The following is a 56,322-nucleotide window of genomic DNA, read 5'->3' as shown; positions in this document are numbered from 1 at the left end:
AGCAGGCTCAGCGGTGAGACCGGCAGTTCGCTTGTCGTCGTTCCGCCCGCCGGCGCGACCAGCATCGTCGCGACGATCAGTACCAGCGAACACGTTTCGACGAGCAGGATCGCGCGGGTCGCGAACCGCACGCCGCGGATCGCGATCAGGGCGACGACCCCACCGAGCACCGCCGCCGTCACCAGCCACGGTCCCGTCCCCGGAAGATTCAGTCCCACAAGCTCACCGAGATCCAATACTGTGCGTGCTCCCTGGGCCAGCACGGAGATCGAGATGCCGAGATATCCGACGATGAGCGCCGTGCCCGTCACGAGCGCCGCGCGCGTACCGAGTCCCTGGAAGACGAAACTGTAGAGCGAACCCGCCGCGGCCAGGCGTCGCGTGAACTGCGTGATGCACCATGCGACCAGCACGACGACGCCGGTCGTCGCGGCGATGGTGAGCACACCCCCGAGTCCCGGAGCGCTCACGGTCATCCACAGGGCGATGAACACCATTCCGGTTGCGGGAGCGATCGTCGACAGCGACTGCCCGATCAGATCGAGCTGGGACAACTGCCGGCGGCCGAGCGCATGCAGGGGTGAGCGCACGTGATCCCCGATGGGTTCCGCGTCCTGCGCGCGGTCGATCGCCGCCCGGAGTGCTGACGTCACGGCCGTGGTCCTTTCACTGGATTCGTCCGGACGCTAACCCCGTTCTGTTACAGCCGCATTACCTGCGCGAACACGACGTGCCGTCCAAGTGGGAATCCGCTCGCAGAGGCGATGCGAGGTGCATCACGCCACCGCCTTCCGCGCGGACTCGGGCGAACGCAAAACCCCACGTCGCCGAGCCCCGACGTCCCTGAATTCGAAGGCTCGCGTTCTCGTTCAGGGTGTCCCCGTTCGTTTCTCCGGCGTCGCACGCCCGACTCGAGACCGCAGCAGGATGTGTCCATCCCCACCTGCGAGGGATCCGCCGGGACCTCGACGAGGTCCCGAAGCGAAACGGAAGGAGTGGTCGCACACATGCTGTGGGTGCTGATCGCATCGATCGTCGGAGGCACGCTGTTGCTCGCCGGCATCCCCAAGACCCGGGACCGCCAGGGTCTGCTGCGCACGGTGCGCGGGTACAAGCTGCTGCCTGCGCCGCTCGAGGACGCGGTGTCGTTCGCGCTGCCGTGGGCCGAGATCGTCCTCGGTGCCGCGCTCATCACCGGCATCGCCGGACGATGGGCGGCCGCAGGCGCCGCACTGCTGTTCCTGTGCTTCTTCGGCGGCCTGACGATCAACCTTCTCCGAGGCCGTCGTGACCTCGACTGCGGCTGTTTCGCATTCGATTCCCACGACATCCCGCGGATCGGGTGGTTCCACGCGGTGCGGGCCGGTGCGTTCGTGCTCGTCTCCGCAGCCCTGGCCCTCGTTCCCGCCGGCGCACCGTCGCTCGCCGAGCACCTCCTCGCCGTCGCGCTCGCCGCACTGGTGCTGGTCGTGGTCGTCACCGCGGTGCAGTTGCGGTCGATCGTGCATCCGGGCCGACGCCCGGTCGACGACCACCTGACGAAGGCCTCGATCGAACTTCGTGCCGCCTCGCCCTTCTCGCGGTACTGACACATCCGAACGGAGAAATCTGTGAACACCTTCCTGCTGATCGCGGTCATCGTGCTGGCCGTCGCCGTCGCGGCACTGTTCCTCATGCTGCTCGCCCTCGCCCGCGAGATCGGGCGCGTGCAGGTGCGTCTCGGCCCCCTCGGCGCCCGGATGATGGACACCGGCCCGAAGATCGATCAGGTCGCTCCGAGCTTCCGCGGCCTGCAGGACCACCTCGGCCGCGAGGTCGGCGTCGGTGGCCACCGCGACAAGGCGCAGCTGCTGCTGTTCACCGCGCCGTCGTGCTCGACCTGCAAGAGCCTGCTGCCCGGCGTCAAGGCGATGGCGAAGGCGGAGAAGGACCTCGAGGTCGTCATCATCTCCGACGGCACGCCCGAGGAGCACCAGAGTTTCCTTGCCGGTTCGGGTATCGGTGCCGAGCTCAGCTACGTCGACGCCCGCGATGTGGGCATCGCCTACCAGGTGGGCACCACTCCGTACGGCGTGATCCTCGACGAGCACGGCAAGATCCAGGCCAAGGGCCTGTGCAACCACATGGCGCAGGTCGAATCCCTCCTCAACGCACTCGAATCCGGCACGCCCTCGCTGCAGCACCTGCACGAGGCAGCCAAGACTCGCGCCGCAGCCGGTCTGTGATCTGCGAGCGCCGACCGCCCCGTCGGTACGGGCGGAATCTCATCCCCTTCTCGAGATCGGAGTACGTCGTTGGACCTCAGACCCTCATCCGGGGAACCGGAGATGCACGAGAATCGATATCCGGTGGACGAAGCCACCGTCAAGGAACAAGCCGAATGGATGGCCGGCCGCGGCGGATCCTTCATCGGCCGCACCGGCCGCAGGATGTCCGAGCGGGTCTCCCGCCGTTCGGTGATCAGCAAGATCGGCCGGTGGACCATGGGTGTTTCCGGTGTGGCACTGATCAGTTCGCTGCCCGTCACCCGCACTGCGCTGGCGCAGGAGCCGCCGGCTCCGACCCCCGCCGAACCCGAACCGCTCGTTCCGGTCTACGACGGCAAGGACCCCGCCGAGTGCGAGTACTGGCGCTGGTGCAACATGGACGGCACCTCGTGCGCGGCCTGTAACGGCGGCGGTGTCACCACCTGTGCGCCGGGAAGCCGTCCCGGAGCGGAGTTCTGGGTTGGATGCTGCACGCATCCCGACACCGGTAAGACCTACCTGATCGCCTACTACGACTGCTGTGGTGCACCGTCGTGCTCGAACGCCTTCTGCGGTGAACCCGACATGCAGGCCATCATGTACAACCCGGTCTCGGGCAGCTTCGACCAGGAGATCATCTGGTGCGTGTCCGACGAATCCCAGTCGTACACCTGCACGATGGCACCGATCATCGGTGAGGACTGCCAGACCCGTCCCGCCGCACGACCGAAGGTGGGCGCCGGATCATGAAGCGCACCCAACGGGCGGTCGCCGCGACCGTCCCGCTCGCTCTCGCACTGTCCCTCGCGGCGTGCTCGAGCGACGACGACTCCTCCTCCGCGGCGGGCGAGGTCACCTACCCGACCGTCCCCTACACCACTCCCGGTGAGGGCATCTCCCTCGGTCACGACGATCAGGAGATCGGCGACACCATCCCGGAACCCGTGCATGTCTCGGAGATCCAGCCCGCGAGCGAGAACGACCTGCTTGCGGTCCTCCGGACTCCGGGCGGGCTCGAGATCGGTGTGAACGTCCTCGACCCGGTCACCGGTGTCGCGGGCAGTCGCATCGTCGTGGGTCCCGGCATCTGGGATCCGGTCATCCACGGGTTCGTCGGCGAGAGTTCCTCGGACCCAGCGGTTCTCGCCGCCGAAGTGTGGCGGCCGCGCGGTTCGCGCGGCCAGGCCGACTTCACCGTCACCACCTACTCGGGCGACCTGCTCGAGCCGGACGAGATCGAACTGCCCGACTACGCCCGCGCGCACTCGCGTCCCGGGTCCAGTGCCGTCACCTCGGACGGGAAGTACTTCGTGACGTGGGACGACGGCCTGTACGGCGTCCGCGTCGTCGATCTCGAGGCCGGCAAGGAGAGCGGCGCGCTGCAGATCATCGGGTGCGGTCCGTTCACCTGGCTCGTCGACCACAAGCTCTACAGCGTGTGCGAGGACACCCGCGAGCTGATCCAGATCTCCATCGACGATGCCGGTGTCCCCACCGAGACGGCGCGCACGAAGGTGCTGCCCGACGACTTCGTCAGCAACCGCAAGGTGACCTGGGCCGCGGACGCGAAGAAGGCACTGCTCGTCGGCGCGACCGGCGACGTCTTCGTCTTCGACTTCTCGAACGGTCTGCCGGAGGATCCCGTCGCTCCCATCGGGAACGCCGGACAGGACGGCGGCCGCTTCGCGGAGAACGCCATCAACAACACCGGCGACCGGATCGCGATCGAGTACACCGACAGCGAGATCCATCCGCACTCCGCGCGCGGTGGCGACATCGTCACGATCGAGCTGTTCGACGCGACCGGCCTCGCTCCGATCCGCACCCTCGATCTCGCGGCACTGGGGATGACGGACATCGCGTCCATGGCCTTCTCCGTGGACGGATCGATCCTGTATGTGGTCGGTTCGGGCCCCGAGGTCGACGGCGAGTCGGCCCAGCGCATCGTCGGTGTCTCGGCGAGCGACGGCACCGAGGTCAGTGCCGCCGAGGTCACCGGCACCGTCGACGACATCCGTTCGCTCCTGACCCCGCAGGTGATCCGATGACACGACCCGGTTCCGGGCTCGTGCTCGCTCGCCGACGCTTCCTCCGCCTGGGCACCCTCGGTGTCGGGGCGGTGGGGCTCGGCGCGCTCGGGTTCGGTGCCACCGCCTGCAGCTCCGGTACGTCCGGACAGGAGGCGGTGGCCACCGAGCTCGACTACATCCGTCCCACCGATCCCGAGGTGGCCGCGGCCGAGGCGGCCCGCGCCACCTCGGGGGCGACGGCAGCCTTCGCGCTCGCTGCGGGGGTGGGCGCCGTGGACCTCGGTGGGCGGATCGTGAACACGTGGACCTACGGCGGGGCCGCCGTCGCACCCGAGCTGCGGTTGTCGAAGGGCGACCGGGTGCGGGTGTCGGTGGACAACGGGCTTCCGCAGGAGACCACGCTGCACTGGCACGGCATCCGGATCCGCAACGACATGGACGGTGCGGCTCCGGTCACGCAGGAACCGATCGGCGCCGACGGTGGCCGGTTCGAATACGACTTCATCGCACCCGATCCGGGCACCTACTGGTACCACTCGCACAGCGGACTGCAGGCCGACCGTGGTCTGTTCGGGGCTATGATCATCGAGGACCCGAACGACGCCACCGGCGCGGACGCCGACGCGGTGCTCGTGCTCGACGACTGGGTCGACGGTCTGGGCACCACCCCCGACGCGGTCCTGGCCGCGCTCAACCCGCAGGTCGCCGGGCACGGTCATGCCGGGCACGGCTCGGGGCCGGCCGAGTACACGGACGCCGATGCCTCGGTGGCGCAACAGATCACGTCGGCGGGCCACGGGGACTCCGTCCCGCTCGGCGGCATGACCCAGCACATCGCGTACCCGCTGCACCTGATCAACGGGCGTCCGCCGAACGATCCCGCCGTGGTGGAAGCCGCTGCGGGGCAACGGTTGCGTCTACGGGTCGTCAACGCGGCCGCGGAGACGCCCTACCGTTTCGCCGTGGCCGGTCACGAACTGACCGTCGTCGCCGTGGACGGCTTCGACGTGCAGCCGACGACCGCCGACACCGTGATCCTCGGCATGGCGCAGCGGGTGGACGTGCTCGTCACAGTGCGTTCCGGTGCGTGGCCGATCGTGGCGAAGGTCGAGGGGCGCGACGGCTACGCGTCGACCGTGCTGCGGTCCCACGACGCGGTGCCGATGTCGAACCCCGATGTGGGATGCGACATTCCGGAGCTGAACGGGCGACTCGTAACCGAGAGCGAACTGCGGCCCGCCGAATCGGTACTGCTCGAGAAGCGGGACGTCGACCGCGACTACCGCGTCGAGCTGATCCAGGCCGGCGACCGCTACGTGTGGGGCATGGCCGGCCCCGACGCCGGCCGACTGGTGATGAAGGAGGGTGAACGGATCCGGATCACGATGGTCAACTCGTCGCCGATGTGGCATCCCATGCACACCCACGGCCACACCTTCGCCGTACCGGGTTACGGCGGTCTGCGACGCGACACCGTCAACGTGCTTCCGGGGACCGAACTCGCCATCGAGTTCGACGCGGACAATCCGGGCGAGTGGATGTTCCACTGTCACAACGCCTATCACTTCGAGGCAGGAATGACCGCGAATCTGCGGTACATCCGGTGAGGACGAGATATGAAGAAGTTTCTTTCCGCGGTCGCGGGCACGACACTCGCGATGGGACTGCTGACCGGATGCGGCAGTGCGGACGCCGACGAACCCGCGGTCGTCATCGAGGTCTCCAACATGTCGTACAGCCCCGCATCGGTCACCATCGAGAAGGGCCAGACCGTGCAGTGGCACTTCGACGACTCGGGACTGCCGCACGATGTGGCGGGCGACGGACCGCTCGAAGGTGACCTGAAGAGCGAACTGCTCACCGAGGGCACCTACGAGTACACCTTCGACGAGGCCGGCACGTTCACCTACCACTGCACGCCGCACCCCGCGATGGTCGGCACGATCATCGTCGAATGATGCGGATCCGGTGGGGGGTGGCCGCGTTCGCGATGCTGGCCGCGACCTGGTGTGCCGGCTCCCCCACCGGGCCGGACGCGGAGATCGTCGTGCGCGACGTGCACTTCGCGCCGGTGGACGTGACCGTACCGGTGGGCGGCACCGTCCGGTGGACGTTCGACGACGGCGGGGTCCTGCACCACGTCGGATCGGAGGGCGAGTTCGACAGCGGCATCATCCCCGAGGGGAGCTTCGAGCACACCTTCACGACGCCGGGCGTCTACGAGTACCACTGCTCGGTCCACCGGTACATGACCGGAACCGTCACCGTGACCGGTTGACGGACAACGCCGTCCGCCGTCCGGTCGTATCCGTAAGCACCACAGCAAAGGAGCATCCCGATGACAGAAACACTCGTGCGTGAGCCTCTGGCTCACCCGCCCCTCGGAGTCGACGTACCGGAGATACGCCCGACGCTCGAGAGCGCCGTCGCGAAGAAGACCCGCGGCGGCCTGATCGCCGGTGCCGCGGTGGTCGGCGCCGCCGCCGGTCTCGTCGCGGCCGCCTCGACCCCGACGGCCATGACCGCCGCGGTGATCGCCACCGGCGCGGTGACCGCACTGGCCGCCAACTGGTCGACCTGCGGCATGTCGGTGGCCGGCGTGGTCGCCGCACCGAAGCAGCCGGGACGCCGTGGGTCGTCGACCCCGATCCGCCGGCTCGGCTGGCACACCCTCGGATCGCTCGCGACGGGCATCCCCACCGGCGCGCTCTTCGGTGCGCTCGGCGCGCTCGTGACCGGCTCGGTGCCGTGGGCGTGGATGCTCGCGGCCTGGGGCGTGATCGCGCTCGGTTACGGCCTGCACGAGCTGGGCATGATCACCCTGCCGACGCCCATGCGGCGTCAGCAGCTCCCCCGCCACCTGCGGCGCACGATGGCGCCGTGGAAGGTGTCGCTGCTGTTCGGTGCGCTCATCGGCCCCGGCTTCATGATCTTCATCCGGTCCAGCGCGTACTACCTGCTGGTCCTCGGCGTGATCGCCTCGGGTTCGCCGGTGCTCGGCGCCGCGATGTTCGCAACCGTCAGCCTCGGCCGCTGCATGCCGAGCGTACTGGCCATCCTGCACACCCACCGCGGTGGTTCGATGCCCGGCTTCCTGTCGGCGATGTGCGTCGTCGACCGTCGTGTCCAGACCCTCACCGGCGGTGTCCTCATCGCCCTGGCGGCCTTCGCTCTTGCCGCACTGGTCTGATCTCCCGTGCGTGGTTCCGGTGGCCGAGGCCGCCGGAACCACGCACGTGGCATGCTCTGCGCTACAGGTCCTCGACGAACGGGATGTCGAGCACCGCACGATCACTCATCCACTCGCGCAGGACCTTCGTGGCGATCACGTCGTCCTCGTTGTACTCGAGCAACCGCACACGCTGCGCCGGATCGGGCTCGCCCGCCATGCCCACGGCCTCGCGGTACCAGCTCATCGACGCCTCACCCCCGGCCTCGGCGTCGCGCCAGTGATGCCCCGCGATCGGTGCGATCTTCTTCAGCCCCTTGCCGTTCGGACACACGAACTGGTCGGTGACGGCCTGGAAGATGTCGACCCACTCGTCCGAACCGATGAACGCCTTGACCTCCGCGAGCTCCGGCACACCCGGGAAGCCGTGGAACCGCCGCGCCGACGACAGCAACCACTTGTCCTCCGCCGACCGCGAATAGCAGTAGGCCGCAAAAGTCTTCCCGCGACGTTCGGCCGCGCGCCGCTGGTCCGACAGCCAGCGCCAGAACTCGGCGAACGAGCGTGCCTCGTCGTCGGTCGGCACGGGCTCCCACGTCGCGAACGGGATGTACTCGGAGGACGATCTCGAATTGAGCAGCGTGCCCCACAGATAGGCGCCGTGCTCGTGGTAGCTCTCCATGTCGATGTCGACCTCGACGTCGGCGCGGTGGACGTGCACGTGCCGGTAGCGACGCACGAGCGGCGCACCGGCGATCCACGCCCGCGCCGTGACGATCGCGTCCTCGAACGAACCCTGCGGCCACGCTTCCGGTTCCCCGCCCTCCCACCGGGCGAGGCCGTCGATGGTGTGCACCTCGAGTTCGCGCAGCACGGCGGCACGTTGCCCCGGCGCGACGAGCGACACATCCCGGGTGACGGTGAGTTCGGCGCGGCAGCGGTCCCACCACGGGCAGGTCTTGCACTCGCCGACCTGCGACGGCGCCGTCGGAGTGAGACCCCGCGCGATCTCGAGTCGGTCCGCCAGGCGGGCGTCGTAGTCGTCGAGGATCTGGTCGAGATCGTGCACGAGGATGCAGTCGCCGCCGTAGCCGATCGCGCCGGCGACCTTCGCGGGGCTCGCAAGTCCGTGACGTTCGAGCATCCGGTACAGGTGCGCGAGGCGCATCTGGTCGCGCACCTGACTGCGCACCTTGCGGGTCTCGTCGACAGCGGGTGCCCACGCGAACAGATCGGTGGTGAGCGCGCCGTGTCCGGGATCGGTGACCTTGTGGTTGACGACGATCACCGGGATGTAGCCGCCGTGTTCGGCGTCGCGCAGCAGGATCTCCGAGCGGCCGCGGCGTCCGGTGTCGGGTTCGCTCGGCAGCACCGCACCCCAGATGCGGTCGGCGCCCGCGCGGCACGCGTCGAGTGTGCGCTCGGCGCGCTGCGACATCGGTCCTTCGGGGGCGACGAGCACCCACCCGTCCGGGTCGGCGTCGAACAGCGTCTGGCGGATCGCCTCGCGATGCGCAGCCGCCGCCTCCTGGCGTTGCCGCGCACCCGGATTCTCGGGTGCACCTGCGAGTTCGTCGGGGAAGGTGGCGTCGAGATAGACCCGGTGGCGGCACCTCGTCAGCGCAGCGGCCTCGAGGGAGACGGCTGTGCGCTGTGACACTCCGCGTCGGGGCCGCGGTAGTTCTCCGGTTGCGTCCACGACATTCCAGGGTATTCCCTGCACAGGCGACGGCTCGCAGCAGCACCGTCACGTTAGGCTGACGCGGGGCGCCGGAGCGTCGTGTCGTACCGAATGGAGGGTGCTGTTCGATGGGGTTGTTCACACGGAAGCGTCGCGCGACTCGCAGGGCGGAAGCGAAGGCGCTGAGGACCAAGGCGAAGATCGAGGCCAGACTGGTCGCGAAGAATCGGCTCGAGAACGACCGGCGGGCAGCGAAGGCCAAGGCGAAGATCGACAAGAAACTCGCGAAGTCGCAGGTCAAGCTCGACCAGGAACTCGCGAGGTCGCAAGCCAAGGTCGAGAAGGAACAGATCGCGACCCTCAAGGCACAGAAGAAGGCCGCCGAGAACCAGGGGCTCACCGCGGCGAAGGTGCGCCGTTATCTCGGCGTCGCGCGTCTGCTCGCGCCGGTGCTCGTCCCGATCGTCTACCAGGCCGTGACGGCGCTGCGCGGTCAGCTCGACTCGCGTCGCGCGCAGCAGCTCGGGGTGCCGATCGAGGAACTGGGTTCGTTCACCGGTCACGGTGCCCGGCTCAGTGCCCGCATCGCGGGTGCGGAGCAGTCGCTCGCGAAGGTCGAGCAGCGCAACCCCAAGGACGCGGAGACGCAGAAGTTCGCCACCGCGACCCGCGAACGTCTCACCGATCTGACCGCCGCCGTGCAGACGGCCGAGCAGATGCCGGCCGCGCGCCGGAAGTCGGCACACGCGGCGATCTCGTCGGAACTCGACGGCATCGAAGCGGATCTGCTCGCGCGCCTCGGCGTGCGCTGACGCGGCCTGCACATCAGGAACGAGCACGACCGACAGTGACCAGGTATCCGACCGTTCTCGGCACCACCGCGGGCATCGCCACCGCGGTGCTGGCGGTGGCCGCCCACGGCGCCGCCGGCGGTGGTGTGCCGACGGGACCGGTCGCGGTACTGCTGGTCGCGGTCGCGGCGATCGTCGGGATCCTCGGCGCGCACCAGCCGTCGCTGTCCCCGCTCGTGCTCCTCGCCGGTGGGCAGGCGGCCACGCACGTCGCGCTCACCGTGCTGGTGCCCGGTCACGAACACCTGTCGGTGTCCATGCTGGGCGCCCACATGCTCGCCATCGCCGTGTGCGCGGTGCTGCTCACCGCCGCGGCCCACGTGTACGCGGCGTGCGGCACCGCGCTGCGGGTCGTGCTGCTGCGCGGCCCCCGGGTCGCCGCGCCCGCCGTGCTCGCCCCGACCTCGTCGACCGACCGGCTCGTGTGGGGACGTGCACCCCCGGCCATCTCGCGGAGAGGACCACCGCTCGCCACGGCTGCGCTGTGACGATCGATCCTCCAACCACGAGAAAGACCCATACATGTTCGAGTTCTCCCGTCGCGCCCTCGTGGGCGCGACAGCAACCGCTGCGCTGATGGTCGCGGGCGCCGGCATCGCTTCGGCCCACGTCACCGTCGTCGCACCCGGAGCCGAGCAGGGCGGTTACACCGTCCTGACCTTCCGGGTCCCCACCGAGTCCGAGACCGCCGGCACGACCGCCCTCACCGTCGAGCTTCCGGGGCTGCGCTCGGCGCGCACCGAGCCGCTGCCCGGCTGGACGGCGACCGTCGAGAAGGATCCCGAGTCGCAGCTCGCGACCTCCGTGACGTGGACCGCCGAACCGGACGTGCAGGTCGGGCCGGGACAGTTCCAGCAGTTCGTCCTGTCCGTCGGGCCGCTGCCCGAGGAGGACGAGATCGCCTTCCCCGCGATCCAGACCTACAGCGACGGCGAGGTCGTGGCGTGGGACGAGATCACGACCGGCGACGAGGAACCCGAACGTCCTGCCCCCAGCCTGACCCTCGCGGCGAGCAGCGGCGACGGGCACGGCGGCAGTGGTGACGCGCACGCCACCGAGACCGAGCAGACCGCCGGCGCGTCGGAGGACACCACCGACAGCACCGCGCGGTGGCTCGGCGGTATCGGCCTGGTGCTCGGTGCGCTCGGCGCCGCACTCGGCCTCGGCGCCGTGATCCGGGGGCGGCGGGCATGAAGCGCATCCTCGTTCTCCTCACCGCGTTGATCGCGGCGCTGACCCTGTCCGTCGGTTCCGCAGCCGCCCACTCGGTGGTGCTGTCGAGCTCGCCCGAGGACGGCGAGCAGATCGCCGAGGCACCCGATCGGGTGACCGTGACGTTCAACGAGAACCTGCAGGAGCAGTTCGCGGCTCTGACCGTCGTCGGGCCGGACGGCAACCTGTGGTCGAAGAGCGACCCGATCATCGAGGGTGCGAACGCATCCGTCGAACTAGACGGTCTCGGCCCCGTGGGCGAGTACACGATCGCCTACCGGGTGACCTCCGCCGACGGACATCCCGTCAGCGGAACCCTCACCTTCACGCTCACCCAGGAGGGAACCGGCACGCCCGGTGAAGCGGCGTCCGGTGACACCGCGACCGGCGAGACCGGCGCGGAGTCGGGCGAGAGCGACAGCAGCGGACCTGCCGTGTGGTGGTTCGTCGTCGCAGGTGTCGTCGTGGTCGCCGCAGGTCTCGCCTTCGCGCTGCGCAAGCCGAAGGCCTGACCCGCATGATCCCGGAACGCCGGCAGTGGCTCGTCGTGGCCGCTGCCGGCGTTGCCTTCGGAACCGTCGCGGGCATCGCCGTGGCCGGTTCCCTCGCCCTGCCCGCCCCCTCGAGTTCGGTGCGGGCGATCGGGCTGTGTGTCGGCTCGACCGTGCTCGGACTCGCGGTCCTGGCCGTGATGGTGCAGCGGCAACGCCGTCCCGCGGTTTCCTCCGACACGCTGTGGCGGACGATCGCCACGCTCGGCGGTGTCTGGCTCGTGCTCGCGAGCATCGACCTCGCCTGGGCCGCGTCCACCGCGGCCGATGTTCCCGCCGCGGACCTGGATGTGGGGCGGTTCGGGCAGTTCGTCGGCACCACCACGGGACGCGTGGATGCGGCGGCATGGGTGTGCATCGCCGCGATCGTCGTCGTCGCCGCTGTGGCGTACCGCCGGTCGGCGGCGTGGTCCACCCTGCCGGTGCTCGTCGCCGCGGCGCTCGCGTTGATCGCCCGGCCAGTCACCGGCCACATGGCGCAGCAACCGCTGGGGTCGCTGTTCAACGCCGTGCATGTGCTCGCGGCCGCGGTGTGGTTCGGGGTGCTCGTGGCGCTGGCCGTCACCGTGCGGGGCCGCGGAGCGTGGGCGGAACTGCTGCCGCGCTACTCGCAGCTGGCCCTGCGGTGCGTGGTGGCGTTGGTGATCACGGGCGTGGTCGACGCGGCGGTACGGCTCGGCTCGGTCTCCGCACTGCTGGGCACCGGCTACGGACGCGTCGTGCTCGCGAAGGCAATCGTGCTGTGCGCCCTGCTGGGGCTCGCGTGGAACTGGCGGCGCAACTGGCTCCCCGCTGCCGCGTCCCACCGTCTCCCGGAGGAGGAGTCGCTGCGCAACGCCGTCCTCGAGGTGTGCGCGATGTCGGTGGCGCTCGGGCTCGCGGCCGGATTGGCGACCACCGGCTGAGCCGTCACAACGTGGCCGCTCGTTCCAGGTCCTGCACGAACGAGCGGAACATGTCGTCGCGCTGCGATTTCGCCCGCAACACCGCCGACGGGTGCACGGTGACGACCACCGCCGGATCGCACGACCCGCACAGCTCCTCGGGCAGGTGCAGGACCTCCCCGCGGTGCTGCGTGAGCTTGAAGTCCTTACCGAGCAGCGACTGCGCGGCCGTGGCTCCGAGGCACACCACCACGTCGGGGCGGACGGCGTCGAGTTCGGCCTCGAGCCACGGCCGGCACGCCGCGACCTGCCCACCCGACGGTTTCTTGTGGATGCGTCTGCGGCCGTTGGCGGACCGGTCGAAGCGGAAATGCTTGACGGCGTTGGTCACGTACACCGTCCCGCGATCGATGCCCGCGCGTTCGAGGGCCTTGTCGAACAGGTGCCCCGCGGGCCCGACGAACGGTTCTCCCGCGAGGTCCTCCTCGTTGCCCGGTTGTTCGCCGACGAAGAGCATGCGTGCGTCGCGCACCCCTGCCCCGAAGACCGTCCGCTCGGCGGCCTTGTAGAGATCGCATCCCCGGCATCCCGCGGACGCGGCGGCGAGTTCGGCGAGGTCGCGGCTGTCGGGTACGTACTCCTGTGCGCCGGGATAGGTCACCATGGCTGTCGCATACCCGGCTTCACCGCGGTTGCACCAGTCGCTCGATCCAGGCGCGGCTGTCGGCGGGGTCGATGACGTCGTCGAGTTCGAAGCTCGTCGCCGCTTGCAGGGCCTTGCCCTGCTGGTAGGCGAGGGCGACGAGCCGGCCGAACAGCTCCTCGCGCTCCCGGGGTGTCTCCGCGGCGTCGAGTTCCTTGCGGAATCCGAGACGCACGGCCCCTTCGAGTCCCATTCCGCCGATCTCCCCCGTCGGCCACGCGACGGTGAACTCGGGTGCGTGGAAAGATCCGCCGGCCATCGCCATCGCGCCGAGGCCGTAGCCCTTGCGGAGGATGATCATGCCGAACGGGACCGTCAGGCGTGCGCCGGCGACGAAGAAGCGCCCGAAGCGGCGCACGGTGGCGTCCTTCTCCGATTCCGGTCCGACCATGAATCCCGGTGTGTCGCACAGACTCACCACGGGCAGCCGGTGCGATTCGCACAGTTCCAGGAAGTCCGCGGCCTTGTCGGCGGCCTCGGCATCGATCGCCCCACCGAGGTGGGTGCTGCTGTTGGCGAGCACGCCGTAGGAGGCGCCTTCGACGCGCATCAGGGCGGTGACGATGCCGACGCCGTAGTCCGGGCGCAGTTCGAGCACCGATCCGAGGTCGGCGATCGCGTCGATCGCCGACCGCACGTCGTAGGCGCGGAGACGGTTCTCCGGCACCACATGTCGCGCGAGACGCGGGTCTGGTGCCTGCCGGTCCTCGTGCGGCGCGGTGAAGTACGCGAGATATCGCCGGGCGACGTCCACGGCGTGCGCCTCGTCGCGCGCCGCGACGTGCACGACGCCGTTGCGGCGTTGCACGTCGATCGGCCCGATGTCCTCGGGGCGGTGCACGCCGAGTCCTCCGCCCTCGATCATCGCGGGGCCGCCCATGCCGATGTTGGCGTCGGGGGTCGCGATGAGCACGTCGCACACCCCGGCGAGCGCGGCGTTGCCCGCGAAGCAGCGGCCGGAGACGACCGCGACGGTGGGCACGCGTCCGCGCAGCGACGCCATCGAGCGGAAGGTGGGCAGGTCGAGGCCCGCACCGGAACCGGCGTCGACGTCCCCGGGTCGCCCGCCACCACCCTCGGCGAACAGCACGAGCGGCACCCGCCGCCGGGCGGCGAGTTCGAGCAGCCGATCGGTCTTGCGGTGGTTGTTGCGGCCCTGGGTACCTGCGAGGACGGTGTAGTCGTAGGACATCACGACCACCTCGGCCCCGCCGATCCGTGCGGTGCCGCCGACAAGTCCGTCCGCCGGGGTGTTCGCGATCAGGTCCTCCTCGCTGCGGCGGCCGCGCTGGGCGGCGAGGACGAGCGGTCCGTATTCGACGAAGCTACCGTCATCGACGAGGTCGGCGATGTTCTCGCGCGCCGTGCGCCGGCCCCGCCCGTGCCGCTTCGCCACGATCTCGGGCCGCGCCGCATCGGTGGTGACCTCGTGCCTGCGGCGGATCTCGTCGAGGTCGGCACGGTCGGCGTCGAGGTCGGCCGCGGCGATGTCGTCCGTCGCGGTGTCCGTGTCGAGCACGCGGACCACCGCGAGCACGGTGCCCGGCTCGACGGTGCGTCCCGGCTCGACGAGCACACGTTCGACCACGGCACTGCCCGGTGCCCGGATCTCGTGCTGCATCTTCATCGCATCGAGCACGGCGAGCGGCGCACCGGCCGGAACGGTGTCGTCCGCGCGAGCGATCTCCACGACCGTGCCGACCATCTCGGCGTGCACCGCCTGTTCGTCGGCGCGCAGATCCGTGTACTCCACCGGTGCGGTCGGGGCGGTGTCGACGAAATCCGCGAGCCGCTCCCCCAGCCACGTAGTGCGGACATTGCCGGACCGGAACTCCTTGTCGTCCAGGATCTTCTGCAGGAGGTCGCGGTTGGTGCCGACACCGTCGACGATGAACTCGCCGAGTGCCGTCGACGCCTTGCGCAGCACGGCCGCGCGATCGCCGGAACGCACGTACGCGACGACCTTGGCGAGCAGCGAGTCGTAACGTCCGGTCACCTCGAGGCCGGGCCGGCCGTGGGTGTCGACGCGGATGCCCGGTCCGGTGGGTGGCGTGAACGCGGTGAGCGTCCCGGCTGTGGGCAGGGCGATCCCGTCGGCGCGCGGCGTCTCGGCGTTGACGCGCACCTGCACCGCGATGCCCTGCGCCGCCGCAGGACGTCCGCCGATCTTCTTGCCGTCGAAAGTGATTCCTTTCGGGAGACCGAGTTCGTCGAATCCCGTCCCGCGAGCGATCGCGAGCTGGGTCGCCACGAGATCGACGCCGGTCACCTCCTCGGTGACGGTGTGCTCCACCTGGATCCGGGGGTTGACCTCGAGGAACACGAAACCGTCGTCGTGGACGAGGAATTCGACGGTGGACAGCCCGTGGCACCCGACCTGCCCGATCAGCCGGACCGCCGCGCCGTGCAGCGCCTCCCGCAGGGCGTCGGGCAGGTCGGGCGCGGGTGCGATCTCCACGAGCTTCTGGTGCCGGCGCTGCACGCTGCAGTCGCGATCGCCCAACGCCACCGCGCGGGTACCCGACCCCGACTCGGCGGCCACGACCTGCACCTCGACGTGGCGGGCATGCTCGACGAGCACCTCGGCGTACAGCCGGTCGTCGTCGAAGGCGGCGTGTGCTTCGGCGGCGGCGAGCCGGAGCGCCTCGTCGAGATCGGCGGCATCGCGGACCACGCGCATGCCGCGACCGCCACCACCCGACAGTGCCTTGACGACGATCCCGCCCGGACGGTCGCGCAGGAAGGCCCGCACGGACTCCGGATCCGTCGTCTCGACGGCAGCGGTCACCGGGATGCCGAGTTCCTCCGCCACCGAGCGGGCGGCCCGCTTGTCGCCGAGGACGCGCAGTGCTTCCGGGGACGGCCCGACGAAGGTGAGTCCGGCGTCCGCACAGGCCTGCGCGAAGGCGGCGTTCTCGCTGAGGAATCCGTAACCGGGATGCACGAGCGTGCATCCGGTCGCTCGGGCGACCCCGACGATCGCCCCGGGGTCGAGATAGGCCGAGGGACCGGACTCCGGTAGGGCCTCGGCTCGCGTGGCGGCGCGGACGTGCGGAGCGTCGGCGTCGTCCGCGGCGTGGACGGCGAGGGTGTCGAGTCCGAGGTCCCCGGCCGTGCGGACGACACGCAACGCGATCTCACCCCGGTTGGCTACGAGCAGCATCGACGATCCTTCCCTCGGCAGCGGTTGTATCAACTCCTACTCCGGTCGGCACCCGCACCGCAGACCGCCGTCTCACGCAACGACCACGGGACGGTGGCGCAGGGCGCGACCGAGACCGAGCGCCATCAGCACGGACGTGATCGACGCCGTCGCCATGATCGCGGCGAGCACGACCACCTGGAACCGTCCGGCCTCCACCGGCGACAACCCGCCGAAGATCGCGCCGACGAACGCCCCGGGCAGCGTCACCAGACCGGTCGTCTTCGTCTGGTCGGTCGACGGAATCATCGCCGCGTGCACGGCGAACCGGGCGGGTGAGAGCGTCGCCTGCCGCATGGTCGCGCCGAGCGCCAGCCAGCCCTCCACCTCGGACCAGTGGTCGTCGACGGTGTCGTGAAAGCGGCGACCGGCGAGGGCCGCGACCGTCATGGTGTTGCCGATGATGATGCCGCCGAGCGCGAGCGCGTAACGTGGGGTGGCCTCCACCGCGCCGGTCGCGAAGACGACACCCGCCGAGACGAGCACGCCGGTCAGCATCGCGGCGGCCGTCACCCCGCGCACGACGGCCTCGCTCCCGATCCGCCGGCAGGCCGTCCACCACGCGACGGTGAACATCACGACGAGCACCACCGCGACCCACCGGGCGTCGGTGATGACGCCGGAGAGCACGACGCTGATGAGCGCGAGTTGCACCGCGCCGCGGGCGATGGCACCGACGGGCGCGAATCGGTGCGGGACCCGGAACGCCCACAGCACCGCCGACGAGATCACGGCGAGGGCGAGGATGCCGATGATCGTGGGGATCAGGACGGTCGGGTCGATCACAGGGTCGACGTTAACGTCCCGGTCGCCGGGTGAGGCCCTATCGTCGCTCGGGCGCGGCGTGCGGCAGATCCGCGGTGGACGCCACGGGCCAGTGCAGCGGATCGGGGCCGAGCGTGCGGAGCTGCTCCACCTGCTCGCGGCACCACACCGACACCTCACGGCGTCCCTCGACGACGTCCTCGGAGAACTCCGTCCAGTCGGCCCATTCGGTGTCGTGCACCTCCGACGGTTCGGGGGTGGGCGCCGGCCCGTCGTAGAGCACGCGGAAGACCGGGCAGATCTCGTTCTCGACGATGCCGTTGTCCATCACCGCCCGGTAGCGGAAGGACGGCAGGACGACCTCGATGTCGTGCACGTCGAGCCCGAGTTCCTGACGCAGCCGGCGGCGCACGGCCTCGATGAGCGGCTCGTCGGGCGCCGGATGACCGCAGCAGCTGTTCGTCAGGACACCGGGGAAGGTCGACTTGTCCAGGGCGCGCCGGGTGAGCAGAACGTTGCCGTGGTGGTCGAAGACGTACGACGAGAAGGCGAGGTGCAGCGGGGTGTCGGTGGTGTGCACCGTGGCCTTCGGCTCGATCCCGACCGCGCGGCCTGCGTCGTCGAGCAGCACGACCTGTTCCATGTGATGTCCTGTTCTGTATTCGTGTCCGAATGCCGGCTCGGCCGGTCGGGCCTCATCGGCCGAGCGGCGCGGTGGGCATCCCCAGTCTCGACCGTGAACGCAGCGTGGTCCAACCGGCCGAGGCCAGCCGCGGTGCCGCCACCGACAACCGCCGGCGCCGCGACACGCGTGCGCGCTGGTGGAGTACCCGGTATCCGCTCTCCTCCACCGCCCGCAGGATGTCGCCGTAGAGGACGAAGGCGGTCCGCATCGCGGGACGCACCTTCGGGTCGAGCAGGTCGATGCCCGGTTCGGCCACACGGTAGATCGAGCGGGTGTGCGCGATCAGGTGCGCGAGGGCGCGTTCGAACCGCACGTCGCGCTGTCCGGTCCGGCGGCAGTGCCACAGCAGGTCCTCGTCCACGTCGAAGGCGGCGAGGATGTCGGTGGGCAGGTAGATGCGGTCGCGGTCGAGGTCCTCACCCATGTCGCGGATGAAGTTGGTGAGCTGGAAGGCCTCACCGAGTGCGGCGGCGGGAGCCTCGGCCTGTTCGCGTTCGCCCTCGATCCCGAGGATGGGCAGCATCTGCAGCCCGATGACGGCGGCCGAGCCGTACATGTACTCTGACAGTTCGTCCATCGTGCGGTACCGCGACCGGAACAGTTCGGTGCCGGGGATGTCCATCCGCATCGACCGCAGGAAGGCGTAGTAGTACTCGTGCGGGATGTCGTACCGCTGCGTGGTGTCGACGAGGGCCCGCAGCACGAGACCGAATTCGTCGTAGGTCGGCGGCCTGCCCCCGAGCGCGTCGGACAGACGGCGTTCGAGCGCGTCGAGAACCGGTGCCGCGTCGACCGGTTTCACGTCGACGATGTCGTCGACCATCCGCGCGAAACCGTAGAGGGCGTGCACCCCGGCCCGTTTGGACGCCGGGAAGATGCGGGTCGCGAGGAAGTAGGTCTTGCCATGGCGCCGGTTGAGCTCACGGCACAGTTGATACGCCTCGTGCAGATCGGGATCGATCCCGTCGAGTTCACCCATGGGCAACCGCACCTGCTTCCATCGGAATCGACATCGTCGTGAGCCCGGCAGTCGCGCCACCGGAGATACGTTCTGCGGCAAGACGTCCGGAGATGATCACGGTCGGGACGCCGACACCCGGCGTGGTACCCGACCCGGCGAGGACGACATTGTCGACGCCGTGCACGAGGTTCGGGCGGCGGAAGGGCCCTGTCTGCCGGAACAGGTGCGCCGCCGAGAAGGGGCTGCCGTCGAGCATGCCCTTGTCGGCCCAGGTCCGCGGGGTGTCGATGTGGTCGACTCGCATCGAACTCGCGAGTCCCCGATAGCCGCGCTGCTCGAGGACCTGCTGGATCTCCCGCATGTACGGCCTGCCGAGTCGGCCCCAATCGAGGGGTGCGGCAGCGAGATTCGGGCACGGCGCCAGCACCGAGACCGGTTCGCACTCGACACCGCCGCGCACGACCCGCAGGGACGGATCGGTCACGGCAGGTCGCGTGATGAGCAGGGACGGATCGGCCATCAACCGGCCGCGGCCGCGCGGGGCGGTGATCCGCGCGAAGGTCTCCGCCCACTCCTCACCGAAATCGATGGTGTGGTGGGAATCCGGCCAGGCCTGTGTCACCTCGGTGGGCACCGTGCCGTGGAAGACGACGGCCGAGGGCGACGCGACGGTGGCGCTGCGGGCGCGGCGGCGCGGCGGGACCCCGGCGCGCAGCAGCAGGTCGTCGACCACGGGCAGGTCCACGGTGAGGACGACGGCGTCGGCGGCGAACTCCCGGCCGTCCGCGGAACGCACGCTCTTCGCGCGGCCGCCGTCGACGCGGAGTTCCGACACCTCGACCCCGGTGTGCACGGTGCCGCCGTTGCGGACGAGCGCATCGACCATCGCGGCGGCGATGGTGGACATGCCGCCCTTCGGAAAGTAGACGCCGAGCGAGGTGTCCATGTGGGCGATGGCGCCGTAGACCGCCAGGGCCGTCGACGGTGCGGTGCCCGCGTACAGGGCCTGGAAGGTGAAGATTCGCCGGAGCCGGTCGTCCCGGATGAACGACCCGACGCGCGATCCGAGCCGGCCGAAGCCGCCGAGCCGGACGAGGTTGGCGGTGTCGCGCAGCGCCGCGGGTGTCGACACGAGGTCGAGCGGCGAATCGAAGTTGGAGTCGATGTAGCGGTCGAACTCGGCGTCGAAGATCGACGCGAGCCAGCGGCGCAGCCGCCGATATCCGCCGGCCTCCTCGGAACCGCACACGCGCGCGATCTCGGCGGTCATCTCGTCCGGATCGGAGTACACGTTCAGGGCGGTGCCGTCGGCGAAGCGCGCGTGGTAGCCGGGTGCGAGCGGGGTGAGGTCGAGCGCCGGGATGGTCGAGTCGAAGGATTCCCCGACGGCCGCGAGCGCGTCGGCGATGAGGTTCGGCATCGTCAGCACACTGGCGCCGTTGTCGATGTCGTAGAGATGCCGCCCGTCCTCGAACACCGGGTACGTTCCCACGCGACCACCGACCGTGTTCTCGCGTTCGAGGACGGTGACGCGCTTGCCGGCACCGGTGAGGTGGAGCGCCGCGGACAGTCCCGCGAGGCCCGCACCCACCACGACGACGGACTCGACGGAGCCGCCGACCGACCTCACGCCTTGCCTACCTGCGCGCGCGGGGTCGTCTGCTCGGTGCGCGTGCGCGCTTCCATGAACAGCTGGAGGAAACCTGCGGACGGGTGCGGGTGCCGATTCTCGTTCTGCCGGGCTTCGTAGTTGGGCATGATCGGTCTTCCTCTGGTCGTCGCCTGAGCGGCGTGGACGTGCGTAGTGGTTCGTGTCGGTCGGTTCGGGTGACGGCCCTCACGCCGTCTCTCCCCGTATTCGGAGCCCGTCGTCGAGCGGATGGGTCGGGTCTGCGGATTCGTCCCGGGCGTGGACGGGCGCGATACGGTCGAGGTATGGCTGCCCGCAAGACCGCTGTACTCCGACGGCCGTCGGAGACCGACGACTACCTCTACGAACCCGTCGATCGCAGGATCAGAGGTGAGTGGTTCGGCCGGACGGTGGTCGACAGCACCCGGGCCGTGCTGGTGTGGGCACCCGGCAAGCCCGTTCCGTTCTATGCCTTCCCCCGCGAGGACGTCCGGCTCGACCTGATCGCGGCCTCCCTGTCACCGAGCCGCTCCCGGCAGGACGTCTGGCAGTGGTACGACATCGTCGTCCGCGACCATCGGGCCTATTCACCGGTCTGCCAGCTCGACGTCGACGGTCTCGACGACCGTCTCGTCTTCCAGTGGTTCCGGTGGGGCGAGACCGGGCCGGGCGACGACGTCGACGAGGGCGAACGGTGGTTCGAGGAGGAGACCGAAGTGTTCACCCATCCACGCGATCCCTATCACCGCGTCGACGCCCTGCGCAGCTCCCGGCACGTGCGGGTGACCATCGGCGACGTCGTGGTCGCCGAGACCCGCAACCCCGTACTCGTGTTCGAGACCGGCCTCCCGACCCGCTACTACCTCCCTCCCGAGGACGTCGACTTCTCGGTGCTCGAGGAATCCGAGTGGCGGACGAGCTGCCCCTACAAGGGCGTCGCCCGATACTGGTCGTTCTCCGGCACACCGCCTGCCGAGAACGTCGCATGGTCGTATCCCGAGCCGTTCCCCGGCATGGAGCCCATCGAGGGATACGTGTGCTTCTACGACGACGCCGCGGAGATCACGGTCGAGGAGTGAGTGCGTCGGCTGCGGGACGCAGCGCTGCCCCGATCCCCGAGCCGCGGGCCTGGCGCGCACTGGCGGCCCTGTGCGTGGGTCTGTTCATCACCCTGCTCGACCAATCGCTCGTCGCGGTGTCGCTGCCGCGTATCCGCGAGGATCTGGACGCGAGCATCAACCAGGTGGTGTGGGTGTCGGCGGCCTATCTGCTGACCTTCGCGGTGCCGCTGCTGGTCACCGGTCGTCTCGGCGACCGTTTCGGTCAGCGCAACGTCTACCTGGTGGGCATGGCGATCTTCACGGCCGCGGCCTTCGCGTGCTCGATGGCTCCGACGATCGAGTGGCTGATCGCGCTGCGTGCGGTGCAGGGGCTCGGCGGGTCGCTGATCAACCCGCAACCGCTGAGCATCATCCACCGGATCTTCGCGCACGACCGGCGCGGTGCGGCCACCGGTGTGTGGAGCGCGGTGGCCAGCTCGGCGGGTCTGTTCGGGCCCGTCCTCGGTGGGGTGCTCGTCGGTACCGGTGGGTGGCGGTGGGTCTTCTTCGTCTACATCCCGCTGGGCCTGATCTCTCTGGTGATGGTCGCGCGGTACGTGCCGAAACTGCCGACCGGGGCGCGTCGCATCGACGTGCTGAGCGCCGTCGTCTCGCTGGTCGCGGTCACCGGCGTGATCTTCTCCCTGCAGCAGGGTCCCGATGTCGGCTGGACCGTGTGGGTGTGGGTCGTCCTCGGTATCGGGATCGTGGCGTTCGGGGTGTTCGTGCGTCTGCAGCGGACCGCGGTGGCCCGCGGCACCGAGGCGCTGGCCCCGCTCGGGTTGTTCACCCGCCGCAACTTCACCCTCGGGGTGACCGCCGTGGCGACGCTGGGTTTCACGGTCTACGCCGTGAACCTGCCGATCATGCTCTACCTGCAGGTGGGTCAGGGACTGTCCGCGCAGGTCGCAGGTCTGATGCTGGTACCGATGGGCGTGATCTCGGTGATCATGGCGCCCTTGATCGGGCGGGTCACCGATCGGGTCGCGCCGGGCCGGATCTCCCGGATCGGTTTCTCCGCGATGATCGCGGCGATGCTGTCGTTCGGTGTGGCGATGCATCTCGAGGCCACCGTCGGCTGGCTCCTGATCCCGATCGTGCTGCTCGGTTTCGCGAACTCGTTGTGCTGGGCCCCGAACTCGACGATCGCGTTGCGCGACCTGCCCGGTGACCTCGTAGGCGCCGGATCGGGTGTGTACAACACCGCCCGGCAGGTCGGTGCGGTACTCGGTGCGGCCGCCCTCGGTGCGGTGATGCAGATGGGTGAGGGGACGCTCGGGTTCGGTGCCGCGATGGGCAATGCGGTGTTGCTCCCGGTGGTCTTCCTCCTGGTGGGACTGGTGGCGGTCTCCCGTTTCCGAGAGAGTTCCACCGTCACCAGCGCAACGGGTGCGTGAGCAACCGTCATCGGCGCAACGGGTGCGTGAGCAACCGTCACCTGCGCAGCAGGTGCGTGACCAGGCGTCCGCCTTCCTCCAGGGACATGTGGGGAAGATAGGCACGACCGACCGCGATCCCGATGGTCGGCAGCGCCGCCGGGTCCGGGAACACCATGTACAGCGGGCGGTAACGGGGCTGGAACTTCGCCTTGAACGCCAGCAGCAAGCGGAATCCGTATACCGGTTCGAGCGTGCGGCCGAACAGATCGAGCAGGGCGTCGAGGGCTCCTCGGTCGAGTCCGGACCCACCGTCCATACTCGCGAGGGGCGCCCCCGACAAGCTCAGGAATTCGAGGCCCTCGTCGGCGGCGGACCGTGCCGCGGACGCGATGAGGAATTCCATGGCCGGCCGGAAGCCGTCCGAACGTCGCCGCATGAAGTCCAGCGTCAGCCCGACCACCTTCCCGTCCCGGTGGACCGGCATCCACGACGTGATCGCATGGACGTGGTCGTTCGCGTCGACCGCGAGTAGCAACCGGACTTCGGGATCGCGCAGTTCGGCCACTCCTCCGAGCGTGAACCCCATCTCGGGCAGTCCCTTGTCGGCCACCCATTCCTCGGAGATGTCGACGATCTGCTCGGTCACCGACAGCGGCGCGGCGGCGAAGGTCGTCCATAGCGCTTCGATCCCGTCCTTGGCAGCACGGTTGAGGGCGGTGCGGACGTCCTGGAACTTCTTGCCCTTGAAGGCGAGGTCCGCGAGATCGACGACGGTCTCCTCACCCACCTGCAAACAGGTCCAACCGTGGTCCCGGGCGATCGTCGCCGTCTCCTCGCCCACCGAGTACAGGCACGGTGTCCATCCGTTGCCGAGGCAGTACGCCGCGAACTCGTCGATCGTCTCGGTCATCGAGGCGCGCTCACCGATCGGATCCGTCGCCGTCAGGGCGACACCCGAGTGGACCCGATACGCCACGGCGTGCCTGCCGTCGGTGCCGAACCAGTACCGATTCCCCGCCCAGGTGGTCATCCACGACATCGATCCGCCGCCCGGGTCGTGCAGGAGTTCTCGCACCCGCTGTTCGTCGCCGAGGTCGACCCCGGCAGGGGGCACGAGGAAGCTGCGCCACAGGAGCACGCAGAAGGCGACCCAGACGATCACGCCGATCCACTCGAACAACAGGGTGGCGGCGGTGTCGAGGGGCATCACGGGAGGCTCGAAGAGCTGGAGGTAGACCGGTGGAAGGAGCCGGCGCGGCGCGTCGCGGAGCAAGGTGCCGATGCCGGGATCACGATCGAACCCGTCCGCCACCAGCGTGCCCACCACCACGTACGTCACGAGTGCGATGCCTGCGGCGGCTGCGGTTCCGGCCCATACCCGGCGATAGGTTCCCTGCGGTGCACGGACATCGAACAGGGTGCGGGTCAGCAGTAACAGGGCGAGCACGGAGACCAGCGCGAGGAGTGGCGCGAGTTCCATGGATACGGAGCTGTGCCGGTGGATTCCGTACAACAGGGAGCGGGTCTCGTCCTGTTCGGTCACGCGGACGATCGTGCTCGCGGCGGCCACGACGATCAGCACGATGTGTCCTCCGACCGAGAGGAACCATGCTGCCCGCCGCCCTCGACGCAGCCCTTCGGCACCGATCAGCAGCAGTACCGACGGCATGAGATTCGCGACGAGCGGACCTGCACCGGAGAGCCGAAGGGCCTGTTGCCCTTTCCGGCACTCGTCGTGCAGCGCGGGATCGGCACACACCTCGACGAGTTCTCGCGGGGTGTAGGGAACCTGCTCGAACAGCTCGCGTAGCGCGGACAGCGGTCCGATCGAGTGTGGGGAGAGCGCCGCGAAGATCGGGCCGAGCACGCTCGCTGCGACCACGAGCGCGACGAGCGTGCGGCGCTCCCGGATGGTGCCGCCGAGCACAGGACGGCGCACACCGCGTCCGAACAGGAGCGGGCCGGCGAGCAACCCGGCCAGCGCGACGGTCACCCTGTTCACGTCCTGCAGGTGTCCGGCGAACAAGGCTGCGGTCACCAGGAACACCAGCAGGAGTGTCCGGATGCGGCGACGCCACAGGGTGCCCATCGCGGTGGTGGAGGCGAGCAGGACGCCGAGCACCCACGCCAGCGGGTCCTCGGTGAGGTGGGTGTGCAGCTCCCTGCCCCACAGGTTCGGCACCAGGGAGGCGACCTGAGCAACGAGCAATGCGAGTGCCGCGCCCAGGCCCTGGGAGACGAGCGCGGCGAGCGTGAACCTGCGACTACCGATGCGACGTTCGACCGGCACCGCGACGGCGAGGATCGCAATGCTTCCGAGCACATACTCACCGGGACCGGAGGCGAACAACCCTGAAGTCCACAGTGTCCACAGGTGGCCGTCGGTGATATTCGGGATCCCGAGCGACATCTCGGATGCCGTTGCGTGCGACGGCCCGTTCCTCACAGAACCGGTGACGACCGCCAGGAACCAGATCAGCACGAGCAGTCCGCACGAGACGGGCGCCCGGAGCACCACCGTCCCGGTGCGGGACATCAGCACCCCCGCCCCTGTGCGGCGCATCAGTTGCCGAGCCCGAGCCGTTGTGCGAGCCATGGCAACTCCTTCTCGGGCCCTGCGGACCACAGGGCGAAGCTGTGTGTGCCCGGCAGTTCGGTGAGGTGGACGTCCATCCCCGCGCTCCGAGCCACCGAAGCGAGTTGTTCCACCCCGGCACGGTATTCGGAATCGTCGAGTCCCACCACGAAAGTACCGGCGGAATCGGGATACCGATTGCGTGCGAGCAGGTCGGCAGGATTGTTGCGCGCGAATGCTTCCGCATCACCACCGAACACGTCCCGGATCGTCGACGCCCGGTCACCGATGGTCGGCTCGGCCTGTCCCGACATGTCCAGAAAGGTCGGGTAGACATCTGGCCGGGTGGTCGCGAGTTGCAGTGCGCACGTTCCGCCGTACGAGAGTCCGCCCACGGCCCGTGCCCGTGGGTCGTCGTCGACCTGCAGGTCGTCCCGTACCCACGCCGGAACGTCGACGGCCAGATAGGTCGCCACGTTGCCGAGATGCGAGTCGGCGCACAACGGGTTGTCGAACTGACCTCCGGTGCCGTCCGCGAGCACGACGACCGGCGCCAGGCCGTGATGCTGCGCGGCATAGGCGTCCATGGTGGACGGGAGATGTCCGCCCACGAGCCAGTCCTCCGGACTGCCGGGCTGTCCGGCGAGCAGTACCAGCACCGGCAGTTCCGGTCGTGGATCCGAGAAGTAGGCCGGCGGGAGGTAGACGCGGGCTTCCCGCGCCCGGAATCCGGAGACTGTTCCGGGGATTGTCACAGAGGTGACCGCACCGGTCGCAGGCAGATCGTCCGACGCCGACCAGTCCTCCACCGGCACGGTCTGCGATGCCCGGAGGGAGGGGTCGTCGAAGGGGACGGTCCGGTAGTCGCTGATTCCGAGAACAGTCCGAACGGTGGGATAGGCGTCGTAGACCGCGTCGATCCGGCCCGCGGCGGAGATCACGACGAGTACCGCAGACACCACGAGTGCCGTCGCGACGAGTGGTCGGGCCCGGTCGCGACGTCGCACGAACCATCGTCCGATCAGTAGGGAGACGGCGAGCAGTGCCGTTGCCGCCCACCCGTACACCGCCCACGGCAGACGATCCGGGAACGGTTTCCACACCTTCTCGATCAGGAGCGCGGCCACCACCGTCGAGCCGAGGGCGGCGGTTACTGCGAGGGGTACTCCGTGTGCGAACCACACCCGGTAGCGGCGGAGGAGCAACACGATCAGACCGATGACCGTGAGGATCGCGAACACCGCGGTCGCCGTGGGGGTGGTGAGCGGTATTCCCAGCACTCCGTTCACCATCCTGGTCGAGGACATGGCGATCAGTATGCGCGGCCTTACACCCACCTGTCCGACATCACCGTCGAGACCATCGCAGAACAAGCGGAGGTTTCTACACGCACGCGCTGATCGCCGCTACGGCGGCCGGTGCGGTGCTGTTCGTCGCGGTGGAACGACGCGTCGCCGAACCCGCGATCGGCTGGTGCTCCTGTCGACCCTCGGCGCGGACACCCCGATCTGGGTGCTGGGCTGCTGGTTCGCCGTGCTCGGCATCGGATTCGGCACGTCCATGCAGCTTCTCGTGCTGATCGTGCAGAATTCCGGTTCTCGAGGCGTACAACGACGCGCTCGTGCCGATCTACCTGTACATTGCGCCGCTCGTGGTGGTCGCCGGGGTCCTGCTGTGCCTCGTCGTCGAGAAACCCCTCGCGACCACCATCGCGTGGAAGAGCGATCCGGCTCCTAGCGACCCGGCAGCCACTGCATCGACTTGACGAAGGGGGCGAGCACCTTCGCCCACATCCGCCGCGGAAGTCCGCGCGGGCCGTCGAGATTGAGCAGGCGCGTCGTCGCGATCGTCTGCGCCTCGGTGTACTTGTACAGGCCCTCCGCGCCGTGGCGGCGTCCCATGCCGGAGATGCCCATACCGCCCATCGGTGCGTCGGTGCTGCCCCATGCCGGGGCGTATCCCTCGTCGACGTTCACCGTGCCGGCACGCACCCGCGCGGCGATGGCCTCGCCCTGCGCCTTCGTCGCGCCCCACACCGATGCGTTGAGCCCGTACTCGGTGTCGTTGGCCTCGCGGATCGCTTCTTCGACATTCTCCACCGGATAGATCGACACCACCGGGCCGAACGTCTCGTTCCGGTAGCACTCGGCGTCCTCGGGCACGTCGGTGAGCACGGTGGGTTCGAAGAACAGCGGTCCGAGGTCGGGCCGCGTCTTCCCGCCGGCGACGACGGTCGCGCCCTTGGCGACGGCGTCCTCGATGTGCCGGGTCACCGTCTTGACCTGGCTCTCGCTGATGAGGCAGCCCATCTCGGTACCGAAGTCGTAGTCGGGACCGAGCGACATCTCGCGCACCCGTGCCCCGAACATCCGGATGAACTCGGGGGCGATCGACTTCTCGACGTAGATCCGCTCGATCGAGATGCACAGCTGCCCGGAGTTCGAGAAGCATGCCCGCACGGCGGCGTCGGTGACCTCGCGCAGGTTCACCCCGGAGGTGACGATCATGGGGTTCTTGCCACCGAGTTCGGCGGAGAACCCGATCAGGCGCCGGCCGGCCTGCTCGGCGAGCAGACGTCCCGTCTCCGACGAACCCGTGAACATCAGGTAGTCGGTGCTCTCGACGATCGCGGTGCCCACCACGGTGCCGGGACCGGTGACCACGGCGAAGACGTCGCGGGGAACCCCGGCCTCGTAGAGGAGCTCGACGACGGCGAGCGCGCAGTAGGGCGTCTGGCTGTCGGGCTTGAGCACCACGCTGTTGCCGGCGAGCAGGGCGGGGATCGCGTCGGAGACGGCCAGCGTCATCGGGTAGTTCCACGGCGCGATCACGCCGACGACGCCCTTGGGATGGTGCAGGACGGTGGTCTTCGTCAGGACCGGCAGCATGCCCGTGGCCTTGCGGGGGCGCAGGAGCTTCGGTGCGACGCGCGCGTAGAACCGCGCGGTCATCGAGATGTCGAGCACCTCTTCCTGCGCGGAGACACGGGACTTGCCGGTCTCGGCCTGCGCCATGTCCATGAGCTGCTCGCGTCGGGACAGCACGAGCTCGCGGTAGCGGTGCATGATCGCGGCACGCTTCTCGACGGGCAGCTTCGCCCACGCGACCTGCGCGGTGCGGGCCCGGTCGATCGCGGCCTTCGCGTCATCGGCCGTGCCGACCGGCACGGTGGCCAGCTCCCGTCCGGTGAACGCCTCGACGACGGGGCGGGTGGTCCGCTCGGCGGCGTCGGGGATCGCGATGAGGTCGGCAAGACGCTGGAAGGTCGCAGCGCTCGGAGCTGGCATGTTGCACCCCTACCGGTGAGTAGTACTTGCAGTTTCACTAAACCTACCCGGGTGCGTGTGTGCTGTCACACAGGCGTGGCGTCGAGGCCCGTCTCCCGATCGTCGCGTCGCTCGGGACCTGCTTCGACGATCCCCTGAGCGACCTCCGAGAGAGGGACGTTGCTGTCCTGCGAGAGCCGGCGCAACAGTTCGAAGGCCGCAACGGCATCGATACCGAAACGCTCCATGATCATGCCCTTGGCCTGCCCGATGATGTCGCGGGTCGCCAGGGCGGACGCGAACTGTCCCCGACTGCGGGCCGCGCTCATCGCCATCGCGGCATGAGCGGCCAGGACCTCGGCGGTCGCCTCCGCCGGAGGACCGAACGCCTCGGCTTTCGCAGAGAACATGTTCAGCGCTCCCATGCTCTCCTGATCGAGATACAGCTGGAACGACAAGGCACTGAACGCACCCGCGTCCACCGCGGCCTTCGCGAAACGCGGCCAGCGGGTCTCCGTCCGCAGGTCTTCGGAGCGCACCACGAGATATTTGAAGCTCGCATCGAGGCACGGACCTTCCCCGAACTGTTCCTGGACGTCGTCGAGATGCTCGGCGAGTTCCGACGTCGCGGCGAGAGAGCGGAAATGCTTCCTTCCGGTCACGATGAGGATGTCGGCGCAGTCGGCCCCCTCCACCAGTTCGACCGCGGCCGCGGTCACGCCGCGCAGGGTCTCGTCGAGATCGGCCGGATGGTAGAAGCCGCGAGCGAGCTGGGCCATACGCCGCCCGAGATCGCCCGCTTCCGACGCACGTGTCATGGGTTCATCCCTTCTCCACCGAGTTCGTAACCCCGCGGATCCGCCGACCGTATTGCCCGACTCAGCGAGCTCTACACCGCCGTCCTCCTCATCAGAACACGACCTCTTCCATTTCTACCCCGATAGTCTGGACTGATGGATCCGCCGGTGACCCGGTATCTACCCCGCGATGGTCACAATCCGGCCTACGGGGTGGCCGGAACCGGCCCCACCGACGTCGTGTGGTTCTTCGAGGTCCAGATGCGTCTGGACCTGTTGTGGACCGATCCGTACATGCACTCACTCTTCGAACGCCTCGCCACCTGTTCGCGCGCCGTCTGTTTCCAGCGCCGCGGTTTCGGGCTCTCCGATCCCGTCGACCACGTGCCCACGATCGAACAGCAGGCCGAGGACGTCCCCGCCGTCATGGACGCCGAGCAGATCCGGCACGCCACCCTCATCGAGGATCGGCCCGATCGCCCAGGAAGCCGGAGTGGGAACCCTGGTGCTCTCGCACATGGTCCCGGGCAATCGGCCCGATTCCACCTGGGAAGGATGCGGCGCCGGATTCGACGGGCGCCTCGTCATCGGCCACGACCTCGACGTGATCGGCGTCGGAGCCCCGGCCTGACCCCGTGCGTCGGAGACGCAGCGTGAGCCCGTTCTATTCGCCCGTGTAGAACGCACTCGTCCGCTCGGCGGCTGCGCGTGCTTGTTCGGGGTCCTCGCCCGCGGCGATGTCGGCCTCGCACCAGCCTTCGCTGCTGTCGCGGACGAACTGCAGACCTTCCTCGGACATCGACCAGGTCTCGAATTCCTTCGGATCCACCGTTTCTCCCGATTCGATGTGCAGTCCGAGTCCGAGAAGCGTCTGGTCCCAGCCGATACCGACTGCGCCCGGACCGTACTGCTCCCAGTGCTCGTCGGGGTAGGCGATGTGCGTCAGTTCCAGGCGCGCCCGGTCTCCCGGTTCGGGCAGGACCGACACCTCGATCCAGCTCACGCGACCAGCGAATTCCCAGGTGGCCCTGAACGTCCGGGGCGGTTCGCAGGTGAGGACCTCACCGCCGGCGTTGCCCTGGAGCTGGTACCGGCCACCGACCTCGAGGTCGCCCTCGACGGGCAGGAACCAGCGGGGGATGCGCTGCGGGTCGGTGCACGCCTCCCACAGGTCCTCGGCGCTCGTGCGGTAGCTGCGCGAGATCGTGACGACCTTGGCCTCGTGGCCCTCGACGGTGCGACGACCGACCGTGCGGCGACTCGTCTCGTTGCTCGTGATCACGTTCTTCATGAGGATTTCCTTCTCTCGTCGGAAGCAGGGAGCGCGGGCGGGACGGCGTCGCGGCTCCGCCGCTCACGCTTGCCGCGCGCGATCTCGGTCTCCAGGGCGTCCAGCGCCGCGAATACCGGCGTATGCAGACCCGCGAGCCAGTCCTCGAGTTCGACGAGGACCTCGGGATCGAGTTCGTAGTAGCGGCGGGTGCCGTCCTTGTGGACGGCGGCGAACCGCTGGTCGCGCAGGATCTTGAGATGTTGCGAGACCGCCGGCTGGGAGATCGAGAACTCCCGGCCGATCGCCGCGACGATTTCACCGGCCACCTGCGGACCGCCCGCGAGCAGTTCGAGAATGCGGCGGCGAACCGGATCTGCGAGGACCTCGAACCCGTGCATGGACCAACTATATAAGTTCCTACTTATATTCACCAGAAGGACGGTTCCGCTACCTAGACTGCGACATATGACGACAACGACGCGCGTCTCCGAGGAAAAGGTCGACCGAGCGGTCATCGACGAACGGGCCCCCTCGGTCGCCCGCCTGTTGCTCGATCGAGTGGCCGCCACACCCGACGCCGAGGCCTTCCGCTACCCCGACGGGAAGGACGGCTGGACGTCGGTCACCTGGGAACAGACCGGGGATCGGGTACGACTGCTCGCGGCCGGCTTGATCTCCCTGGGTATCGAGGCCGAGGACCGCGTGGCCCTCGCGTCGTCCACCCGCTACGAATGGGTGCTCGGCGACCTCGCCGTCATGTGCGCGGGCGCCGCGACCACCACCGTCTACCCCACCACCCACGCCGACGACGTCGCGTTCATCGTCGCCGACTCCGGCAGCCGGATCGTCATCGCCGAGGACGCCGGGCAGGTCGAGAAGCTCGTGAGCCACCGCAGCGATCTGCCCGAGGTGGCGAAGGTCGTGGTCGTCGAGGGCACCGGCGACGGTGATTGGGTCATCAATTTCGACGAGCTCGCCGACCTGGGCCGCGGCCTGCTCGCCGAGGACTCCGGAGCGGTGCTCAACCGCATCCACAGCATCAGGGCCGAGCACCTGGCCACCCTCATCTACACCTCGGGTACCACCGGCAAACCGAAGGGCGTGCGCCTGCCGCACTCGGCGTGGACCTACGAGGCCGCCGCCATCGACGCGCTGCACATGCTCAGCTCCGACGACCTGCAGTATCTGTGGCTGCCGCTGTCGCATGTCTTCGGCAAGGTGCTGCTCACCCTCCCTCTGCAGATCGGCTTCCCCACCGCGGTGGACGGACGTGTCGACAAGATCGTCGAGAACCTCGCGGTGGTCCGCCCGACCTTCATGGGTGCGGCCCCGCGCATCTTCGAGAAGGCCCACGCGCGCGTCGAGGGAATGATGGAGGAGGAAGGCGGCGCCAAGAAGAAGATCTTCGACTGGGCCGTAGGCGTGGGCCGGAAGGTGTCGAAGGCGAAGCAGGCCGGCAGGTCGCCCGGACTGCTGGACAAACTGCAGCACGGCCTCGCCGACAAGCTGGTCTTCTCCACCATCCGCGAACGCTTCGGCGGTCACCTGCGGTTCTTCATCTCCGGTTCGGCGGCGCTCAACCCCGAGGTCGGCGAATGGTTCGACGCCGTCGGCATCCCCGTCCTCGAGGGTTACGGACTCACCGAGACCTCTGCCGCGACGTTCGTCAACCGTCCCTACGCCAACCGCATCGGCACGGTCGGCTGGCCCGTCCCGGGCACGGAGGTCCGCATCGCGGAGGACGGCGAGGTGCTCGTCCGCGGCCCCGGTGTGATGACCGGCTACCACAACCGGCCCGACGCGACCGCCGAGTCGCTCTCCGACGACGGATGGTTCCACACCGGCGACATCGGCAGCCTCGACGACGAGGGCTACCTGCGCATCACCGACCGCAAGAAGGACATGTTCAAGACGTCGCAGGGCAAGTACGTCGCCCCGTCGTCGCTGGCAGCGACCTTCAAAGGCATGTGCCCGTACGCGTCGGAGATCGTCGTCTACGGCGAGGGCAAGCCCTACTGTGTGGCGCTGGTGGCGCTCGATCCGGAATCCGTCGGCGAGTGGGCGAACAAGAACGGTGTGAGCGGATCGTTCGAGGACATCGCACGGCACGACAAGACCCACGATCTGATCTCCGGATACATCGACGAGCTGAACCTGCAGCTCAACCGGTGGGAGCAGATCAAGAAGTTCACGATCATCGAGCGTGAACTGTCGGTCGAATCGGGTGATCTGACGCCGAGCATGAAGCTGCGCAGGAAGGTCGTCGTCGACAACTTCGCCGACAGGCTGGCAGGCCTCTACGAAGGGTGACGGCCTATCCTGGGTCTCATGATGAGTAGTGCACGACCGAATTTCCTGCAGCGGATCGGCTACATGTTCGGTCGCGCGCTACCGCCCGAGATGCGGGAGTGGGTACGCGACGACGTCCTGGGCCCCGGCGGAACACGCCGCTACCTGCTGCGATGGAACCTGCCGATCATCCCGCTGCTCCTGCTGTTCCTGCTGATCCCGGGGCCGGTGTGGATCCCGATCGCGATGATGCTGTTGCTGCTGCTGCCATGGGTCTACTTCTCGGTGGCGTTGATGCCCATCTGGCAGCGGCACCGCCTCCAGCAGCACGGTCTCGATCCGGAACTGCTCAGCGCGAAGGCACGCGCCCGCGCCGCCCGCGAACGAGAGGACTACGAACGCCGTTTCGGTCGCGCGTCCTGACCGGACCTCCCACAGTGCGGAGCAGCGTGTCCGCTTATCCTCGCACCATGAGTGACACCCCTGCCTTCACAGCCACTGCAGACCTCGCCGACGAGATCGGCCCGGACATCCGCAGCTGCGACACGCAGTTCATCCAGTTCGGCGGCCGCACCGAGTTCGTCGGCCCCATCACCACCATCCGCTGCTTCCAGGACAACCTGCTCGTCAAGCAGACCCTCTCCGAGCCGGGCAACGGCGGCGTGCTCGTCGTCGACGGCGGTGGCAGCATCCACACCGCGCTCGTCGGTGACATCATCGCCGGTCGCGGTGTCGACAACGGCTGGGCCGGGGTCATCGTCAACGGCGCGGTCCGCGACTCCGCCATCCTGCGCACACTCGACATCGGCATCAAGGCCCTCGGCACCAACCCGCGCAAGAGCACCCAGACCGGCTCCGGCGAGAAGAACGTGCCCGTCGAGATCGGCGGCGTGACGTTCAACCCGGGCGAGATCGTCTACAGCGACTCCGACGGCGTCGTCGTCCGCGTCGAGAACTGATCAGCCGAGCGCGCGGGTCGACCCGCTATTCGTGCGCGACCCGCGCGCTCGCCCCGGCGATCTCCACCACGTCGCCCACCTTCAGCTGACGGCCGCGACGCACCTCCACCTCACCGTTGACCGACACCAGGCCGTCGGCGATCACTTCCTTGGCCTCCGCACCCGACTCGATGAGGCTTGCGAGCTTGAGGAACTGACCGAGCCGGATCGACTCGTCACGGATCGGTACATCGAATGCGTCGGACATGGCACCCATTGTCCCCGACACTGGATCCATGGCCCGCCCCAGCATCATCTGGTTCCGTCGTGATCTCCGACTGAACGATCTGCCCACCCTGCTCTCGGCCACCGAGGCCGCCGACGACGTCCTCGCCCTGTTCGTCCTCGACGACGCACTGCTCCGCCCGTCCGGTGCCCGCCGGCGCGACTTCCTCATGGGATGCCTGCAAGCCCTCGACCGGGATCTCGGCGGGCGCCTGCTCGTCGTCCAGGGAGACCCGATGATGCTGGTGCCGCAAGTCGCCGCCGAGTTCGATGCGGCCGCGGTCCACATCAGTTCCGACCACGGTCCCTACGGCACGCGACGCGACCGAGCGGTCGCCGAAGCGCTCGGCGACGTCCCGCTGGTGGCCACCGGCTCGCCGTATGCCGTCACGCCGGGCCGCATAACGAAACCCGACGGCACTGCATACAAGGTGTTCTCGGCCTTCCGCCGCGCCTGGAACGACCACGGATGGCACACACCCGCGGCAACCGGACCGGACACCGCCGACTGGGTCGACCCGAGCGGCTGCTCCACACGCGTGCCGATTCCCGAAGCCGGCGACGAACCCACACCTCCCCCCGGAGAGGCGGCCGCACTGGAGCGATGGCGCGAATTCCTCGACGACGGTCTCGAGCGGTACGCCACCGACCGTGACCGGCCGGCCTACGACGGCACGAGCGGCCTGTCGCCCTATCTGAAGTTCGGCTGCATCCATCCGCGGACCCTGCTGCACGACATGAGGAACCGGTCGGACGAGGGGGCCGTCACCTTTCGCAGCGAACTGGCGTGGCGCGACTTCTACGCCGACGTCCTGTTCCAGCGGCCCGAGACCGCCCGGACCAACTACAACAGCGACTTCGACGCCATCACCTACGATTCCGGACCCGACGCCGACGCCCTGTTCGCCGCGTGGTGCGAGGGCCGCACGGGATTCCCGATCGTGGACGCCGGGATGCGGCAGCTCCTCGCAGAGGGCGTCATGCACAACCGGGTGCGGATGATCGTCGCGTCGTTCCTGACGAAGGACCTGCACCTGCCGTGGTGGCGTGGGGCGCGACATTTCATGAAGCATCTGGTGGACGGCGATCTGGCCTCCAACCAACACAATTGGCAGTGGACGGCGGGCAGCGGCACCGACGCCGCTCCCTACTTCCGGGTGTTCAATCCGACCCGGCAGGGCGAGAAGTTCGATCCGACGGGTGAATACGTACGCAGATGGGTACCCGAACTGCGGAGCATCGACGGCGCTCGTGTGCACAGCCTGCCCGACGGCCCTCCGGACGGATACCCGGAACCGGTCGTCGATCACGCACACGAACGCCGCGTCGCTCTGGACAGATACGAGCGGATTCGCTCACCCCGATGAAGAAGACGGCGAAACGACCCATCCGGTCGTGGCGGTGCTCCGAACAACTTCTGGACGGACAACCTGTTCGCCGTACACCCAACGAAAGGACATCGCAGTGCGCGCTCTCGTCGAGGCAGCTTTCATAGCCATCCACAACCCGCTCGTCGACGCATACACCTTTCTGATCAGCGTCCTTCCTGCTTGAGTGGATACGGTGCAGGAGTCCGCCCCGGCGCCGTCACCACCGGGCGCCCCGGCGCCGTCACCACCGGGTGAGCATCACTGCAAACAGGAGGCAGGGCATGGGCATCGAATTCTCGAGCGTCGTCGACGCACCGCGTGACGAGGTGTTCGACTGGCACTCCCGGCCCGGCGCCATCCTCCGCCTGATCCCGCCCTGGCAGCCGATGAACGTCGTCGCCGAGGCCGACTCCCTCGAATCCGGTACGGCCGTCCTCGGTCTCCCCGGCGGTCTGCGCTGGATCTCCCGGCACAGACCCGAGGATTACGACCCGCCAGCACGTTTCGTGGACGAACTCTCCCACGACGGCCTGTTGTCGCGCCCCGCCACCGTCATCGGCTCGTGGCGCCACGAACACCGCTTCGACGTCGTCGACGAATTCCGCACCCGCGTCACCGATCGCGTCGACACGCGGGTACCGGGCTGTTTCCTCACCCAGACCTTCCGTTACCGGCACCGCCAGCTCGCCGACGATCTCGCGAGCCACCGCTGGTCGCACGCGCAGGGCATCCGACCCGGGACGGTCGCGGTGACCGGATCGAGCGGACTCGTGGGTACTGCCCTGACGGCCTTCCTGTCCACGGGTGGCTACCAGGTAGTCCGCCTGGTGCGCCGGAAACCGCAGCGCACCGACGAACGATGCTGGGACCCTCAGGATCCGGCGCCCGACCTACTCGAAGGCGTCGACGCCGTCGTCCACCTCGCGGGCGCGTCGATCGCGGGACGGTTCACCGACTCCCACAAGGCCGCGATCCGCGACAGCCGCATCGAACCGACACGCCGACTCGCCGAACTCGCCGCGACCACACCCAACGGTCCCGCGACCTTCGTCTCCGCGTCCGCGATCGGCCTCTACGGTTACGACCGAGGAGACACACCGCTCGACGAGAACGCATCACGTGGAACGGGTTTCCTCGCCGACGTCGTCTCCGATTGGGAGGCCGCGGCACATCCCGCGGAGAAGAAGGGCATGCGGGTCGTGCACGTGCGCACCGGCATCGTCCAGACACCCCGCGGCGGAACGCTCCAGTTGATGCGGCCGCTGTTCGCGAGCGGTCTCGGTGGCCGGATCGGCGACGGCCGGCAGTGGTTCTCCTGGATCGACATCGACGACCTCCTCGAGGTCTACCACCGTGCCCTCACCGACCCCGGCCTGACCGGACCGGTGAACGCCGTTGCACCGCAGCCGGTGCGCAACGAGGAGTACACCCGGGTACTGGCGTCGGTGCTGCACCGTCCCGCACTGCTGCCCGTCCCCGGTTTCGGCCCCCGGTTGCTGCTCGGCGACGAGGGTGCACGCGAGGTCGCCCAGGCCGATCAGTTCGTCGTCCCGAAGGCGCTGATCGACGCCGGGCACCGGTTCCGGCGTCCCGATCTCGAAGCGTCGCTGCGCCACCAACTCGGCCACATCCTGGAGGAACCGTGAGCGGAAAGCGTGTCCTGGTCACCGGAGCGACCGGCTACATCGGTGGCCGGCTCGCTCCGCGCCTGCTCGAGGCGGGTTACCGGGTACGGGTGCTCGCGCGCAGCCCCGACAAATTGCGCGACGTGCCGTGGGCCGACGACGTCGAGATCGTCCGTGGCGACCTCGACGACGCCGAATCGCTGCGCGCGGCATGCCGCGACATCGACGTCGTGTACTACCTGGTGCATTCGATGGGTGGTCGCGACGAGTTCGTCGACGCGGAGAAGCGAGCGGCGCAGAACGTCGCCGACGCGGCACGCGACCACGGCGTCTCCCGCATCGTGTACCTCGGTGGGCTGCACCCGGAGTCGGGTGATCTCTCACCGCACCTGTATTCACGGGCCCAGGTCGGACGTATCCTGACGGATTCCGGTGTTCCGACGCTCGTGCTGCAGGCCGGCGTCGTGATCGGTTCGGGTTCGGCGTCGTTCGAGATGATCCGGCATCTGAGCAACCGACTCCCCGTCATGACGACCCCACGCTGGGTGAACAACCGGATCCAGCCCATCGCGGTGCGCGACGTCCTGCACTATCTGCTCGCTGCCGCAGATGCACCCCTCCCCCGCAGCGGCACCTACGACATCGGTGGGCCCGACGTCCTGCGGTACGGCGAGATGATGCAGCAGTACTCGGAGGTCGCCGGTCTGACGAAACGCCGGATCCTCGTCCTGCCCGTCCTCACACCGAAGCTCGCCGGTTTGTGGATCGGTCTGGTCACGCCGATTCCTCCGCCTCTCGGTCGCGCGCTCCTCGAATCGCTGTCGACCGACGCGGTAATGCGCAACCATGACGTCGACTCGATCATCCCCCCACCGGAATCCGGCCTCACCGGCTACCGCGACGCGGTCCGGCTCGCCCTCGGCCGTATCGAACGGGGAGAGGTCGAGACGACGTGGACGAACGCATCACCGGTCGGTGCACCCGCCGATCCGCTTCCGTCCGACCCGGACTGGGCCGGCGAGGTCGTCTTCACCGACGAGCGGTCACTCGAGTCGGATTCGTCCCAGGAGAAGGTGTTTGCCGTCGTCGAGAGCATCGGCGGCGAGAACGGTTGGTATTCCTTCCCGTTGGCGTGGACCATCCGCGGCTGGCTCGACCGGTTCGTCGGCGGCGTCGGACTCCACCGCGGTCGCCGCGACCCGAAAACCCTGCATACCGGTGACGCCCTGGACTTCTGGCGCGTCGAACGGATCGAACGTCCGACGCTGCTGCGCCTGCGCGCGGAGATGCGGGCACCCGGCGGAGCGTGGCTCGAGTGGCGGGTCGAACCGCTGGAGTCGGGCCGGTCGCGCGTGCACCAGCGGGCGATCTTCTTCCCGCGCGGAGTCGCTGGTCGTCTCTACTGGTACGCGCTGGTTCCCTTCCACGGCATCATCTTCCGCGGCATGCTCGAGAACATCGCGGGCACCGCCGGCCGCTAGAGCGATCCGCTACGTTGTTCGCCATCCGCTGCAGCAATTCGGTTGGTTGCCGTAGCGGATGGCGAACTCGCGAGCGGATGTTCTCGGGACGACGGATCTGGGTGGTGTGCGGATCTTCCTCGGGATCCGCACACCACCACGATCGACCGAGAGTTACACGGCGCAGAGCGGTTTGATGTCCTGCAGTCCCTCGGTGGTGGGCGAGGTGAGCATCAGGCACGAGTTGTACCCGCTCGCCTCGACGACGTTCCGGATCTCGCGCCACGCGTCATCGCTGACGACGGGCGAACGCGACAGCACGAATCCGGAGATGCGCGTCGGGTCACCGACGACTGCCCACGAGTAATCGTTCGCGAGGTACGTGACGATGTAGTTGCTCGGTCCGTCGAGCGAATCCTGGAAGGGTACCCCCGGAAAAGACACATGCAGTGCGGCATTGTCGTTCACGCGGGCGTTCCCGATGATACCGCGACGATCGCCGGTGAACGTGGTGCACGAGTTCTCCACGCGCACGTTGCGTTCGTCGAGCAGCGTGTAGAACGCCGTCGTGTCGCGAGCGCAGTCGATGTTGTAGGGAGCCGGATTGGCGGCGAGCTGATACCACTGCCCCACATACCGGTTCACGTCGAGCTCGGGAACCGGAGTGAGCGGCGCTGCGGCGGCGGGCATGGCGAACAGGAGCGCGCCTGCGGCGGCGATGAACGCCGCCGCAAGCCCCCGAACGCCGTGTCGGGATCTACGCATGCCTTCTACCTTTCCGTCGTCCGGTATCGGTTACTGCTGGGGCATGAGAACGCCGTCGATCAGGTACACGGTGGCGTTCTCGGTCTCGATGCCACCGCAGATCACGTTGGCGTCGTTGACGGTCCACATCTCACCCTCGCCGGCGACCTCGACGGTGCCGCCCTGGACGGTGGTCTGCGTGCCGGCGATATCGGCCGGGGTCAGCTCACCGGGAACCACGTGGTAGGTGAGGATGTCGGTCAGTAGAGCCGAATCCGTCTGCAGCGTCTGGACGGTCTCCGGCGGCAGGGCGGCGAACGCGTCGTCGACCGGCGCGAAGACGGTGAACTCGCCATCGTTGAGCGTCTCGACCAGGTTGACGTCGGGGTTGAGCTGGCCGGACAGGGCCTGCGTGAGAGTGGTCAGGATCGGCACGTTTCCGGCGGCCTCGGCGACAGGCTGGTTCGCGAGTTCCTCGACGGACGACGGGCCGGTAGGGTTCGCGGCGACATAATCGGCGCAGCCCGGTCCGACGGGGCCGGCAGCGGGGGCTGCGGTACCGGTTGCAGCCGTAGTGGTTTCCTGCATTGTCTCCTGGGTGGTCTCCATCGTGGTGGTGTCGGTGGTGTCCGTGCCCGAATCATCCGAACACGCCGCGACACCCAGCAGGGACATCGCACCGATTCCGACGACGGCCAGGCTCTTGCGCGCAGTGATGTTCATGACTGTGGTTCCCTTCGTAGGCCGTGGCCGGAAACGGCCACGTCGATCAGGTGTGTCACCGGTCATTCGAACCTCGGGTCGGCCCGGATGGGTCGGATCGAGAGATTTTTTCTCGGATCGGTATCCGGTGTTCGACCCATCCGTATTGCGGTCGGCTCCGAATGCAGGTCATGGACGACGTCGAGGATCTCCGACCGGCTCACGTATTCGTGTTGCCCGGTGGGCGTCCGGTCGGCACCACACCGCCGCGTCCGTGGCCTCTGTCGCAGTTGCACATGCGTCGGAGGACACCCGGACCGATCCGCGGATGGCGCAGAGCCGGACGACGGCGGCGGGAGACCGGGGCGTGAACACGCGCTGGCATCCCCTGCCCGGAGCCGGGCACTTCCTCCTCACCGACCCGCGCTGGTGGGCCGACACCACAGCCGATTTCCTCACGTGCACACTGTCGGGGAAACCGACCCCGTGCCCCGGAGACGACCATGCATCCTGACCTTCCCCGCGCAGTCGCGATGATCGGCGACGACGTCGAGTTCCCGGGTGGCCGGGAGGCGGTCGTGCCGGCGATCTACCGGACCTTCGTCCGCCACGCGCAGGGCTCGGCCGAGCGCCCCTCGCTCGAGTACCGCGGCTTCAGCTGGGTCATGGATGTCGACGAGTCGATGCCTTCGTCCTGGTGGTTGCGCACGCTGATGCGGTTCGAGCCGTGGGACCACTTCGTCGCGAGCGATTCGGACACCTTCCGCGGGCGGGTCGAGGATCAGCTCGTGGCCGACGGGGTGCGGGTTCCGGTCGGGCGCATCACTGCGCTGCTGAACATCCGGCGCCTCGGTCTCGGACCGGATCCGCTGAACCTGTTCTGGTGTCACGATCCGAGCGGTTCCCTGGCCTGCGTGGTCGCGGAGATCCATTCGCGCCGGAACGGACGGCACTGTTACACGCTGCGCTCGGACGAGATCGACATCATCACCCGGGCCGGCGACACGTTCGCGGTCTCGGTCGCCCTGCGGCGACCCGGCGTCCCGGTGTTCACCGCGACCGTCAGCGGCGAACGGCTGCCGGCCGATCTCACGACTGTTCTACGTGCTCGGATGTGGATGGGGTGACGCTCGTGGTCGACACGGTTGCCTTGAGTGGAGGGAATGTCCAGGCTAGGCTTTCCCTCGATGAGCGGACTGAGCCGATGACCGGCGTCGGAGGCCATACCGATACCCTCGGCGAACTGCTCGGGCGGGTGGCCCGGCAGGACCCTACGGCGTTCGCCGAACTGTACGACGCGACGCGTTCCCGAGTCTTCGGCATGGTGCTGCGGGTCCTGCGGGATCCCGGTTACAGCGAGGAGACCACCCAGGAGGTCTACCTCCAGGTATGGAGGTCGGCCGACAAGTACGACCCGCGTCAGGGTTCCGCTCTGTCGTGGATCATCACGCTCGCCCATCGGCGTGCCGTCGACCGGGTCCGCAGCGAACAGTCCGGAGCCGACCGCGAGTCGCAGTACGGTTCGACGAACGTCGACGCGGCCTTCGACTCGGTGAGCGAGGAGGTAGCGCAGCGCGACGATCGCCGCCGGGTGAACGAGTGTCTGGGTTCGCTCACCGAACTGCAGCGACGCTCGGTCGAGCTCGCCTACTACAGAGGCTTTACGTATACCGAAGTGGCAGAAGAACTTTCGTCCCCGTTGCCGACGGTCAAGTCGCGCATCCGGGACGGCCTGAAACGACTGAAGAATTGTCTGGGGGTGACTGTGGATGGCTGACGAGGCGAACGATTCCTCGCGCGATCTGCTCGACATGGCACCCATCTTCGCATTGGATGCCGTCACGCCCGACGAACGTCGAGAGCTTGCCGAGCGACTCGCGGAAGCAGACCCGGAGGTGGCCGAACGGTTCGGCGTCGAGGTCCGCGAGGTCCGCGAGACCCTCGCAGCGATGTCGGCCGGTACCGCGACCGAGCCGCCGCCCGAACTCCGGGTGCGACTGCTCGATCTGGTCCACGCCGAACTCACCGCGAAGACGCCCGCCGAGAAGACGCACACGGAACGACCCGGTGAGCCGGAGGCGACCGAGGCACCTCGGGCGGAGGACGATCACCCTCCCCCGCCCGTCTCCCTCGACGAGCGCCGCCAGGCCCGACGGCGGAACTTCCTGCTCGCCGCGGCAGCGGCCGTGATCGTCGCGATCGGCGGCGTCGTGGTAGCCGGTCAATGGCAGAACACGTCCGAGCCGGGCACGAGCGAGCGGGTCTTCGCCGCCGAGGACGTACGGACCTCGTCGGGCGAGCTCGACGGTGGCGGCACCGCGACCGTGGTGTTCTCCAAGGAGGAGGACGCCGGCGTGCTGGTGATGAACAACGTCGCCCCGCCGGCCGAGGGCAGCGTCTACCAGATGTGGCTGGTCGGGCCCGAGGGAATGGAGCCCGCAGGCACGATGACACCCGACGACGTCGCGCCGTCGACGACCGCGGTGCTCGAGGACATCTCGGGTGCCACCGCGCTCGCCTTCAGCGTGGAACCGACGGGCGGGTCGACCCAGCCGACCGCGATCTTCGCTCAGCTGCCGCTCGACTGACATGTTCGCGGCAGCGAGCACGTCATCGGCGGGTGCCGATGACGACGGTCGCGTCGGCCTCCTCGAAACCCCGCGTGTCGGCGTCGAGTCCGGCCCGGGTCATGAGGTCGCGCACGACGGGTGCCTGCGACGCGGCCGACTCGACGAGCAGCGACCCACCGTCGGTGAGCCACCGACCCGCGTCGGCGACGAGCCGACGGTGGACGTCCAGTCCGTCGGGTCCGCCGTCCAGTGCATGTCGCGGCTCGCTGCAGCGCGCCTCCCGCGGCATCGACGCGATCGCCCCCGACGGCACGTAGGGCGCGTTGGCGACGAGCACGTCGACGCGACCGCGCAGCGTGCCCGGCAGGGCGTCGAACAGATCGCCGACGAACACCCGGTGGGGCGGCAGGTTCAGGCGGGCACACGCGGTGGCGACGGGATCGATGTCGGCCGCGTAGACCTCGCAGGCCTCGACGGCGGTGGCGAGCGTGGCACCGACGGCACCGCACCCGCAGCACATGTCGACGATCACGGCGCCGGGCCGCGCGAGTTCGATCGCGCAGTCCACCAGGTACTCGGTGCGGCGACGGGAGACGAACACCCCCTCTCGCACCGCGATGCGCCTGCCGTGGAAGAAGACCTGTCCCAGTACGTGTTCGAGGGGTTCTCCGCCGACCCGCCGCGCGATGAGCCGCTCCAGATCCGAGGGTGTGGGAGCGGCTTCGACGAGCAGCTGCGCCTCCTCCTCGGCAAACACGCACCCGGCCGCTCGCAGTGCGGAGACAACGTCGGCGTGGGTCCGGTGGGCGGAGACCATGCGGAACCCTACCGCGCGCTCATCCGGCGAATCTCTCCGTTTCCCGGGGCGGGGGCCGGCTCACACCCCGTGAAGGGGTGGAATCTCCCGATCATGGGTATTCCGCGGGCTGTCACGAGGAGCGCTGTGGGAACGAACGATCTCGTGCAGGAGCCTGCGCAGGGTCGCCGGGTCCGAGACCGCGACCGGAGAGCCGCCACCGGTCGCGTCGTCGCGCTCGAGTTCGATCACACGCCGGTAGGCGTCCACGCCCCCGCGTGGGTCGACATATCCGTTCACGCCAGGAGGAATCTTGAGCACTGCTACCGCGCCCCCACGTAGAACCGGCCGATGGCGGTGGTTGCTACCCGCCCTGTTGCTCATCGCGTGGCTCGTGGCCGCCGGTGGCGGCGGCCCGTTCGCAGGCAAGCTCAGCGAGGTCGCCTCCAACGACGCGAGCACCTTCCTCCCGGCATCGGCCGAATCCACCCGCGCGGACGAGCTGTACGCGCAGTTCAACGAGAGCGAGTTCATCCCCGCGATCGTCGTCGCCGAACGCGACGGTGGGATCACCGACGAGGACCTCGCCTTCCTCGCCACCGAATCGGCCGGACCACCGCCGATCCCGTCGGAGGACGGCGCAGCGGCGCAGATGATCGTGCCGCTCGACGCCTCCGGGGAGGTCCAGGAGGCCGTCGAGGAACTCCGGACGGCCCTCGAAGGCGCACCGGACGGCCTGACCGTCTACGTCACCGGCCCCGCCGGGCAGGCCGCCGACCTGTCGTCGGCCTTCGGCGGCATCGACGGACTGCTCCTGCTCGTCGCGGGCGGTGTCGTCCTCGTCATCCTCGTGGTGGTCTACCGCAGCCCGATCCTGCCGTTCGTCGTCATCATCTCGGCGCTGTTCGCACTCGCCCTCGCGAGCCTGCTGATCTATGTGCTCGCCGACGCCGGAGCGATCGCGCTCAACGGCCAGAGCCAGGGCATCATGTTCATCCTCGTGTTCGGCGCCGCCACCGACTACGCGCTGCTGCTGGTCTCCCGGTACCGCGAGGAACTGCGACTGCAGCAGGACAAGTACGCCGCGATGCGCAGCGCGCTCCGCGGCTCGATCGAGCCGATCGCGGCGTCGGCCGGCACCGTCATCCTCGGTGTGCTGTGCCTACTGTTGTCGGACCTGAACTCCAACCGCGGTCTCGGCCCGGTGGCCGCCATCGGCATCGCGACGTCGTTCCTCGCGTCGCTCACCTTCCTGCCCGCAGTGCTCGTGCTGCTCGGCCGCGTCGCGTTCTGGCCCACCCGCCCGGTCTACGACCCGAACGCCGACGCCGACGACATGCAGAAGTCCCACAAGGTGTGGGGCCGGGTGGCCGACTTCGTCGGGTCGAAGCCGCGTCCCATCTGGATCGTGTGCAGCCTCGTGCTCGTCACCTTCGCCCTGCTGGCACCGCAGTTCAAGGCAAGCGGTGTCGCGTCCTCGGATCTGTTCCTCCTGCAAACCGATTCGAAGTCCGGCCAGGAGGTGCTCGGTGAGCACTTCGACGCCGGCACCGGTTCGCCCAGCATCGTCGTCGCCCGCGAAGGCGCGCTCGAGGGTGTCGTCGGCGCCACCGAGGGCGTCGAGGGCGTGACGACCGTCCAGCCCGTCCCCGGACCCGACGGCGCGCCGCGCGTGGTCGACGGACTGGTCGCGGTGCAGGCGACGCTCTCGGATCCCGCCGACTCCCTCGCCGCCGAGGAGACCGTCGAACGCATCCGCGAGGCGGTGCACGCCGTGCCCGGGGCCGAGGCACTCGTCGGCGGACCCACGGCCGTCGACCTCGACACGAAGGACACCGCGACCCGCGACCGCACCGTCATCATCCCGGTTGTGACGCTCGTGGTGCTGCTGGTGCTCATCGCGTTGCTGCGGGCGGTCGTCGCACCGATCCTGCTGATGCTCACCGTGATCGTCTCGTTCGCGGCGACCCTCGGTATCTCGTCGCTCGTGTTCAACCACCTGTTCGGTTTCCCGGGCGCCGACCCGGTGGTGCCTCTGTTCGGGTTCGTCTTCCTCGTGGCGCTGGGTATCGACTACAACATCTTCCTCATGACCCGCGTCCGCGAGGAGACGAAGAAGGTCGGTACCCGTGCGGGCACCCTGCGGGCGCTGACCGTCACCGGTGGTGTCATCACGTCCGCCGGCGTGGTGCTCGCGGCCACGTTCTCGGCGCTGGCGGTGATCCCACTGCTGTTCCTGGCTCAGCTGGCGTTCATCGTCGCCTTCGGTGTCCTGCTCGACGCGCTGCTCGTGCGGTCGCTGGTGGTGCCGGCCCTGACGATCGACATCGGCAAGAAGATCTGGTGGCCGAGCAAGCCGGCGCGGGCCGAACCGTCCGAGCCGGACGCCTCCGAGGACGTCGCGACCGCGGGAGCGCCGCGCTCATGAGCGCGCTGAGCGCGCAGTGCTACTGACAGGCGCATGAGCGGATGAGAACGGCCGCGGGACCGGGCATGTGATCCGGTCCCGCGGCCGTTCGTCCCACGGCTGCCGCGTTTGCCCGTTACCGTTCTATTCCATGTCTGCGGATTCCGCCGCTCCTGTCGAGCGCCCGCGTCCGGTGGAGGACGCCCGACCGCCCTCCCGGCCGTCGCTGACCGACCGTGTCGGTGGACGTCTGTCCGCCGTACCGCACATCTTCGGCCTGATCCTGGGCATCTACGCGGTCGTGGTCGCATTGTGGTCGATCTCCCCGACCCTGCGTTACTGGATCCACGCCCCGCGCGAATATCTCGACGAGTACTACTTCGACGCCCCCGACACGAGCCTGTCGTTCGCGCTCGTCCTCGGCCTGCTCGCCGGTGCGATCGCCGGCCGAAAACGCATCGCGTGGTGGATCCTGACGATCTACCTCGGCGGATTCTCCATCACCAATCTCGTGATGAGCATCGTCGAGCGCGACCCGAACCACCTCGTCGCGTTGGTCGTCCACCTGCTGATCGTCGCGCTCCTGCTGCTGTCCTATCCCGAGTTCTACACGCGCGTGCGGCGCGGAAACGCCTGGGCCGCACTCGGTGTGCTCGTGGGTGGTCTGGTCGTCGCGACGCTCATCGGCTGGGGCCTGGTGGAACTGTTCCCCGGCACCCTGCCCGCTACCGACCGGTTCCTGTGGGCGCTCAACCGCGTCACCGCGCTGACGTTCATCGACAACGACCAGTTCGGTGGCCGCCCGAACGGGCTGGTCAACACGATCCTCGGCCTCCTCGGCGCCCTCGCCGTGCTCGCGGCGGTCGTGGTGCTGTTCCGTTCACAGCGAGCGAGCAACGCGCTCACCGGCAGTGACGAATCGGCCATCCGCGGTCTGCTCGCCCAGAGCGACGATTCGCTCGGCTACTTCGCGACCCGCCGCGACAAGGCCGTGGTGTTCGCCCCCAGCGGCAAGGCCGCGGTGACCTACCGCGTCGAACTCGGCGTGTGCCTCGCGAGCGGTGATCCGATCGGCAACCCCGAAGCGTGGCCACACGCCATCGACGAATGGCTCGACCTCGCCCGCGCCTATGGGTGGACACCCGCGGTGATGGGGGCGAGCGAGGACGGTGCGACGGCCTACCACCGTGCGGGTCTGAACGCGCTGCAGCTCGGCGACGAGGCCGTCCTGCTCACCCGCGACTTCAGTCTCGCCGGACGCGACATGCGACCGGTGCGGCAGGCCGTCAACCGCGCCCGCAAACACGGTGTGACCGCGCGGATCATGCGTCACCGCGAACTGTCACCCATCGAGCTGTCGGCGGCGATCCAGCGCGCCGAGGCCTGGCGCGACACCGAAAACGAGCGCGGTTTCTCGATGGCCCTCGGCCGGCTCGGCGACCCGCTCGACGGCGACTGCCTGCTCGTCGAAGCGGTCGCGGACGGCAAGGTCGTCGCGATGCTCTCGCTCGTGCCCTGGGGATCGGACGGCGTGTCACTCGACCTCATGCGCCGCGACCCGCAGGCCCCCAACGGCGTCGTCGAACTCATGGTCTCCGAGCTCGCCTCACGCGGTGCCGAATTCGACGTCGAGCGGATCTCGTTGAACTTCGCGGTCTTCCGGTCGGTCTTCGAGGAGGGCGCGCGGATCGGTGCCGGCCCGATCCTGCGGTTGTGGCGGTCGATCCTGCTGTTCTTCTCACGGTGGTGGCAGCTCGAGGCGTTGTACCGGTCCAACGTCAAGTACCACCCCGAATGGGTGCCCCGCTTCCTGTGTTTCCGCGACAACCGGCTCATCCCGCGCGTCGCGCTCGCGTCGGCGATCGCCGAGGGCTTCCTCACCCTCCCCACCTTCGGTCGTCGGAACACCCAGCAGCACACGGGAACACACTCGGCGTTCCCCGAGGACCAGGTGGCCGCGGCAGAACTGCACGACGACGGCAGCGCACCCGACGTCGAGCTTGCCGACGGCACGCCCGCCGTCTCGCACGGACGTCGCCGCCCCGAACAGGTCCAGGTGCGGATGAACACCCTGCAGCGGATCGTCGAGCACGGTGTCGATCCCTATCCGGTCGCGCATCCCCCGACCCACACGGCCGCCGAGGCCCGGGCCGCGAAGTCCGGCACCCCGGTGACCGTGGCGGGACGCCTGCTGCGCATCCGCAACTTCGGCGGTGTGCTGTTCGCGGTGCTGCGCGACTGGTCGGGCGACATCCAGATCCTCATCGACCGGCAACGGGTTGCCGGACAACGCTTCCTGTTCGACCTCGGTGACCTCGTCGAGGTGTCGGGCGAGGTGGGACGCAGCCGCACCGGCGAGATCTCGGTGCTCGCCGACTCGTGGCGCATCGACGGCAAGTGCCTGCATCCGCTGCCCGACAAGTACCACGGCCTCGTCGACCCGGAAGCCCGCGTGCGGCAACGCTATCTGCATCTCGCGATCGACCGCGGGGCACGCGACCACCTCGCGGCACGCAGCGCGGTGGTGCGGTCGCTACGCGACGAACTGCAGGCGCGCGGCTATCTCGAGGTGGAGACCCCCATCCTGCAGTCGGTGCACGGCGGCGCGAACGCCGCACCGTTCATCACGCACATCAACGCCTACGACGCCGATCTGTACCTGCGGATCGCCCCCGAGCTGTATCTGAAGCGGTTGTGCGTCGCGGGCATGGCGAAGGTCTTCGAGATCGGCCGGGTGTTCCGCAACGAGGGTGCGGATTTCAAGCACAACCCGGAGTTCACGATCCTCGAGGCATACGAGGCGCACAGCGACTACGAGAAGATGCGGGTGGTCGCACGCGAGTTGATCCAGGCAGCGGCCCGCGCGGCACACGGACGCGAGATCATCCTGCGGCCCGGACCCGACGGTATCCCGGTCGAGATCGACATCTCCGGCGAGTGGCCCGTCAAGACCTTCCACGACGCGATCTCCGAGGCGCTCGGGACATTCGTCGACGCGCAGACCCCCGTCGACGTCCTGCGACGCCTGTGCGACGAACACGAGATCCCCTACAACCCGGCCTGGGACGCCGGCGCCACCGCGCAGGAGATGTACGAGCACCTCGTCGAATCGAAGACGGAGTTCCCCACCTTCTACACCGACTTCCCGACCTCGGTGTCGCCGTTGACCCGGCCGCACCCCCGCAAGCCGGGTGTCGCGGCGAAGTGGGACCTGGTGGCCTGGGGTGTCGAGCTGGGGACCGCCTACAGCGAGCTCACCGATCCGCTCGACCAGCGTGCTCGCCTCACGGAGCAGTCGCTGCTCGCCGCGGGCGGTGACGAGGAGGCGATGGAACTCGACGAGGAGTTCCTCGAAGCACTCGAATACGCGATGCCTCCCACCGGCGGCCTCGGTATGGGTGTCGACCGGATCGTGATGCTCGTACTCGGAGGGAGCATCCGCGAGTCGCTGGCGTTCCCGTTCACGAAGCCGCGGCGCTCCTGACGGGTGGTTTCACGTGAAACCGCTCCACCTGGCATCGTGAGGTCGTGCAGCTACTCCTGATCCGTCACGCCGAGCCGAACAACGCCCGCGCCGAGACCGGGGGCGCCGACCCGCCGCTCACGGAGGCCGGTCGTCTCCAGGCGTCGCGGTTGCCGGACGCGCTGTCCCCCTACAACATCACCCGCCTGTTCTCGAGCCCGCAGTTGCGGGCCCTGCAGACGGCCGAGCCGGTCGCGGAACGACGCGGGCTCGACGTGGAGAAGATGGAGGACATCGCCGAGTACGACTACGGCCACGACCACTACTTCACGATCGACGCCGCGAAGGACGTCGCACCGGCCGCCTACAAGCGCATCCTGGCAGGTCACCTGCCCGATTTCGTGGACGGGGACGCCTTCCGCACGCGGGTGCTGCGAGGGATCGACCACGTGGTGGACACGTGCGACCACGCCGAGACCGTGGCGCTGTTCGCCCACGGTGGGGTCGTGAACATCGTGCTGCAGCACCTGCTCGAGCTGCCCCGGCCGCTGATGTTCCCCATCGAGTACGCGTCGGTGACGCGCATCCTCGTCTCACGCAGCGGCGCGCGCCGCGTCGCGTCGATCAACGAGACCGGGCACGTACGCGACACCCTGCGCGTCTGAGCGCCCCGGGAGCCGGCCGCGGGTGAGCCCCCAGCGCCCACCCGCGAGTCGTGGGTTCAGCGCCGTGCGCTCGCGAGGAGGTCGCGGGCGGCGGTGCTGCCGTCGAGCAACCGCGACGTGCGGCGCACGATCTTCCAGCTGCCGTCGATCCGGGCGAGTTCGAAACGATTGGCGCTCACCCGCCACACCCGGAACGAATCCGAATCGGCGTTGCGGCGCAGCAGCAGGGAGTGGCAGGTCGCGACGGCGGTGTCGCCGTCGACCCGGATGTGCACCGGGTCGAGCAGATGACCGCAGCCCTCCTCGATGTAGTCCTGGTGCGGTCGGGTGCGCACCATCTTCATGATGGCGTCGCGACCCTCCATCAGGCGGATGTCGACGTCGTAGACGGCGTCCTCGGCCCACAGTTCCCCCACCGCCTCGGCGTCACCGGCGTCGACGGCCGGGCCGTAGGCCGTGAGGACCTCGTGGATCGCAGCCTTGTCCTCGAGGAGCTGTACGCGTTCGAGGAGGGAGGCCAGCAGGGCGGAGTCGGTCATCTCGATCCTTCCGGGCGGGGGCGTCGCCACCCGTTCTACCGGGGTCCGGAGTCCTGCCTCCCGGGTCGTCCCGGTGACCGGAAGCAATCGACTGTGCAGCCCCTGACCAGGGCATGACACGGACGCCGACGTGATCTTCCCGTGCAGGATTGATACGGTCACCGCCGGAGGTGCACCGGATGGATGCGGACAGGATCGACGAACTCGTACACGGCGGGATACGGACACAGGACGAGCTCGAGGCCGTCCTGGGCATTCCGCACCCGGCGATCGTCGACAAGGCGCGACCACACCTGACGCCGCTCATCAGGCATTTCCTGTCGCTGGCGCGGTTCTTCACGATCGCCACCGCCGACGCCGTCGGCAACTGCGACTGCTCGCCGCGCGGCGACATCGAGTCGGCGGTGCTCGTCCTCGACGACCACACGATCGCGCTGCCCGACCGGCCCGGCAATCGCCGCGCCGACTCGTACCGGAACATCCTCGAGAACCCTCACGTCGGGCTGCTGTTCTTCGTCCCCGGCGACGAGGAGGTGCTGCGGATCAACGGCCGCGCCACGCTGTCGACCGACCCCGACCTGCTCGGGAAGCTGTCGCTGCAGAACAAGCCGGCGCAGCTCGCTGTGATCGTGCAGATCGACGAGGTCTTCCTGCACTGCGCGCGGGCGTTGCTCCGCGCCAAGCTGTGGGATCCGTCGACCTATCCCGACCGCGCGGCGGTCCCCTCGATGCGCGACATGCACGCCGAACTCCACTCGATCGAGATCCCGGCCGACGCCGAGCCGGGCAAACGCGAGCTCTACCGCGAGTTCCTGTACTGACCGGACCACACGCGGCGAGTGCGTCACGATGGTGGGGTGACCTCTCGGATCGCCCAGATACGCCGCTGGCGCGCCGGCGCTGCACTACGCAGCCGCCTGCGCGACCTGACCGGCGCCCTCGTCGTCGTCACCGGTGGTGGTAGCGGGATCGGCCGGGCCTCGGCGATCGCCTTCGCCGCCGAAGGTGCCATCGTCGTCGTGGCAGACAAGGATCTCGACAGCGCCCGCGAGACGGTGGCGCTCGTGAACGTCCCGGCTCCCGGTGCCGGAGGTTCCGAGGCCGTCTTCGGCGGCGCCGCTCACGCCTACGAACTCGACGTCTCCGACGAACAGCAGGTCCGGAAGTTCGCGCAGACCGTTCGCGAACGGCACGGCGTCGCCGACGTGCTCGTCAACAACGCGGGCATCGGTGTCATCGGTGCCTTCGCCGACACTCCGCAGAGCGTCTTCGAGAACGTGATGGACGTGAACTTCTGGGGAGTGGTCTACGGCTGCCGCGCCTTCACGGAGCAGATGATCGAGGCCGGCACGGGCGGGCAGATCGTCAACGTCTCGTCGGCCGCGGCGTACATGCCGCAACGCAACCTCGCCGCCTACACGACGAGCAAGGCCGGGGTGTTCATGCTGTCGGAGTGCCTGCGCGCCGAACTGCTCGAACACGGGATCGGCGTGACCGTCGTGTGTCCCGACCTGGTGGACACCAACCTCACCCGGGCGACGGAGTACGTCGCGCCGAACAAGGAACTACGAGCAGCACGACGCACCCGCACCCTCGCGATGTACCGGCGCCTGCACATCGCGCCGGAGAAGGTGGCCAAGGCGATCGTCGGGGCTGTCCGTCACAACAAGCCTGTGGTGACGGTCGCCCCGGGCGCGAAGGTCCGCAAGTGGCTGATGCGCTTCGCGCCCCGTGTCATGCGTGTGGGCGCACGATTCGACATCGATTGATGGTCAGGTCTTCGAGGCGATCCAGTCGTGCAGCCACCGCGTGGCCGTCGTTCCGCGACCGTCGACCACGTAGTTCGAGTAGTCCTGGTGGATCTGCGACTCGTAGAAGGTTCGGATCTTCTGCTCGCGCAGCTCGTTCGCCTCGGGCGTGAGCTGTAGCTGCAGCATCGGGATGCCCCCGGCGGTCATGATGTCGTTGTAGAGCGCCGTCGCCTCGTCGCGGTAGTTCTCGAGCTGCTCGAACGGGCTGCCCGCCGAGATCGCGAGGAAGCCGGCCAGTCGCGTGACGAAGTCCTCCGGCGGCGTCGAGCAGTAGAGGTCGCCCACCGCGCAGATGGTGCGCACGTTGGGCGTTACGAATCCGAAGCCTCCCGCGCGGGCACCTCCCGCACCGGTGCCGGCGACGGGCGGACCGACGAACGGGTCGAGTTCGGAGCGGCGCGGATCGGACAGCAGACCCACCGCGACGAGGCGGTGCGGACCGATCACTCCCAGCCCGGTGCCGATCTCGGCGGCGAGATCGCCTGCGGCATCGGCACCCTGGCTGTAGCCGACGAGGGCGAAGTTCGTGAGGGGGCACCGCTCGGCGGTGGCCGCGATGATGCCGCGTGCGTTGTCGACGGCGCGATTGCGGGAGGCCGCGTACACGTCGCCCTCCCACGGAAAGGCCGTGGCGGGATACGCGACGTAGTCGACGCGGGCGCCGGCGGGAAGATTGGACGTGACCTGGGCGAGCATGCCGTTCCCGCGGCCGGGGTCGGGGGTGTTCGAGGTCTCCCATGTTCCAGGCACAGCGACCACGTCCAGGGTCGGACATCCGGGCGGATTGGCTTGCGCCGCAGGCATTGCAGCGAATACTGCTGCACATGCCGCCACTGCGGCCACCGTTGCCGCCCACACTCTTCTCATAGCCATGTCCCCGCCCCGCTACTGTCCTGGTGCCGCGTCCCTCCCCGGCAGTATCGAGTAGAAGGATGACATATTCGTGAACCGGATGTGATGTATCCGAGTCCGGAACGTTGTCGGGAAACGACGGGGCCGGCGGATCAGCCGCGGACGACGGTCACCTGTCCCCCACCGATGTTCGTCACGAAGACGTTGCCCGTCCCGTAGTCGACCGCCGTTCCCGGAACCGGCCGCTCGACGACGCTCCCTTCGGCGGTCGAGGCGGGTTCCGCGACGACGATGTCGGGCCCGAAAAGGTTTGTCACATAGATGTTTCCGCTGAACGGATCGGTGACCACCGCGCCCGGCGGAGGCGGTGGCGGGGCCGGGAGCTCCGCCGGCGCGACGGCACGGTCGACGACCGTGACACCGCCCGTACCGACATTCGTGACGAAGACGCCGTCGGTTCCCGCGTCGAGGATCAGCTCCCGCATCCCGGGGAGCGGAGCCTGTGCAGGCCCCGCAACGGGCTCGGGCGTGACCTCCGTCCGGTGCACCGTGACCGCACCGGTACCGACATTGGTGACGGCGACGTTGCCGAGCCCGCCGTCGACCCGCATCTCCACGAGCGCGGTGGACACCTCGGTGCGCCCCGGGACACGCCCCTCGGGATGCGTGACGGTCACGGCGCCGGGACCCACGTTGGTGATGCATGCGTTGCCGACGCCGCCCTGGAGTCCGAGCAGGCGGGGACCGTCGAATCCGAAAACCGGTGGGACGGGCTCGGCGCCGTCGATCGTCACGAGCCCGCCACCGTTGCGGATGCACGCGTCCGCAGGGTCCGCGGTCGCGGCCGGAGCCGCCGCGACGGCAGCCACGACGGCACCCGCACCCATCACGACCGTCGCCAGTGCCCGTCTCGTAGCCGTCATGCGCAGAACCATAACGGGTGCGACGCCCGGCGACACGGAAATATCACAAGCGCAGCGCGTCCGGTGGTCCCTGTTGAGCGGATTTCTGTGGATCCACCCCCGGAAAGCAGGGGCAGCTCCACCGAAACCCGAGGAACGATGACCAAGCACCCCGCATGTAAGGGTAGGCATGCTTTACTTCCGCACGTGATGAACTCAGTGCGCCATTGGCCGGACCGTTTCGGCGATCACGCCGTCGCCGCCTTCCGCATCGCCGTCGGTTTCCTGTTCCTCTGCCACGGCACCACGAGCCTGTGGGCGTGGCCGGCGGAACCCTACGGCGGAACCACCGCACAACTCGGCGCATGGCCCGGCTGGTGGGGTGCGATCATCCAGGTCGTGTGCGGCACCGCCCTGATCGTCGGTCTCGGTACCCGGCTCGCGGCCTTCCTCGGCTCCGGATCGATGGCGTACGCCTACTTCTGGGGTCACCAGGCCGACGGCGCACTGCCCATCCAGAACGACGGTGAATCCGCCGCGCTGTTCTGCTGGGCGATGTTCGTCCTGATCTTCCTCGGCTCCGGATCGTGGGCCGTGGATCGCCTCCTCGCGCGGCGGCGCGAGGAGGCCACACCCGAACCGGCGCCGGCCACCGCAACCGACACCGATCCCGCGTCGCTCGTCGACGCCTGACCCACCCACGAACGCCTCCCCCCGAACGCCACTGGGCCGCACACCTTCCGGTGTGCGGCCCAGTGGTCGTACCTCGTTCAGCGCTGCGGCATCGTGGTGGTCGCGATCGGCGCCGGCAACGCCGTCTCACCCTCGAGGAAGCGGTCCACCGCAGCGGCGCACGCGCGACCCTCGGCGATCGCCCAGACGATGAGCGACTGTCCGCGACCCATGTCGCCGGCGACGAAGACACCGTCGACGTTGGTGGACCACTCCGACGAACGGGCGACGTTGCCACGCTGGTCGAAGTCGACCCCGAGATCGGTGAGCAGACCCGGCTTCTCGGCACCGGTGAAGCCCATCGCGAGCAGCACCAGATCGGCCTCGAGTTCGAAGTCGCTTCCTTCGACCTTCTCGAAGCGACCGTCGACCATCTGCACCTCGTGCGCCTTCAGCGCGGTGACCTTGCCGTCCTTGCCGATGAATTCCTCGGTGTTGACGGAGAAGACGCGCTCGCCGCCCTCCTCGTGCGCCGACGAGACGCGGTACATGAGGGGGTAGGTCGGCCACGGGGTGGACTCGGCGCGCTGCTCCGGCGGCCGCGGCATGATCTCGAACTGGTGGACGCTCTCAGCACCCTGACGGTGCGAGGTGCCCAGGCAGTCGGCGCCGGTGTCGCCACCGCCGATGATGACGACCTTCTTACCCTCGGCCGTGATGGTCGGGGCCGGCAGATCGCCGAGCTGCACGCGGTTGGCGATCGGCAGGAACTCCATCGCCTGGTGGATGCCGTCGAGCTCGCGTCCGGGGATCTGCAGGTCGCGGGCGACGGTCGCGCCGCCGGCGAGCACCACGGCGTCGAACTGCTCGCGCAGCTCATCGGCGGTGATGTCGACACCCACGTTCACGCCCGGCTTGAAGACGGTGCCCTCGGCCTCCATCTGCGCGAGACGGCGGTCGATGAAGCGCTTCTCCATCTTGAACTCGGGGATGCCGTAACGGAGAAGACCACCGATGCGGTCGGCCCGCTCGAACACCGTCACCGAGTGACCGGCACGCGTGAGCTGCTGTGCCGCAGCGAGACCGGCAGGCCCGGAGCCGACTACCGCGACCTTGCGGCCGGTGAGCTTCGACGGCGGAACCGGCTTGACGCGGCCGTCGTCGAAGGCCTTCTCGACCAGCTCGACCTCGACCTGCTTGATGGTCACCGGGTCCTGGTTGATGCCGAGCACGCACGACGCCTCGCAGGGCGCCGGGCAGAGCCGGCCGGTG

General features: G+C 68.8%; 55 protein-coding genes (2 of these 55 running past the window's edge). 31 read left to right on the top strand and 24 right to left on the bottom strand.

Annotated features, from left to right (window positions below; translation table 11 throughout):
* On the bottom strand, positions 1–653 hold the start of the coding sequence (locus tag K3M35_RS09940) for an APC family permease (RefSeq protein WP_220666355.1). The gene continues 862 nt to the left of window position 1, outside the view; only the first 653 of its 1,515 coding nucleotides appear in the window; it begins with the start codon at positions 651–653; the stop codon falls past the left edge of the window.
* 354 nt (positions 654–1,007) lie between these two features.
* Here K3M35_RS09940 and K3M35_RS09935 point away from each other — a divergent pair, with 354 nt between their 5' ends.
* The 8 genes from K3M35_RS09935 to K3M35_RS09900 all read left to right on the top strand — a co-directional run bounded on the left by K3M35_RS09935 (position 1,008) and on the right by K3M35_RS09900 (position 7,466).
* A complete protein-coding gene (locus tag K3M35_RS09935; protein ID WP_220666354.1) occupies positions 1,008–1,589 on the top strand; it encodes a MauE/DoxX family redox-associated membrane protein in 582 nt (193 codons plus the stop codon).
* A gap of 21 nt (positions 1,590–1,610) precedes the next feature.
* Positions 1,611–2,225 carry a redoxin domain-containing protein gene (locus tag K3M35_RS09930; protein WP_006553384.1) on the top strand — a complete coding sequence of 205 codons (615 nt, stop codon included), beginning with the start codon at positions 1,611–1,613 and terminating at the stop codon, positions 2,223–2,225.
* Positions 2,226–2,327: 102 nt separating this feature from the next.
* Positions 2,328–2,996, top strand: a complete 669-nt coding sequence (locus tag K3M35_RS09925; protein ID WP_033097867.1) for a methylamine dehydrogenase light chain — start codon at positions 2,328–2,330, stop codon at positions 2,994–2,996.
* Positions 2,993–4,294, top strand: coding sequence for a hypothetical protein (locus K3M35_RS09920; protein WP_006553382.1), 1,302 nt, complete (start codon positions 2,993–2,995; stop codon positions 4,292–4,294). Before K3M35_RS09925 ends, K3M35_RS09920 begins: the two co-directional genes overlap by 4 nt.
* Positions 4,291–5,883, top strand: a complete 1,593-nt coding sequence (locus K3M35_RS09915) for a multicopper oxidase family protein (protein WP_220666353.1) — start codon at positions 4,291–4,293, stop codon at positions 5,881–5,883. The genes K3M35_RS09920 and K3M35_RS09915 overlap by 4 nt, the downstream gene beginning before the upstream one ends.
* 9 nt (positions 5,884–5,892) lie before the next feature.
* Positions 5,893–6,234: a plastocyanin/azurin family copper-binding protein gene (locus K3M35_RS09910; RefSeq protein ID WP_006553380.1), complete on the top strand. Its 342-nt coding sequence runs from the start codon at positions 5,893–5,895 to the stop codon at positions 6,232–6,234.
* Entirely contained in the window at positions 6,231–6,554 is a 324-nt protein-coding gene (locus K3M35_RS09905) for a cupredoxin domain-containing protein (RefSeq protein WP_082937761.1), read from the top strand. Before K3M35_RS09910 ends, K3M35_RS09905 begins: the two co-directional genes overlap by 4 nt.
* Positions 6,555–6,614: 60 nt before the next feature.
* Positions 6,615–7,466 carry a hypothetical protein gene (locus K3M35_RS09900; protein ID WP_006553378.1) on the top strand — a complete coding sequence of 284 codons (852 nt, stop codon included), beginning with the start codon at positions 6,615–6,617 and terminating at the stop codon, positions 7,464–7,466.
* A 61-nt stretch (positions 7,467–7,527) separates the two neighbouring features.
* Here K3M35_RS09900 and K3M35_RS09895 read toward each other — a convergent pair whose 3' ends face one another.
* Positions 7,528–9,105: a TM0106 family RecB-like putative nuclease gene (locus K3M35_RS09895; protein ID WP_220666379.1), complete on the bottom strand. Its 1,578-nt coding sequence runs from the start codon at positions 9,103–9,105 to the stop codon at positions 7,528–7,530.
* 149 nt (positions 9,106–9,254) lie between these two features.
* Between K3M35_RS09895 and K3M35_RS09890 the strand changes: the two genes are divergently transcribed.
* From K3M35_RS09890 to K3M35_RS09870, 5 genes are read left to right on the top strand one after another with little or no spacing between them, the layout of a single operon-like run.
* Complete coding sequence (locus tag K3M35_RS09890; protein ID WP_024102631.1) at positions 9,255–9,938, top strand: DUF6474 family protein; 684 nt, start codon at positions 9,255–9,257, stop codon at positions 9,936–9,938.
* 35 nt (positions 9,939–9,973) lie between these two features.
* On the top strand, positions 9,974–10,465 hold the full coding sequence (locus K3M35_RS09885; protein WP_220666352.1) for a hypothetical protein: 492 nt from the start codon (positions 9,974–9,976) through the stop codon (positions 10,463–10,465).
* A 34-nt stretch (positions 10,466–10,499) separates the two neighbouring features.
* A complete protein-coding gene (locus K3M35_RS09880; protein WP_006553374.1) occupies positions 10,500–11,171 on the top strand; it encodes a YcnI family protein in 672 nt (223 codons plus the stop codon).
* On the top strand, positions 11,168–11,701 hold the full coding sequence (locus K3M35_RS09875; RefSeq protein WP_220666351.1) for a copper resistance CopC family protein: 534 nt from the start codon (positions 11,168–11,170) through the stop codon (positions 11,699–11,701). The genes K3M35_RS09880 and K3M35_RS09875 overlap by 4 nt, the downstream gene beginning before the upstream one ends.
* Before the next feature lie 5 nt (positions 11,702–11,706).
* Positions 11,707–12,645, top strand: coding sequence for a copper resistance D family protein (locus K3M35_RS09870; RefSeq protein WP_064060569.1), 939 nt, complete (start codon positions 11,707–11,709; stop codon positions 12,643–12,645).
* 4 nt (positions 12,646–12,649) lie between these two features.
* Here K3M35_RS09870 and K3M35_RS09865 read toward each other — a convergent pair whose 3' ends face one another.
* The 7 genes from K3M35_RS09865 to K3M35_RS26120 form a co-directional block, all read right to left on the bottom strand.
* Positions 12,650–13,288, bottom strand: a complete 639-nt coding sequence (locus K3M35_RS09865) for a UdgX family uracil-DNA binding protein (protein ID WP_006553371.1) — start codon at positions 13,286–13,288, stop codon at positions 12,650–12,652.
* A gap of 19 nt (positions 13,289–13,307) precedes the next feature.
* Entirely contained in the window at positions 13,308–16,490 is a 3,183-nt protein-coding gene (locus tag K3M35_RS09860) for a carboxyl transferase domain-containing protein (protein ID WP_220666350.1), read from the bottom strand.
* Between the two features lie 72 nt (positions 16,491–16,562).
* Complete coding sequence (locus K3M35_RS09855) at positions 16,563–17,315, bottom strand: ABC transporter permease (protein WP_220666349.1); 753 nt, start codon at positions 17,313–17,315, stop codon at positions 16,563–16,565.
* Between the two features lie 37 nt (positions 17,316–17,352).
* On the bottom strand, positions 17,353–17,937 hold the full coding sequence (idi, locus tag K3M35_RS09850; protein ID WP_064256886.1) for an isopentenyl-diphosphate Delta-isomerase: 585 nt from the start codon (positions 17,935–17,937) through the stop codon (positions 17,353–17,355).
* Positions 17,938–17,989: 52 nt separating this feature from the next.
* Positions 17,990–18,958, bottom strand: a complete 969-nt coding sequence (locus K3M35_RS09845; protein ID WP_220666348.1) for a phytoene/squalene synthase family protein — start codon at positions 18,956–18,958, stop codon at positions 17,990–17,992.
* Positions 18,951–20,570, bottom strand: a complete 1,620-nt coding sequence (crtI, locus tag K3M35_RS09840) for a phytoene desaturase family protein (protein WP_039583614.1) — start codon at positions 20,568–20,570, stop codon at positions 18,951–18,953. Before crtI ends, K3M35_RS09845 begins: the two co-directional genes overlap by 8 nt.
* Positions 20,567–20,698: a hypothetical protein gene (locus tag K3M35_RS26120; RefSeq protein WP_257605954.1), complete on the bottom strand. Its 132-nt coding sequence runs from the start codon at positions 20,696–20,698 to the stop codon at positions 20,567–20,569. Before K3M35_RS26120 ends, crtI begins: the two co-directional genes overlap by 4 nt.
* Positions 20,699–20,875: 177 nt before the next feature.
* On the opposite strand from K3M35_RS26120, the gene K3M35_RS09835 reads away from it, so the two are divergent.
* Both K3M35_RS09835 and K3M35_RS09830 read left to right on the top strand, forming a co-directional pair.
* A complete protein-coding gene (locus tag K3M35_RS09835; protein ID WP_019290393.1) occupies positions 20,876–21,649 on the top strand; it encodes a DUF427 domain-containing protein in 774 nt (257 codons plus the stop codon).
* Entirely contained in the window at positions 21,646–23,067 is a 1,422-nt protein-coding gene (locus K3M35_RS09830) for a DHA2 family efflux MFS transporter permease subunit (protein WP_006553364.1), read from the top strand. The genes K3M35_RS09835 and K3M35_RS09830 overlap by 4 nt, the downstream gene beginning before the upstream one ends.
* A gap of 37 nt (positions 23,068–23,104) precedes the next feature.
* Here the strand turns inward: K3M35_RS09830 and K3M35_RS09825 are convergent, their stop codons facing one another.
* The 5 genes from K3M35_RS09825 to K3M35_RS09805 form a co-directional block, all read right to left on the bottom strand.
* On the bottom strand, positions 23,105–25,585 hold the full coding sequence (locus tag K3M35_RS09825; RefSeq protein WP_374107758.1) for a bifunctional lysylphosphatidylglycerol flippase/synthetase MprF: 2,481 nt from the start codon (positions 25,583–25,585) through the stop codon (positions 23,105–23,107).
* Between the two features lie 26 nt (positions 25,586–25,611).
* Positions 25,612–26,931, bottom strand: a complete 1,320-nt coding sequence (locus K3M35_RS09820; RefSeq protein ID WP_220666347.1) for an alpha/beta hydrolase family protein — start codon at positions 26,929–26,931, stop codon at positions 25,612–25,614.
* Between the two features lie 426 nt (positions 26,932–27,357).
* Positions 27,358–28,911 (bottom strand): succinic semialdehyde dehydrogenase, encoded by a 1,554-nt coding sequence (locus K3M35_RS09815; RefSeq protein ID WP_064061462.1) that lies wholly within the window; start codon positions 28,909–28,911, stop codon positions 27,358–27,360.
* 65 nt (positions 28,912–28,976) lie between these two features.
* Complete coding sequence (locus K3M35_RS09810) at positions 28,977–29,708, bottom strand: GAF and ANTAR domain-containing protein (RefSeq protein ID WP_064061461.1); 732 nt, start codon at positions 29,706–29,708, stop codon at positions 28,977–28,979.
* 279 nt (positions 29,709–29,987) lie between these two features.
* Positions 29,988–30,137 (bottom strand): hypothetical protein, encoded by a 150-nt coding sequence (locus tag K3M35_RS09805; protein ID WP_217579310.1) that lies wholly within the window; start codon positions 30,135–30,137, stop codon positions 29,988–29,990.
* Positions 30,138–30,180: 43 nt separating this feature from the next.
* On the opposite strand from K3M35_RS09805, the gene K3M35_RS09800 reads away from it, so the two are divergent.
* A complete protein-coding gene (locus K3M35_RS09800; RefSeq protein ID WP_019290400.1) occupies positions 30,181–30,318 on the top strand; it encodes a hypothetical protein in 138 nt (45 codons plus the stop codon).
* A gap of 33 nt (positions 30,319–30,351) precedes the next feature.
* Here K3M35_RS09800 and K3M35_RS09795 read toward each other — a convergent pair whose 3' ends face one another.
* Both K3M35_RS09795 and K3M35_RS09790 read right to left on the bottom strand, forming a co-directional pair.
* Positions 30,352–30,978: an SRPBCC family protein gene (locus K3M35_RS09795; protein WP_220666346.1), complete on the bottom strand. Its 627-nt coding sequence runs from the start codon at positions 30,976–30,978 to the stop codon at positions 30,352–30,354.
* The gene (locus tag K3M35_RS09790) at positions 30,975–31,358 is read right to left on the bottom strand and encodes a helix-turn-helix transcriptional regulator (RefSeq protein ID WP_006553358.1); all 384 of its coding nucleotides are present in this window, start codon (positions 31,356–31,358) and stop codon (positions 30,975–30,977) included. Before K3M35_RS09790 ends, K3M35_RS09795 begins: the two co-directional genes overlap by 4 nt.
* Positions 31,359–31,425: 67 nt before the next feature.
* On the opposite strand from K3M35_RS09790, the gene K3M35_RS09785 reads away from it, so the two are divergent.
* The 3 genes from K3M35_RS09785 to rraA are packed head-to-tail and all read left to right on the top strand — an operon-like array spanning position 31,426 to position 34,208.
* Positions 31,426–33,270: a long-chain fatty acid--CoA ligase gene (locus K3M35_RS09785; RefSeq protein WP_019290401.1), complete on the top strand. Its 1,845-nt coding sequence runs from the start codon at positions 31,426–31,428 to the stop codon at positions 33,268–33,270.
* 18 nt (positions 33,271–33,288) lie between these two features.
* Entirely contained in the window at positions 33,289–33,672 is a 384-nt protein-coding gene (locus tag K3M35_RS09780; RefSeq protein WP_006553356.1) for a DUF5313 family protein, read from the top strand.
* A gap of 47 nt (positions 33,673–33,719) precedes the next feature.
* Positions 33,720–34,208, top strand: a complete 489-nt coding sequence (gene rraA / locus K3M35_RS09775; protein WP_006553355.1) for a ribonuclease E activity regulator RraA — start codon at positions 33,720–33,722, stop codon at positions 34,206–34,208.
* 25 nt (positions 34,209–34,233) lie between these two features.
* Here the strand turns inward: rraA and K3M35_RS09770 are convergent, their stop codons facing one another.
* The gene (locus K3M35_RS09770) at positions 34,234–34,455 is read right to left on the bottom strand and encodes an RNA-binding S4 domain-containing protein (RefSeq protein ID WP_006553353.1); all 222 of its coding nucleotides are present in this window, start codon (positions 34,453–34,455) and stop codon (positions 34,234–34,236) included.
* Between the two features lie 28 nt (positions 34,456–34,483).
* Between K3M35_RS09770 and K3M35_RS09765 the strand changes: the two genes are divergently transcribed.
* The 3 genes from K3M35_RS09765 (at position 34,484) to K3M35_RS09755 (ending at position 38,948) form a co-directional block, all read left to right on the top strand.
* On the top strand, positions 34,484–35,839 hold the full coding sequence (locus K3M35_RS09765) for a deoxyribodipyrimidine photo-lyase (protein ID WP_039583606.1): 1,356 nt from the start codon (positions 34,484–34,486) through the stop codon (positions 35,837–35,839).
* Between the two features lie 284 nt (positions 35,840–36,123).
* Positions 36,124–37,488: a TIGR01777 family oxidoreductase gene (locus tag K3M35_RS09760; protein WP_220666345.1), complete on the top strand. Its 1,365-nt coding sequence runs from the start codon at positions 36,124–36,126 to the stop codon at positions 37,486–37,488.
* On the top strand, positions 37,485–38,948 hold the full coding sequence (locus K3M35_RS09755) for an SDR family oxidoreductase (protein ID WP_019290405.1): 1,464 nt from the start codon (positions 37,485–37,487) through the stop codon (positions 38,946–38,948). Before K3M35_RS09760 ends, K3M35_RS09755 begins: the two co-directional genes overlap by 4 nt.
* A 153-nt stretch (positions 38,949–39,101) precedes the next feature.
* Here the strand turns inward: K3M35_RS09755 and K3M35_RS09750 are convergent, their stop codons facing one another.
* Complete coding sequence (locus K3M35_RS09750) at positions 39,102–39,692, bottom strand: lipocalin family protein (RefSeq protein ID WP_220666344.1); 591 nt, start codon at positions 39,690–39,692, stop codon at positions 39,102–39,104.
* A gap of 30 nt (positions 39,693–39,722) precedes the next feature.
* Complete coding sequence (locus K3M35_RS09745) at positions 39,723–40,394, bottom strand: fasciclin domain-containing protein (RefSeq protein ID WP_064061457.1); 672 nt, start codon at positions 40,392–40,394, stop codon at positions 39,723–39,725.
* Positions 40,395–40,876: 482 nt separating this feature from the next.
* Between K3M35_RS09745 and K3M35_RS09740 the strand changes: the two genes are divergently transcribed.
* The 3 genes from K3M35_RS09740 (at position 40,877) to K3M35_RS09730 (ending at position 42,961) form a co-directional block, all read left to right on the top strand.
* Positions 40,877–41,500: a DUF1365 family protein gene (locus tag K3M35_RS09740; RefSeq protein WP_220666343.1), complete on the top strand. Its 624-nt coding sequence runs from the start codon at positions 40,877–40,879 to the stop codon at positions 41,498–41,500.
* Positions 41,501–41,577: 77 nt separating this feature from the next.
* Positions 41,578–42,150, top strand: a complete 573-nt coding sequence (locus K3M35_RS09735) for a sigma-70 family RNA polymerase sigma factor (protein ID WP_024102602.1) — start codon at positions 41,578–41,580, stop codon at positions 42,148–42,150.
* Complete coding sequence (locus K3M35_RS09730; RefSeq protein WP_220666342.1) at positions 42,143–42,961, top strand: anti-sigma factor; 819 nt, start codon at positions 42,143–42,145, stop codon at positions 42,959–42,961. The genes K3M35_RS09735 and K3M35_RS09730 overlap by 8 nt, the downstream gene beginning before the upstream one ends.
* Before the next feature lie 22 nt (positions 42,962–42,983).
* Here K3M35_RS09730 and K3M35_RS09725 read toward each other — a convergent pair whose 3' ends face one another.
* Positions 42,984–43,760, bottom strand: a complete 777-nt coding sequence (locus K3M35_RS09725) for a putative protein N(5)-glutamine methyltransferase (RefSeq protein WP_064061453.1) — start codon at positions 43,758–43,760, stop codon at positions 42,984–42,986.
* Between the two features lie 292 nt (positions 43,761–44,052).
* Here K3M35_RS09725 and K3M35_RS09720 point away from each other — a divergent pair, with 292 nt between their 5' ends.
* From K3M35_RS09720 to K3M35_RS09710, 3 genes are all read left to right on the top strand, one after another.
* A complete protein-coding gene (locus K3M35_RS09720) occupies positions 44,053–46,167 on the top strand; it encodes an MMPL family transporter (protein ID WP_220666341.1) in 2,115 nt (704 codons plus the stop codon).
* Positions 46,168–46,297: 130 nt separating this feature from the next.
* Positions 46,298–49,630, top strand: coding sequence for a bifunctional lysylphosphatidylglycerol synthetase/lysine--tRNA ligase LysX (lysX, locus tag K3M35_RS09715; RefSeq protein WP_259443803.1), 3,333 nt, complete (start codon positions 46,298–46,300; stop codon positions 49,628–49,630).
* 44 nt (positions 49,631–49,674) lie between these two features.
* Positions 49,675–50,274 carry a histidine phosphatase family protein gene (locus K3M35_RS09710; protein WP_019290415.1) on the top strand — a complete coding sequence of 200 codons (600 nt, stop codon included), beginning with the start codon at positions 49,675–49,677 and terminating at the stop codon, positions 50,272–50,274.
* 56 nt (positions 50,275–50,330) lie between these two features.
* Here K3M35_RS09710 and K3M35_RS09705 read toward each other — a convergent pair whose 3' ends face one another.
* Positions 50,331–50,813, bottom strand: a complete 483-nt coding sequence (locus tag K3M35_RS09705) for a nuclear transport factor 2 family protein (protein ID WP_024102596.1) — start codon at positions 50,811–50,813, stop codon at positions 50,331–50,333.
* A gap of 179 nt (positions 50,814–50,992) precedes the next feature.
* Between K3M35_RS09705 and K3M35_RS09700 the strand changes: the two genes are divergently transcribed.
* On the top strand, positions 50,993–51,634 hold the full coding sequence (locus tag K3M35_RS09700) for an MSMEG_1061 family FMN-dependent PPOX-type flavoprotein (RefSeq protein WP_019290416.1): 642 nt from the start codon (positions 50,993–50,995) through the stop codon (positions 51,632–51,634).
* Positions 51,635–51,670: 36 nt separating this feature from the next.
* A complete protein-coding gene (locus tag K3M35_RS09695; RefSeq protein ID WP_019290417.1) occupies positions 51,671–52,582 on the top strand; it encodes an SDR family NAD(P)-dependent oxidoreductase in 912 nt (303 codons plus the stop codon).
* Positions 52,583–52,585: 3 nt separating this feature from the next.
* Here K3M35_RS09695 and K3M35_RS09690 read toward each other — a convergent pair whose 3' ends face one another.
* Together K3M35_RS09690 and K3M35_RS09685 are read right to left on the bottom strand one after the other, a co-directional pair.
* The gene (locus K3M35_RS09690; RefSeq protein ID WP_220666340.1) at positions 52,586–53,428 is read right to left on the bottom strand and encodes a cutinase family protein; all 843 of its coding nucleotides are present in this window, start codon (positions 53,426–53,428) and stop codon (positions 52,586–52,588) included.
* A gap of 200 nt (positions 53,429–53,628) precedes the next feature.
* Positions 53,629–54,399: a hypothetical protein gene (locus tag K3M35_RS09685; protein WP_259443802.1), complete on the bottom strand. Its 771-nt coding sequence runs from the start codon at positions 54,397–54,399 to the stop codon at positions 53,629–53,631.
* Between the two features lie 189 nt (positions 54,400–54,588).
* On the opposite strand from K3M35_RS09685, the gene K3M35_RS09680 reads away from it, so the two are divergent.
* A complete protein-coding gene (locus tag K3M35_RS09680) occupies positions 54,589–55,071 on the top strand; it encodes a DoxX family protein (RefSeq protein WP_019290420.1) in 483 nt (160 codons plus the stop codon).
* Positions 55,072–55,148: 77 nt separating this feature from the next.
* Here K3M35_RS09680 and K3M35_RS09675 read toward each other — a convergent pair whose 3' ends face one another.
* Positions 55,149–56,322 carry the 3' portion of a glutamate synthase subunit beta gene (locus tag K3M35_RS09675; RefSeq protein WP_006553332.1) on the bottom strand. It continues 278 nt past the right edge of the window, so 1,174 of the gene's 1,452 nt are visible here — the last part of the coding sequence; its start codon lies beyond the right edge, outside the window; its stop codon occupies positions 55,149–55,151.

It is taken from the genome of Rhodococcus sp. DMU2021 (genome assembly GCF_019641445.1).
GTDB lineage: Bacteria > Actinomycetota > Actinomycetes > Mycobacteriales > Mycobacteriaceae > Rhodococcus > Rhodococcus pyridinivorans.
The sequence above is the reverse complement of the archived record's forward strand: the minus strand, read 5'-3'. Positions and strand labels throughout refer to the sequence as shown.

Bases quoted from the DNA above. Each gene is read 5' to 3' on its own strand.
- K3M35_RS09935 (WP_220666354.1), top strand. From the start codon at position 1,008: ATGCTGTGGGTGCTGATCGCATCGATCGTCGGAGGCACGCTGTTGCTC.
- K3M35_RS09925 (WP_033097867.1), top strand. From the start codon at position 2,328: ATGCACGAGAATCGATATCCGGTGGACGAAGCCACCGTCAAGGAACAA.
- K3M35_RS09920 (WP_006553382.1), top strand. From the start codon at position 2,993: ATGAAGCGCACCCAACGGGCGGTCGCCGCGACCGTCCCGCTCGCTCTC.
- K3M35_RS09915 (WP_220666353.1), top strand. From the start codon at position 4,291: ATGACACGACCCGGTTCCGGGCTCGTGCTCGCTCGCCGACGCTTCCTC.
- K3M35_RS09910 (WP_006553380.1), top strand. From the start codon at position 5,893: ATGAAGAAGTTTCTTTCCGCGGTCGCGGGCACGACACTCGCGATGGGA.
- K3M35_RS09905 (WP_082937761.1), top strand. From the start codon at position 6,231: ATGATGCGGATCCGGTGGGGGGTGGCCGCGTTCGCGATGCTGGCCGCG.
- K3M35_RS09900 (WP_006553378.1), top strand. From the start codon at position 6,615: ATGACAGAAACACTCGTGCGTGAGCCTCTGGCTCACCCGCCCCTCGGA.
- K3M35_RS09890 (WP_024102631.1), top strand. From the start codon at position 9,255: ATGGGGTTGTTCACACGGAAGCGTCGCGCGACTCGCAGGGCGGAAGCG.
- K3M35_RS09880 (WP_006553374.1), top strand. From the start codon at position 10,500: ATGTTCGAGTTCTCCCGTCGCGCCCTCGTGGGCGCGACAGCAACCGCT.
- K3M35_RS09875 (WP_220666351.1), top strand. From the start codon at position 11,168: ATGAAGCGCATCCTCGTTCTCCTCACCGCGTTGATCGCGGCGCTGACC.
- K3M35_RS09870 (WP_064060569.1), top strand. From the start codon at position 11,707: ATGATCCCGGAACGCCGGCAGTGGCTCGTCGTGGCCGCTGCCGGCGTT.
- K3M35_RS09865 (WP_006553371.1), bottom strand. From the start codon at position 13,288: ATGGTGACCTATCCCGGCGCACAGGAGTACGTACCCGACAGCCGCGAC.
- K3M35_RS09860 (WP_220666350.1), bottom strand. From the start codon at position 16,490: ATGCTGCTCGTAGCCAACCGGGGTGAGATCGCGTTGCGTGTCGTCCGC.
- idi (WP_064256886.1), bottom strand. From the start codon at position 17,937: ATGGAACAGGTCGTGCTGCTCGACGACGCAGGCCGCGCGGTCGGGATC.
- K3M35_RS09845 (WP_220666348.1), bottom strand. From the start codon at position 18,958: ATGGGTGAACTCGACGGGATCGATCCCGATCTGCACGAGGCGTATCAA.
- K3M35_RS26120 (WP_257605954.1), bottom strand. From the start codon at position 20,698: ATGCCCAACTACGAAGCCCGGCAGAACGAGAATCGGCACCCGCACCCG.
- K3M35_RS09835 (WP_019290393.1), top strand. From the start codon at position 20,876: ATGGCTGCCCGCAAGACCGCTGTACTCCGACGGCCGTCGGAGACCGAC.
- K3M35_RS09825 (WP_374107758.1), bottom strand. From the start codon at position 25,585: ATGTCCCGCACCGGGACGGTGGTGCTCCGGGCGCCCGTCTCGTGCGGA.
- K3M35_RS09820 (WP_220666347.1), bottom strand. From the start codon at position 26,931: ATGTCCTCGACCAGGATGGTGAACGGAGTGCTGGGAATACCGCTCACC.
- K3M35_RS09815 (WP_064061462.1), bottom strand. From the start codon at position 28,911: ATGCCAGCTCCGAGCGCTGCGACCTTCCAGCGTCTTGCCGACCTCATC.
- K3M35_RS09810 (WP_064061461.1), bottom strand. From the start codon at position 29,708: ATGACACGTGCGTCGGAAGCGGGCGATCTCGGGCGGCGTATGGCCCAG.
- K3M35_RS09795 (WP_220666346.1), bottom strand. From the start codon at position 30,978: ATGAAGAACGTGATCACGAGCAACGAGACGAGTCGCCGCACGGTCGGT.
- K3M35_RS09790 (WP_006553358.1), bottom strand. From the start codon at position 31,358: ATGCACGGGTTCGAGGTCCTCGCAGATCCGGTTCGCCGCCGCATTCTC.
- K3M35_RS09785 (WP_019290401.1), top strand. From the start codon at position 31,426: ATGACGACAACGACGCGCGTCTCCGAGGAAAAGGTCGACCGAGCGGTC.
- K3M35_RS09780 (WP_006553356.1), top strand. From the start codon at position 33,289: ATGATGAGTAGTGCACGACCGAATTTCCTGCAGCGGATCGGCTACATG.
- rraA (WP_006553355.1), top strand. From the start codon at position 33,720: ATGAGTGACACCCCTGCCTTCACAGCCACTGCAGACCTCGCCGACGAG.
- K3M35_RS09770 (WP_006553353.1), bottom strand. From the start codon at position 34,455: ATGTCCGACGCATTCGATGTACCGATCCGTGACGAGTCGATCCGGCTC.
- K3M35_RS09765 (WP_039583606.1), top strand. From the start codon at position 34,484: ATGGCCCGCCCCAGCATCATCTGGTTCCGTCGTGATCTCCGACTGAAC.
- K3M35_RS09760 (WP_220666345.1), top strand. From the start codon at position 36,124: ATGGGCATCGAATTCTCGAGCGTCGTCGACGCACCGCGTGACGAGGTG.
- K3M35_RS09750 (WP_220666344.1), bottom strand. From the start codon at position 39,692: ATGCGTAGATCCCGACACGGCGTTCGGGGGCTTGCGGCGGCGTTCATC.
- K3M35_RS09745 (WP_064061457.1), bottom strand. From the start codon at position 40,394: ATGAACATCACTGCGCGCAAGAGCCTGGCCGTCGTCGGAATCGGTGCG.
- K3M35_RS09740 (WP_220666343.1), top strand. From the start codon at position 40,877: ATGCATCCTGACCTTCCCCGCGCAGTCGCGATGATCGGCGACGACGTC.
- K3M35_RS09735 (WP_024102602.1), top strand. From the start codon at position 41,578: ATGACCGGCGTCGGAGGCCATACCGATACCCTCGGCGAACTGCTCGGG.
- K3M35_RS09730 (WP_220666342.1), top strand. From the start codon at position 42,143: ATGGCTGACGAGGCGAACGATTCCTCGCGCGATCTGCTCGACATGGCA.
- K3M35_RS09725 (WP_064061453.1), bottom strand. From the start codon at position 43,760: ATGGTCTCCGCCCACCGGACCCACGCCGACGTTGTCTCCGCACTGCGA.
- lysX (WP_259443803.1), top strand. From the start codon at position 46,298: ATGTCTGCGGATTCCGCCGCTCCTGTCGAGCGCCCGCGTCCGGTGGAG.
- K3M35_RS09705 (WP_024102596.1), bottom strand. From the start codon at position 50,813: ATGACCGACTCCGCCCTGCTGGCCTCCCTCCTCGAACGCGTACAGCTC.
- K3M35_RS09700 (WP_019290416.1), top strand. From the start codon at position 50,993: ATGGATGCGGACAGGATCGACGAACTCGTACACGGCGGGATACGGACA.
- K3M35_RS09690 (WP_220666340.1), bottom strand. From the start codon at position 53,428: ATGCCTGCGGCGCAAGCCAATCCGCCCGGATGTCCGACCCTGGACGTG.
- K3M35_RS09685 (WP_259443802.1), bottom strand. From the start codon at position 54,399: ATGACGGCTACGAGACGGGCACTGGCGACGGTCGTGATGGGTGCGGGT.
- K3M35_RS09680 (WP_019290420.1), top strand. From the start codon at position 54,589: ATGAACTCAGTGCGCCATTGGCCGGACCGTTTCGGCGATCACGCCGTC.